Source organism: Stenotrophomonas sp. YJH_SMC_48-3, assembly GCF_059369375.1.
Map to the genome: position 1 here is coordinate 56,567 of NZ_JCAFSQ010000009.1, position 54,965 is coordinate 111,531.

Consider the following 54,965-nt stretch of genomic DNA (forward strand, 5'->3'; position numbering starts at 1 on the left):
GCTTCACGCCGTAGGCAAAGCCAATCAACGGTACCGCCGTCACCACACCGCCGAAGATCAGCAGCAGGTCGTTGCGCCAGCCCCAGCCGTGGAAGAACGCGCCCCCATGACCATTTTCGGCCCAGATCGCGAAGCCCAGCGCCGGCAGGAACAGGTACATGCTCTCCACGCCAAGGCCCGCCACCGGGTCGACCGAAACCAGCTTGCGCAGCAGGCCGTACAGGCCGAACGAACAGGCCAGGCCCAGCGCGATCCATGGTGGTGTGCCGGCATCGATGGTCAGCCAGGCCACGCCCACTGCCGCCATCGCCACCGCCACCCATTGCAGGCGGCGCAGCCGCTCCTTCAGCACCAGCACGCCCAGCAGCACGTTCACCAGCGGGTTGATGAAATAGCCCAGGCTGGTCTCGATCACATGGCCGGCGTTGACCGCCCAGATGTACAGGCCCCAGTTGAAGGCGATGGTCAGGCTCGAGACCAGCAGAATCGGCAGCGCGCGCGGCTGCGCAGCGATCTTCCGCCACCAGCCCAGGCGTGCGCTGAGCAGCAGCCAGCCCAGCACCAGCACGGTGCTCCAGATGATGCGGTGGGCGATGATCTGGAACGATGGCACCTCATTGAGCAGGTGCCAGTACACCGGCACCAGACCCCAGATGACGAAGGTGGAAGCCGTGACCAGCAGGCCACGGCGCTGTTCTTTCTCGTCCATGCTCATTTCTTGCGCGTCCTTGCCATCGTCAGTACCACCACACCCAGGAGAATCACCGCCATCGCCAGCAGGTCGCGCCAGCCGAAGCGCTCACCGTTGAGCAGCGCGCCCAGCAGCACCGCAATGACCGGATTGACGTATGCATAGCTGCCAGCCAGCGCCGGGCGCACGTTCTGCAGCAGCCACACGTAGGCGGTGAACGCGACGATGGAGCCGAACACGCACAGGTAGGCCATCGCCAGCAGGCCACCGGTATCGGGCAGCGTGGTCGGGCGCTCGCCGACCGCCAGGCCGATCAGCACCAGCAGCACACCGCCACAGATCATCTGCCCGGCGGCGGTCATGAACGGGCCCGGCAGGTCCAGTCCGCGTGCCCACACCGAGCCGAATGCCCAGCCGACCGGCGCGATCAGCAGCAGCACCAGCCCGGTCGGCGAGGCGGTCAGGCTGCTGCCTGCGTTGAGCCAGACCACGCCGAGGAAGCCGATGGCGATGCCCAGCCACTCACCGCGGCTGGCGTGCTGGCCGCGCAGCGCCGAGAACAGCGCCATCCACAGCGGCACCGAGGCCACCGCAGTGGCTGCCAGTCCCGAGGACACCTCGCGCTCGGCCAGCACCACCATGCCGTTGCCCAGCACCAGCATGGTCACGCCCATGATGCCCAGGTTGCGCCACTGCCGCAGGGTCGGGTTCGGCATCTTCCAGAACAGGCGCAAGGCCAGGAACATCAGGCCACCGGCAATGATGAACCGGCTGCCGGACACCATCGTCAGCGGCAGCGCGCCCCCGTGCAGGGCCTTGGCGATGCCCAGGTAGGTCGAGCCCCAGACCACGTAGACCAGCAGCAATGCCAGCGCAACAAGGCCACCCCGGGGGGCAGCCGCAGACGAAGAGGGGGGAGCCGACATGACACACCAAGGAGCCGGGGGAAGGCGGATTCTAGGACGTTTTGAGTATGGTCCGGGACCCCATACGGTGGCACGCTGTCATCCATCCATGCACCCTGCTCTGGTCTGCTACCCCGTGTTGACGGCCCATGCAGTACCAAGAGGGCTGTCCGGCCGCGCCGCCCCAAGGCCGGGCGCCGTTTTCCCTGCGCACGGACGCGCCGCATCGAGGATTCCCACCCAGATGAGCACCACGTCCCATCCTGCCGTACCCGCGAACGACCGTGCCGCCCTGCGGCGTTCGATCTCCAACACCCTCAAAGGCTCCGCCGGCAACCTGGTGGAGTGGTACGACGTCTACGTGTACTCGGTGTTCGCCGTGTACTTCGAATCGCAGTTCTTCTCGCCGGACGACAAGAACTCCACCCTGTACGTGTGGGCGATCTTCGCCGCGACCTTCCTGATGCGCCCGATTGGTGCCTGGTTCTTCGGCCGCTTCGCCGACCGCCATGGCCGTCGCCTGGCGCTGACGGTCTCGGTCACGCTGATGGCACTGTGTTCGTTCCTCATCGCCATCACCCCCACCGCCGCCAGCATCGGCATCTGGGCCGCCGTGATCCTGCTGTTCGCGCGCCTGCTGCAGGGCTTCGCCACCGGTGGCGAGTACGGCGCCAGCGCCACCTACATGTCCGAGGCGGCCATTCCCGGCCGCCGCGGCTTCCTGTCCTCCTTCCACTACGTCACCCTGGTCGGCGGCCATGTGCTGGCCCAGCTGACCCTGCTGCTGATGCTGACCTTCTGGGGCAAGCCGGAGATCTCCGAGTGGGGCTGGCGCATCGCATTCGGCATCGGTGGCGTCGCCGCAGTGGTGGTGTTCTGGCTGCGCCGTGGCATGGACGAGTCGCTGTCGGAGTCGTCCATCGAGGCCGCGCGCGAGGGCAAGGCACAGAAATCCGGTTCGATGTACGAACTGTTCGTGCACCAGTGGCGGCCGCTGCTGCTGTGCTTCCTGATCACCGCCGGTGGCACCGTGGCCTTCTACACCTACTCGGTGAACGGCCCGAAGATGATCCAGAGCGCCTTCGCCGGCAACGATCCGATGACCGGCACCCTGATCAACCTGGGCGTGCTGGCGTTCCTGATGGTGCTGCAGCCGGTCGGCGGCTGGCTGTCTGACATCATCGGCCGCAAGACCCTGCTGGTGTTCTTCGGCGCCGGCGGCGTGCTGTACAGCTGGTACCTGATCACCCAGCTACCGCACCAGCATGACGCCACCCTGGCCTTCCTGACCCTGGCACTGGCCTTCGTCATCCTCACCGGCTACACGTCCATCAACGCGGTGGTGAAGGCCGAGCTGTTCCCCACCCACGTGCGTGCGCTGGGCGTAGGCCTGGGTTACGCGCTGGCCAACTCGCTGTTCGGCGGCACCGCCCCGTTGCTGTACCAGGGCGCGCTGAAGACCGGCCACGTCGACTGGTTCGCCATCTACGTGACCGCAACGATCGCGGTATCGTTGGTGGTCTATGTGTTCTTCCTCACAAACAAGGGCCCGAACTGGCTCGACGGCACCCGCAAGTAAGCGCGTTGCCCTGATCGCGGCCACCGGTGCACTGCCGGTGGCCGCTGCGTCTCCCGCTCCTCCACTGATGTGGATCGCGGTGACGCTGGCCGCAGCCACGGCACTGGCCTGGCTGCTGCGCCGCCCCAGCGCACAGGCCGCATGGCCACGCATCGGTTTCGGGGTCGCCCTGCTGCTGTTCTGCGCCGCACTGGCGCTGCAGCTGGCAGTGGACCTGGGCAGCGGCCACAGCTCGCTGCAGCTGCGCCTGCATCGCGGCGTCAACGGCGGATCGCTGGTCGGCCTGCGCACGATGGTGGCGTGCTATCTGGCAGCGCTCGCCACCGGCGGCTGGGGCGCATGGAAGCTGTTGCGCCGGCGCAGGTAGTGCCGGCCGCTGATCGGCAATCGGCAATCGGTAGAGTCGACTGTTAGTCGACTGCTCTCTCGGTCGGCACCGAAAAACCCGCGCTGCGCGCGATAGTCGACTATCAGTCGACTCTACCCGCGGCGGAATGACATGACACCCCGCCGATTCCGATCCTCAGCGGCGGGCCGCTTCGCTCTTGTCGCGCGCGCCGCGGAACTCCGATTCCTTTTCCCACGTCGGCCAGCGGCGGCTGTTGGCCAGCTCGGCGCCCAGGTCGTAGACCAGCAGCGTGTCGGCAGCGTGGCCGCTCGGGTCCCAGCTCGGCGTCCAGGCATCGCAGGCCTGGTGGTAGCAGTCGGCGAAGTACTTCTCGCGCAGCGCGCGCCCAGCTTCAACCCCACCTTCCAGCTTGTCCAGGCCCGGGCCGATGGTGATCGCTGGCACGCCCAGGCGGGCAAAGGCGAAGTGGTCGGCGCGGTAGAAGAAGCCGGCTTCCAGGTTCGGATCCGGGCTGTAGCTGCGGCCGCGGGCCTTGGCCACGCGTTCCAGGTCGCCTTCCAGCGACACCCGGCCCTTGCCCCACGAGGCGATGTCGCGGGTCGGGCCATCCGGGCTGAACATTTCGATGTTCAGCACCGCAGCGGTCTTGTCCAGCGGCGCCAGCGGATGCGCGGCGTAGTAGCTGGCGCCCAGCAGGCCCTTCTCTTCAGCGGTCAGTGCTACGAAGTACAGCGTGCGCTGCGGCTGCGGGCCAGCGGCGAACACGCGGCCCAGTTCCAGCACCGTGGCCACGCCGGTGGCATTGTCGATCGCACCACGGCGGATGCGGTCACCCTTGGCGTCGGGCTGGCCGACACCGAACGCATCCCAGTGCGCGGAGAAGATCACCGCCTCGTCGCCATGCTCGCCACCGGGCAGCTTGGCCACCACGTTGCGGGTCACCACCTGCTCGCGCTTGAGCGCGAAATCCACGCTCAGCTTGGCATTGTCCAGCGCCACCGGGCGAAAGTCGGCACGCATCGCCTTGCGCTTCTCCGCATCGAAGTCGAGGCCGGCGTCGGCGAAGATCGCCTCGGCCAGCTCGCGCTGCATCCAGCCGCGCAGCGGCGTGTGCTGCGCCATCGCCTCGGCCTGGCTGCGCTCGATGTCGAACAGCGGCGAGGTACCCGAGCTCTTCACCGTGGCCCAGCCATAGGCGGCCGGCGCGGTCTCGTGCACGATCAGCACGCCCTCGGCGCCACGGCGTGCGGCTTCCTCGAACTTGTAGGTCCAGCGGCCGTAGTAGGTCACCGCCTTGCCGTCGAACGCGCCCGGCGCATCGGCTTCGAAATCGGCGTCGTTGATCAGCACCACGGCGATCTTGCCGTGCAGGTCCACGTCCTTGTAGTCGTTCCAGTGGCGTTCCGGCGCATCAATGCCGTAACCGACGAACACCAACGGTGCATCCTTGATCTGCACGCGCTTGCGCGGCTGCAGGCTCTGCAGGGTTACGTCCACGCCATTGGCCAGCGCACGCTTGCCCTGCTTCAGCGACAGGCTGGCCTTGGCCGCGCCCTCCAGCTGCGCGCGCACCAGCGGCACCGGCTGCACCCAGCTGCCGTCCACGCCGCCCGGCTGCAGGCCATAGCTGCGGAACTGCTCGATCAGGTACTGCACCGTGCGCTCTTCGCCCTCGGTGGCCGGTGCGCGGCCCTCGAACTCATCCGACGCCAGCACGCGCACGTGCCGCGACAGTGCCTGCGGATCGATGCCGCCACCGGGAAGGTCATTGGCCGCATGGGCCAGGCCACCGACGAACAGGCAGGACGACAGCAGCAACACGCGCATCGGATTCACGGCAGTACCACGGCTAGCTTGGAAGTCACCAGAGTGTAACGTGGTCGTGACATCGCGGTGCAGCGTGAGCTTGCGTCATCCACGCATGGCGTGGAGCTACCGACGGATGCGATCCAGCCAGCAGGCCAGGCCCTGCGCGTTGAGTTCGATGTCCATCGCCAGCACCGCAGTCACCGCCGCATCGTCCAGCGCACAGCCATGCAGCTGCGCACGTTCCAGGTACAGCGCCTGCAGTGCAGCCAGCAGGCAGCGGTGACGGTCCGGCCGGCCGTCGCACTGGCGGCCGATGGCGGCCATCGCATCGATCTGCTCGAACAGGTCGTTGGCCAGTTTCTCCACCTGTTCCACACGACCGTAGTGGGTCAGGTACATCGCCTGCGGGCCGTAGCCCAGCATGCGCCGGATCGAGGCCTTCATCGCTTCCGGGTCGAACTGTACCGGCGACGACGTCGGGAAGATGAAGGCCCCCTGCGCGCTGTCCAGCTCGCGGTAGGAAATGCCGAAGGTATCGCCGGTGAACCAGCTGCGGCTTCGTGCATCCCATACGCAGTAGTGGTGCAGTGCGTGGCCCGGCGTGTGCAGCAATACCAGCTCGCGGCCGGCCAGGTCGATACGGTGGCCGTCCTCGGCCACCACCACACGATGTTCGGGAATGGCCTCGATACGACCATAGCTGCGAGCGATTTCCTCGGCGCCATACACCGCCGTAGCACCGGCGATCAGCCGGGTCGGGTCGATCATGTGCGGTGCACCGCGCGGGTGCAGCACCGCCTTTGCGTTCGGCAGCTGCTGCATGAGCAGGCCGGCGCCGCCGGCGTGGTCCAGATGCACGTGCGTGAGCAGCAACCAGTCCACCGCGTCCACGCCCAGGCCGGCATCCGCCAGCGCCTGCAGCATCGCCGGCACCGACAGGCCGGTACCGCAATCGACAAAGGCCGCGCGGCCGCTTTCAACGATCAGGTAAGCCGCGTCGAAGTCCGGGCGCTGGAAACCGGTATCGATGGGATGGATGCTGGGGTCGGCGGTCATCGGCACGCACCTGGCAGGATCGGGAACAGACACCATGGTAGGCGCGCAGGCGACCCGGGTTCGATGCGGCTTTGGTCGGAGGGCGCTTCTGTAGAGCCGAGCCCACGCTCGGCTGCCATTCTGTCAGGCACCAGCCGAGCATAGGCTCGGCTCTACAGCGGCACGCGAAGTCGAGCATGGCTCGACTCTACAAAGGCGGGACTACCGGTCCAGCCATCGCGGCCGCAGCAGCAGCGCCAGCACCAGCACCGCCAGGAACGCGCCGTAGGCGTAAAGCACCGCCAGCACCTGCGGCCAGATCGGGCCGGCACCGGGTTGCATCACGCCGATACGGTAGCCCCACAGCATCGACGCGATGCTCAGCGCGAAAGCCAGCAACAGGGTGGTGCCATCGAACAGGCGCCGCCGCGGGGTGCGCGGCTGGCGCGGGAACAGCCAGTACAGGCTGCCCAGCAGCAGGAACCAGGGCAGGAACAGCAGCAGCGACAACCAGGCCATCGCAGACTCCATGTCATCGCGCCGGAGGCGCGCGGACATCATGCCACGGGCGCTGTGCCACGGTCGTGCCGGCGGAGTGCTTGTAGAGCCGAGCCCATGCTCGGCTGCTTTGCAGCCCAGCCGAGCATGGGCTCGGCTCTACAGAGGGCAGGCAGGCCCGGCGATCAGGTCCCTTCGCGCAGCACGGCCAGCGCGGCCAGTACCGCGTCCACCTCGGCGTCCAGCTTGAACAGCTCGCTCTGCAGCTGGTCGCCCTGCTCGGCCTGCTTGATCACGGCAATCAACTGCCCGGCATCACGCGGCGAATCGAAGCCTTCGCTCTGGATCAGCAGCGTGCCGTCACCGGCGGTCAGCTTGAAGTAGAACCGGCCGTCCTTCTCACGGTACTGCTTGAACTGCGGCGGCGCCACGCGGGCCACGCCGGCATCTTCGCTGGCGATGTCGCCCGCCGTGGACAGGTCGCGCAGGCCCACGGCGTGGCGCAGTTCTTCCAGCAGCGGTGCCGCCAACTGCTCGCGCAGCTGCTGGCCACGGCGCTTGAGCAGCGCTTCGATTTTCTCCGGCTTGGCCATCAGCGCGTTGTAGCGCTCGCGCAGCGGCGACAGTTCGCTGTCGATGCGCTCGAACAGCTGCTGCTTGGCATCGCCCCAGCTGATGCCCGCAGCGAACGCCTTCGCGAATTCCGCGGTCTGTTCCGGGGTGGCGAACGCCTGGTACATCTGGAACAGTGCCGAGCCCTCGGTGTCCTTCGGCTCACCCGGTGCGCGCGAATCGGTCAGGATCGAGAACACCAGCTTCTTCAGCTCTTCGCGCGGCACGAACAGCGGAATGGTGTTGTGGTAGCTCTTGCTCATCTTGCGGCCATCCAGGCCCGCCAGCGTCGCCACCTGCTCGTCGATCACCACGTCCGGCAGCGGGAAATACTCCTTGCCGTACACGTGGTTGAAGCGCTGGGCAAAATCGCGCGCCATTTCGATGTGCTGGATCTGGTCACGGCCCACCGGTACCTGGTTGGCCTTGAAGATCAGGATGTCGGCAGCCATCAGCACCGGGTACATGAACAAGCCGGCGCTGACACCTGCGTCCTCGTCCAGACCTTCCTCGCGGTTCTTGTCCACCGCCGCCTTGTAGGCATGCGCGCGATTGAGGATGCCCTTGCTGGCGATGGCGGTCAGGAACCACATCAGCTCCGTCGTCTCGCGGATGTCGCTCTGGCGGTAGAACCACACGTGTTCCGGGTCCAGGCCGCAGGCCAGCCAGCTGGCTGCGATCTCCAGGGTCGCGCGCTGGGTGCGCTGCGGGTCCTGCGACTTGATCAGGCTGTGCAGGTCGGCCAGGAAGAAGAAGCTCTCGATCCCCGGCGCGCGGCTGGCCGCGATGGCCGGACGGATGGCGCCAACGTAGTTGCCCAGGTGGGGCGTGCCGGAGGGGGTGATGCCGGTAAGGACTCGGGTGGTCATGACTGCGTGGGGTAACCTTCGATGAACGGGGCCAGTTTACCTTGCACGCCACCAACCCCGTCAGGGCCCGCGGCGCGTTCATTCACGCAACCCCGCTGGAGACGCCCGATGAAACGCCTGCTGCCCCTGCTGCTTATCCTGCCTCTGGCCGGCTTCCGCCCGGCCCCGATGCCGCCGCCGGTCTACGAGGGCGGCCCCGTGCGCATGGCCCTGGTCGACCGCGACCGCGGCACCGAACTGCGCAGCTACCCCGCCGAGGGCCAGCGCTGGGTGGCCGGTGAGCGCGGGCACCGCTACGCCGTGCGCCTGTACAACGACAGCCCCCGCCGGGTGCTGGTGGTGCTGTCGGTGGACGGCGTCAACGCCATCTCCGGCGAAGATGCCGATCCCTCGCAGACCGGTTACGTGCTCAACCCCGGACAGCGCGCCGACATCACCGGCTGGCGCAAGAGCCAGGACGAAGTGGCGCAGTTCGTCTTCAGCAGCCCCAGCGGCAGCTATGCCAGCCGCACCGGCCGCCCCGACAACATCGGCGTGGTGGGCGTGGCCGTGTTCGAGGAAGCGCGCCGCTGGCGCCCTGAGCCGATCCTGCGCCGCGGCCTGCCACCGCCGGCCCCGGCTGCACAGGCCGAAGCGGCCGCCGATGCCAGCGCCAGCCGCATCGAGGGCTACGCCAGCAAGCCGCAGGCGCCGGCGCTGGGCACCGGCCACGGCGCGCGCGAGCAGTCCTCGGTGCGCGATACCGAGTTCGAGCGCGCCAGCCGCAGCCCGGCGCAGATGTTGCAGCTGCGCTACGACAGCGCCCGCAACCTGCGCGCGCGCGGCATCCTGGTCGATTCGCCGTCACGCCTGCCGCGCGAACCGCAGGCGTTCCCCAACCGCTACGTGCCGGACCCGCCGGCACGCTGATCCTCCGCGCAGACAACACAACGCCCGCAACCTTTCGGCGCGGGCGTTGTGTCGTGGGGAAAACCCGGGGGCTTACTTGTAATCCGGGTAATCCTTGCGCACGCTGTCTTCGAAATCCCGGACTTCCTTCTCGGCGCGGTCCTTGGCCCAGCCATAACGCTCCTGCAGGCGACCGGCCAGGTATTCGGCATTGCCTTCGGCCACATCGAAATCGTCGTTGGTCAGATCGCCCCACTTGGCCTGGGCCTTGCCCTTCAGCTGCGACCACTTGCCGGAAATGATGTCTTTGTTCATTGCTGGGAGTCCTTGGTTGCAACGGCGTTCTTACCGTGGTTCCAGCTTCGCGCAGTCGCTGTTGAGTACCGGTCAACCAGCAATGAAATGCGTGCTCACCTGCTTGAATGGTTCACTCCGCTTGCACAGCCGTGCGTGGCAGCGTGCAAGAAAAAGGCCGGGGATGATCCCCGGCCTTTTTTCTTCCGTTCCGCGCCGGGCTCAGTTGCCCTTGGCGGCATCCTCAACCTTCTCACCGGCCTTCTGCACGTCCTTGCCGGCACCGGCAACGGTATTGCAACCGGCCAGCAGGGCCACCGAGAACATCGACAACAGCATCAGGGCAACTACGCGCTTCATGGGCTTCTCCTTGGGTTTGCCGCTACACCGCTTCATTCGCGGATGGGATTCTTTCGCTCAGCGGGAGAAGGCCAATGCCCGCCGCCGCCGCGTGAAGTGCAATCTGGCGGCAGGGGCGTGGAGCGGGTGTGAACGGATCGGCGATCCGTTCAGGCGGTTGCCTTAGTCGCGCATCAGGGTGGACTTGCCGAACAGGCTCTCGACCAGGTCCACGGCCAGTTCGGCGGTGGCATTCTGCTTGTCCAGCAAGGGGTTGAGCTCGACGATGTCCAGCGACCCCATGCACCCGGTGTCAGCGATCATCTCCATCACCAGCTGCGCCTCGCGGTAGTTCACCCCACCCGGCACCGTGGTGCCCACGCCCGGCGCGATGCTCGGGTCGAGGAAGTCGACGTCGAAGCTGACATGCAGGTGGGTGTTCTCGTCGATGCCCGCCAGTGCTGCTTCGACCGTGCGCTTCATGCCGTTCTCGTCGATGTAGCGCATGTCGTAGACATCCACCTTGTGGGTCTTGATCAGGCGCTTCTCTTCCGGGTCCACCGAACGGATGCCGATCTGGTGCACCTGGGTGGGAGTGATCGCCGGTGCGCTGCCGCCGAGGTGGGTCAGCGCCTCCGGGCCGAGGCCGCACAGGCAGGCCACCGGCATGCCGTGGATGTTGCCCGAGGGGGTGACATCGCTGGTATTGAAATCGGAATGTGCATCCAGCCACAGCACGCGCAGGGTCTTGCCCTGCTCGCGGCACCAGCGTGCCACGGCAGTAATCGAACCGATGCCCAGGCAGTGGTCGCCGCCGAGCATGATCGGCATGCGGCCGGCCTGCAGTTCGGCATAGCTGGCTTCCATCAGTGCATGGTTCCACGCCACCACTTCCTCCAGATGGCGGTAGCCCTGCACCGGCGCGGTCCACGGGTTGCGCGGGCCATCCAGGTTGCCCAGGTCGCGCACGTCCACGCCGCGCGCTTCCAGCGCCTCCGGCAGGCCCGCCACGCGCAGCGCTTCCGGCCCCAGCCGTGCACCGCGATGGCCCGCACCGACATCGGTGGGAACGCCGATCAGGGATACGGAAATGGGATGGGCCATGGGTGCCTCCTTGCGGGGGAAAAAGAAGCACAGTCTAGCTAGAGCTGTGTGACACCACTCGCGGCGGTGCAGCAGGGCATTGGCATGGCATGATGCCGCGCGGACCCAACCGCCCTTCATGGAAGATTGCGATGTCGCCCTTCATCAATACCGCCTGGCCACGCTTTTTCACCGTGGCGCTGCCGGTCGCCGTTTTTGCGGTTTTTTTGAGCAACTCGATCGATGCGTCGCCGAATGGCTGGCTGATGCAGGCGACACTGCTGCTGGTGCCGTTCTCGACCCTGATATTCCTCGGGTTGGGCTGGCAGCGTCTGCGCAAGGCACACGCTGAATACCCGATTCTGAAAAGCGAACTGCACCGTATGCTGGCGGCGTTGATCGGCAACGTGAAGGTGGCCGCGCTGTGGTTCGGCCTGACCTTCGTTGGTATGTTCACCCTGATGCTGGCGTGGGTGTTGCTGTATAGGTCCTGCGGCTGAAGCCTGTCCCAACCCGCTGCGCGCTCAGCGTCCGCGGCGGCGCACCGGCGTCACGCTCTGCACCTGGCCGTTGTTGCGCATCATGCACAGGAAGCGGCCATCGGGGTAATCGATGATCAGTTCCTGGTAATCGCTGCCCACAGGCATCTGGGTGACCAGGGCGCCCTGCGCGCCCTTGCGCATGTTGCAGGCGCCCAACGCGGTATCGCCTGTCGGCGCGGGGGTAGTCACCGAGGACACATTGCGGAACACCGCGCGGCAGCCGCCATTGACCCACACCGAGTGCCGCGACAGGCCCCAGTTCTTGCCCTCCTCGCAGCGGGTACGGCTGAGCTGGCGCACGATTTCCACGTTGCCACGGGTGTTCAGATCGCAAGAGACCTGCTGCTGGCCGGTGGATTCGCAGGTGACTTCGCGCGGTAGCGCGGCATCTCCGGCGGCAGCGTCGCGAGGGCGGGCGCTGTTTGCGGCGGGCGCAGGCGCACCACTGCTACTGACCTGGCAGATGCCATTGGCGCCGCCACGACCGGTGTAGCTGATCTGCGGCGCGCCGTCGTCGTTGCGGCTGATCGACAGGGTGATGCCGCTGTTGGCATCGCGTGCTTCGAAATAGCGGTCGTTGAAGCGCTTCAGCGTGGCCTCGCGGCCCTGCACGTAGACCGGGCCGCCTTCGTCGGCGTGCACGTCGATGCCGCCCGGGCAGCTGGCGTTGAAGAAAGGCACGGCAGCCATGGCCGGGGCCACGAAAGCAGCGGACAACAGTGCGACGGTGAGCGACAGGGCATGGCGACGCATGTGCTTATCCCGAAGGGGCCCAGGGCGGGCGTGTAGCGGAAGTATGCGGTGGGGCGCTGCGGGCTGTCCGTGAGGAATATCAAGATCCTGGGCGCGCGTTGGCACTTTTGGGTCTGGTATCGTTGCCTTGGTGCCTTGCCGAGGCTGTTAAGCCAGCTTTACGTCGCACGCTACTGTAAGCCGTGCGGCAACAGTGGCGCAGCCCGGATGACCGATGATGACGGCGCTGCGCGATATGTCGCTTCTGGCATTGCGATGCTCGAAACGGGCCAAACGCGATAATTCATTTTTCCTTTCAGATCACCCGATGCCATCGAAACAAACGACTGGCAGGCGGTGATTTCACGTGCGCATGATGAATCGCCACCTGCAAAGGTGGTCGGGACTTCCAAGCCCGTGTAATCGAAGCTGTATACGCTTGCCAGCCGGCGCCGTCTTCCCAAAAGCGGCGCCGGCTGGCAATCCGTTCGCCGATCGACGGCGGGCGGTGCGTGGGGGCCCTGTGCCCGCCGGCTCATCGATTTCCGGTCTTGGAAGCCACGCATCGCCCGCCACCCTCTTCGGGTGGCACCTCTGTTGCCGACGAGGATGCCCGCATGCCCAAGCCCCATCACCCGTACCTGACCGCCACCCTGGGCGAGGCTGCCTTGCGCCTGCCCCCCGAACTGGCGCAGCCGTTGGAAGCTGCTTTCGCTGCCGCGAACGAGGCGCCCGCGCCCATCAACCTGCCCGGCTGCCTGCAGCGCATCCAGGCCGGTGACGCCGCCGATGGACAGCCGTGGCAGGGACCGGCAGGCACACCTGGCGACGCCGTGGCTGCCGCACGCAGGGACCGCGCCGCAGTGGGCCTGGTATCGCTGCTGGAGCTGTACCACGCCGCAGAGCGCGTGCGCGTGGATGGGGAAGAGAAGGACGACATCGGCGATGGCACGCGCGAGGGTCTGATGCTGGCCTGCCGGGGGCTGGCGGAGTATGTGGCGTTGCAGGTGGGTGGGGCTCAGTAATTCAGAACATTGAGATGCCCAATGCACAGGTTCACAACGTCACTGCCCCGGCTAGCGAATCAGGCAGACCCGCTGCTGGAATGAGCGCACCCTATCCAAACCTGAAGCCTGTTCTCGTTGAGCTGCGGCTGGACGAAGTGGATTCGCGCGCCGGCGCTGTTGCCGAGTTGATCGCCTCCACCGCACGCCCATGGCGCTCTCGATAAGCCCTGAAGTCATGTGGTACAGCTTCGTGCTGAATGACAGAGCCATCACCCGGATCCGTCCTGGAACGCGGACGAATTGCACGATCTCATTCATCAATTACGAAGGTGCGAAGGAGGTGTTCACTTGTGGCACGTCGGCCGCCTTCGGAGATGGATCGTCGACAAGGGGGTTGATCCGCATCATCCGGTTTGATTGAGACTGATCGCACCTGACTTCTTGAGGCGGCGGAAGTGGAGCGCAGTGCCTTGATGCCTCACGCGGCACTGGCATGCAGACGCACACCCAAGGCACGGGTCACCTTCAGGATGGTGGCGAAATCGGGGCTGCGTTCGCCGGACAGTGCGCGGTAAAGACTCTCGCGCGACAGGCCCGCCGCGCGCGCAACCTTGCTCATACCCTGAGCGCGCGCGATGTCGCCGAGCGCCTTGGCAATGAACGCGGAATCGCCGTCGCTTTCCTCGATGCAGGCGTCGAGATAGGCGGCCATTTCTTCGGGTGTCCGAAGGTGTTCGGCCACATCAAATGCTTTGAGTTCGACTTTTTTCTTGGTGGCCATGATGGAACAGCTCCAGTACTTCGGTATTGATTCGTTTCGACTACAGCCGGTTCGACGCTCACAGGGCACGTGCAATCTCCCTGGCCTTTTCGATATCGCGATGCTGTGAGCTTTTGTCACCTCCGACCAAAAGAATCAGCAACTGCCTGCCGCGCTGGGTGTAGTACAGGCGGTAGCCCGGCCCTGCATCGATACGCAGTTCGGAAATACCGTCCCCCAGACGGCGGTGATCACCCGGATGGCCTTCGGCGAGCCGACCGATACGGGCCAGGATGCGAGCGCGTGCAGTTACGTCCTTGAGAGCGTCAATCCATGTCGCGAACTGACGGGTACGCTGGATCTTCATGGAAAAATGTAGCCTACTGGCTACACATTTTCAACTACGAGAAACGCGCATCAACCACGAAGCACGCGCATAGGCAGGTGGGACGCGCCTCGTCAGGTGCAAGATGAGATAACAGCAAGGAAGGAAAAGAACGGGAGAGACGCAGCAGGGAGCAGTGCTCGACCGATTACTGCGCCGCCATGTCGAGCTGCACAACTGGAGTGTGGTGGTGCCGCTTATCCGAATCGAACGGATGACCTACTGTTTACAAGACAGTTGCTCTACCAACTGAGCTAAAGCGGCATGGGTGGTGCACCGGCGGCAGCGCCGCGGTCCGGGGATTCTAGCGCAACCGCGTGCATTCCAGCGACCGGCTCTGTGCCGCCCCGCTGCGCTGCTGGGCCTGGGCCGGCTGCGTGCCCGCCGCCAGTTGCGCTTCCAGCCACCACTGGCCGGCGTCGCCGCTGGCGACCAGGCGCGGCTGGAAGCCGGCGGCCTGCACCGCTGCCATGCGGCGCTCGGCGCCCTCGCGATTACGGTACTGGCCCAGCGCCACGGCGTTGGCGTCCTCGCCCTGGCTGATGATGTAGTAGTCGCTCAGGCCGGCGGCGACGATGCGCTTCACGGTGGCCTGCGCTTCGTCGCGGTTGGCGGCGGCCGGCAGCATCACCCGGTAACGGGCACTGCCGCTGGCAGCGGGCTGTTCGCGCAGGCGCACCTGGCTGAGCAGCGTGCCGGCCTTGCCCTGCGCGCTGCTCGCGGCGGCGCGGTCGGCGAACGGGCCCAGCGCGACGCAGCGCGGCGGTTCGGCAGCCTCGGGCGGGGTTGCGGGTTTTCCCGGTGCTGGCACGGGCGCTGCGACCGGCTTGTCGGCGCCAGCAACCGATGTGGCGGCAGGCGCAGCTTCGGCCGCCTGCGGCTTGGCACTCTCCGGCTTGGCCGGGGCGGCGGGCGCCGGCGTTACAGCCACGGCCGTCTTCTCCGCCGGTTCGCGCTCCATCAACGGCGCGGTCGGCGCGGCAGCCGTGGCTTCGGCGGCCGCAGCGGCATCCACGCCACCGGGCACCCAGCGCAGCTCGGCCACGCCCGTGGGTTGCGGTGGCGGCGCAGGCTTCTGTGGTGCATCGCGCAGCAGCCACCAGCAGGCGACGCCAAGGTTGAGGATGGCCAGTACGACGATCAGGGCACGGGTCAGCATGCGCGGATACTAGCCTGCGGGCTGGTGCACCGCCCAGCGGGCGAGACCATCCAGCACCAGCGAGGGGTGGTAGTCGGCGCCGGGCAGCAACGGCATCAGCGCCGGTGCGCCGCCCCCGTGCACCAGCAGCGACGGTGCAACGCCCAGCAGCGCGTGCCCCTGCTGGGCGCTGCGTTCGATCAGCGCCACGGCCGCACCATCGCAGCCGGAGGCGAGCGCGTCGGCGGTGTCGTTGGCGAATTCGCTGTAGTCACCGCCGGTAGCCGGCAGCTGCACCGCACGGGCATGCAGTGCTTCGCGCATGGTGGTGGGCGATGCGGAAATGCGGCCACCGTGGTGCTGGCCGTCCGCGTCGAGCAGATCAATCGTCAGTGCGGTGCCCACCCCGACCACCAGCACCGGGCGCTGCGCCTTGGCCGCGGCCAGCAGGGCCAGGAAGCGGTCCACACCGAATTTTTCGGGCTTGGCATAGGCAATGCGCACACCGGCGCATTCGGCGCTGGTACGCACCACGTGCACGTGCTCGAAGCGACGCTGCAGCTGGTCCAGCATCGCGCTGGTCAGCGACGGTGCGGCCACGCTGGCCACGAACGCGGTGGTGCCGCTGGGCAGGCTGTGCGGCGGCTGTCCGGCCATGCCTTCGGCGCCATGCGCCCAGGCCTGCACGTCACCGGCACGGTCGCCCTGCAACGGCGCGAACTTGAAGCGCGAGTTGCCGAGGTCGAACAACCAATCGCTCATGCCGCCCTCACGCTGACTTCGCCGGCGTGCAGCAGGCGCTCACGGCCATCGATGCGCACGCGCAAGGCGCCGTCATCGGCCAGGCCGAGCGCGGTGCCATGCTGCCACTGCCCTTCCAGTTCCACCCGTACTTCGCGACCGGCCAGCATGTCGAACGCGGCGTAGCGCGGCAGAAAGGGAGCGAGGCCTTCGCGATCGAATTCTTCCAGTGCCGGCAGCAGGCGCGCCAGCACGGCAGCAACCACCACGTTGCGGTCCACCGGCTTGCCGGCCAGCGTGTCCAGGTCCACCCACGGCTGGGTGATCTGCTCGGCGAAGGATGGCGGCATGTGCGTGTTGATGCCGATGCCGATCACCGCGCGCGCCGGGCCGGCATATTCGCCACCGCCCTCGGCCAGCAGGCCGACCAGCTTGCGCTTGCCATCGACGATCAGGTCATTCGGCCACTTCAGCTGCGCCTGGGTATAGCCCAGGTCGTGCAGCGCTTCGGCCACGGCGATGCCGGCCACCAGGCTCAGCCCGGCCAGGCGGCCGAGGCCACCGGAGAACAGCCGCAGCACCGACAGGTACACATGCGCGGCCAGCGGCGACGCCCACGTACGGCCGCGACGGCCGCGGCCGCCGGTCTGGCGTTCGGCCAGCAGGACGCTCACCCCGCGCTGGGGCGCGCTGCAACGCAGCAATTCGGCATTGGTCGAGTCCACCGTCCAGGCCACCTGCAGGTCGTACAGCAGCGGCAGCACCTCGGCGGGCAGGCCGGCACGGATCGCATCCGGGTCCAGCAGGTCGACCGGGCGGGTCAGGCCATAGCCCTCACCTGCACGGCCTTCGATGTCCACACCGGCGGCTCTAAGTCCTTGAATACGCTTCCAAATGGCCGCCCGGGTCTGGCCCAGCTCACGGGCCAGGGCGTCGCCGGAGAGGCGACCGGCAGCGAGTTTGGCCAGCAATTGGCGGTCGTCCACGGCAGCTTCCACGAAGTCAGGAAGGAATTATGCGGGAAAGCCGCCAGCGGCGCCCGCCACGCTGGGTTCTGCGGGGGCTTCCAACGGGGCGCCGGGTTCGGGCTAGAATCGGGAACTCACCTTCCCTTAACGTGGATGTCGTCAATGCGCCGCTATGCCCATTGCCTGATCCTGCTGACGATGCCCTTCGCGGCGTCTGCGACGGCAGCGCTGGACGACAGCCGCGGCGCCTGCGTGTCCTCCAACGGCGATGCCGCCTCGCAGCGTGCACCGACCGCGACCGCTTCGGCCGCCACCACCAAGCCGGCACCGGTCCGCCCGGCAGCCAACACCAGCACGGGCGGCGGTGGCAGCGACGACGACGTGCTGCAGCGCATCCGCGCACCGAAGTGGCACAGCTACCTGCCGGGAATGTTCCGCTGATCAAGTCGTTGCTGCAGTGGCTGCGACCTGCGCCGCGGCCTATCGACGATGTACTGTGGAATGAGGCCTGCCGCCGTGCGGCCTGGCTGCGCGGCCTGGACGACGAACGCCGCGCACGCCTGCGCGTGCTGGCCACGCGCTTCCTGCACGAGAAGACCATCACGCCGATCGGCGAGCTGCAGCTGGAGGCCGGCGATGGCGTGCTGCTGGCGGCGCTGTGCTGCCTGCCGCTGCTGGAGTTCGGCGAGGTGGGTCTGGAAGGCTGGTCGCAGCTGATCGTCTACCCCGATGCATTCCGCGTACATCGCAGCCACATGGATGCGGCCGGCGTACTGCATGAGTGGGATGACGAACTGATTGGCGAATCGTGGGACAGCGGTCCGCTGATCCTGTCGTGGGCCGATGTGCAGGCCGACCTGGCCGCGCCGCACGAGGGCTACTGCGTGGCGGTGCACGAGATGGTGCACAAGCTGGATGCACTGGATGGCGCGATGGACGGCACGCCGCCGCTGCCGCGCGAATGGCAGCGTGAGTGGGCGGCCATCTTCCAGCGCGCCTACGATGCGTTCTGCGCGCAGGTGGATGCGGGCGAAGAAACGCTGATCGATCCGTATGCGGCCGAAGCGCCGGAAGAATTCTTCGCGGTGACCAGCGAGTATCACTTCTCGGCACCGGATCTTCTGCAGCAGGCGTTGCCGGAGGTGGCCGCGCAGCTGCGGCGGTTCTATGGCGAGCCGCCGACGATCGAAACACGGTAGTGCCGGCCGCTGGCCGGCACCTTGGCAATGCCACCGAAGATCATGAGGGTGCCGGCCAGCGGCCGGCACTACCGTTTGCGGGGGCTTACGGCCCCGGCGGCAAGCGCACTTCGAAACGGGCGCCGCCCAGTTCGCTTGAACGGCCGACGGCCAGTTCGCCGCGGTAGTCCTTGATCAGGTCCTGCACGATCGACAGGCCGATGCCGTGGCCCTGCACGCGCTCGTCGCCACGCACGCCACGCTGCAGCACCTTGCCGATGTCGTCCGGGGCAATGCCCGGGCCATCGTCGTCCACCGCCAGCAGCAGGCCGGCGCGGCGCGCGTTCGGTGCCGGCAGCGGCTGCGCGGTCAGCAACACGCGGCGGTTGGCCCACTTGAAGGCATTTTCCAGCAGGTTGCCGAGCAGTTCCTGCAGGTCGCCCGGTTCGCCGTGGAAGCGCGCGGCCGGGTCGATGTCGAATTCGCACAGCACGCCCTTGGAGGCATAGACCTTTTCCAGGCCGCGCACGATCTCCTCGGCGTTGGATTCAATCGGCAGCGGCGCGGAGAACAGCTTGTGGCCCGACGATGCAGCACGTGCCAGCTGGTAGGAGACCAGGTTGTTCATGCGCTGCAGCTGCACGTCCAGCTCCTCGCGCAGGGCGCCATCGCCGGCACCGCTGTCCATCTGCGTGCGCAGCACGGCGATGGGCGTCTTCAGGCTGTGCGCCAGGTCGGCCAGGGTATTGCGCTGGCGCTCGAGGTTCTCGCGCTCGCTTTCAATGAAGGCGTTGATGCTGTCGGTCAGCGGCTCCAGCTCACGCGGATGGCGCTCGCTCATGCGCTCGGTCTCGCCGCGCTGCACCTTGGTCAGCTCGGTGATCACGCGACGCAGCGGCCGCAGGCTCCACTGCAGGATGACGGTCTGCAGCAGCAGCAGGATCAGGCCGATGCCACCCAGGTAGAACCAGACCCGGCCACGGAACACGCGCAGCTGCGCGCCCAGCGCGCGCGAGTCTTCCATCACGTAGATGGTGTAGGGGAATTCGGTGGCCGGGTCGGCGTCGGCGTCCCACACCAGGCCCAGGCCATAGCGGTACACCGAGCCCTGGCTGCCGTCGATCTGGATCATCGGCAGCGGGCCTTCGAACACTTCCTGGCGCGGTGCCAGCAGGCCGCCGCCGACGGTGGGCAGCATCGGGCCTTCGGCGGACATCGAATTGCCCTTGCCGTGCGGCATCACCACCTGCAGGTACAGGCCACTGCCCGGCACGTCAAAGCGCGAATCCGGCGGCTGCTCGCGGATGTACAGCGAGCGGTCGCGGGTGAAATCGATGCCGGCCGCGTAGGCGGTGGCGTAGTTCTTCAGGCGCTCACGCAGGTTCGCCTTCGCCGTATCGGCGAAGGCGGCGTCGAGTGCGTAACCGGCCAGGGCCAGAAACGCGACCAGGCCCACGGACGCGGCAAGCATCTGGCGCGCCTGCAGCGAGCGCGGCCGCCAGCGTCGGAAGAACCACAGACGGCCGGACATCATGGTTTCGCCAGGCTGAGCCGGCTCAGCCCTCGTTGCGCGGAATCGCGAAACGGTAGCCGCGGCCGCGCACGGTCTCGATCGGCTTCAGTTCGCCATCCGGGTCCAGCTTCTTGCGCAGGCGGCCGATGAACACTTCCAGCACGTTCGAATCGCGGTCGAAGTCCTGCTGGTAGATGTGCTCGGTGAGGTCGGCCTTGGAGACCAGTTCACCGGCGTGCATCATCAGGTACTCCAGCACCTTGTATTCGTAGCTGGTCAGGTCGACATTGCTGCCGGCCACGCTGACGGTCTGCGCAGCCAGGTCCAGGGCGACCGGGCCGCATTCCAGGGTCGGCTTGCTCCAGCCGGCGGCGCGGCGCAGCAACGCGTTGACGCGGGCAAGCAGCTCTTCGACGTGGAATGGCTTGACCAGGTAATCGTCGGCACCCTGCTTCAGGCCCTCGACCTTGTCCTGCCAGCTCGAACGCGCGGTCAGGATCAGCACCGGGAACTTCTTGCCTTCGTCACGCAGGGCCTTGATCAGCTCCATGCCCGACATCTTGGGCAGGCCGAGGTCGATGATGCCGACATCGAACGGAACTTCACGCCCCATGTAGAGGCCTTCCTCGCCGTCCTGCGCAGCATCGACGGCAAAGCCTTCGCGCTTGAGCCGGGCTGCCAGGGTCTCACGCAGCGGGGCTTCGTCTTCGACCAGAAGGATACGCATGAACTCTCCCTAGTGTCCTGGGTGTGGCCCGGAGGCCTGTGGGGTACGGGTTGATAGCGACAACTATCCCTGTTCAGGGGTTATCGCCGCGTAGTGATGACATATCCGACCGCGGCGTGCGCGGCTGTGAACGCGACGGGGCGGGGTCGTCCATGTAGCGGACACGGCCCCGGTCGTCCATGTACTTCACCCGGTTGATGTCACGACCATCGAACGGCACGCGCTCGGCGCCGAGGATGTGGCCGCCGGTGGTGCGCTGCACGCGGCGCACGGCATCGGACAGCGAGCGCTCGTCGCCACGGCCACCGCGCTCGCCCCGCTCCATCATCTCCGCGCGCCCCTGGTCGCCGCGCGGCGGCTGCTGCGCAAGCGCCGACGACAGCGGCACAGCCGACAGCGCCACGCAGGTGGCCAGGGCAATGCGGCGATGGAAGGGAGCGGAAGACATCGATGCGATCCTAGCCGAGCACGGCGATTCGTTCAAAAGTCGTAAATCCGGAAGCCGGGTGCGGGACCCGGCCTTTACAATTCCTTTGCAAATTCTTGGTTTGGGGCAGTGAATCCGATCTGAACTTTTCCGGGCGATGCCGCGAGTTGTTCATCTAGGTGAACATTCGGGACGAATCGCCGCCCCTTGTCAAGCCAGGACCGTGACCGACGTCACGCTGCGGCGCGATCAGCTTCGCGTTCGGTGACCGCCAAGGCCTGTTCGACCAGGCTCCAGTCGGCGCCCGGGCGGTGTGCGCCCTCGCTCAGCACCTGACGGAATGCGCGGCCGCCGGGCTGGCCGTGGAACAGGCCGAGCAGGTGGCGGGTGATGTGCTTCAGCGCCAGGCCTTCGCCCAGACGCGCCTCGACGTAGGGGCGCAGCGCGCGCAACAGGTCACCACGGGCCTGCAGCGGGGCGCCGGTGTGCAGCGCCTCCAGCTGATGCAGCAGGTAGGGGTCGTGGTAGGCCGCGCGGCCCAGCATCACACCATCGACGTGCGCGGCCTGCGCCTGCACCGCCTCGATGCTGGCCAGGCCGCCGTTGATCACCACCGGCAGTGCCGGGCGCTCCTGCTTGAGGCGGTAAGCCCAGTCGTACTTCAGCGGCGGAACCTCGCGGTTCTCCTTCGGCGACAGGCCCTTCAGCCACGCGTTGCGCGCATGCACCACCACCATTGCGGCACCGGCGGCGACCTGGCGGTCGACGAAGGCGGCGAACACGTCGTAATCGTTGTCCTCGTCCACGCCCAGGCGGCATTTCACCGTCACCGGGATGTCGACCGCATCGACCATCGCCGCCACGCACTCGGCCACCAGCACCGGCTCGCGCATCAGGCAAGCGCCGAAACGCCCGGCCTGCACGCGGTCGGACGGGCAGCCGCAGTTGAGGTTGACCTCGTCGTATCCCCACTCGGCGGCAATGCGCGCAGCCTGCGCCAGCAGGGCCGGATCGCTGCCACCCAGCTGCAGCGCCAGCGGCTGTTCGCTGCGGTCGAAGCCGAGCAGGCGCTCGCGGTCGCCGTGGATGACCGCGTTGGCGTGCACCATTTCCGTGTACAGGCGCGCACCCGGCGCCAGCACGCGATGGAACACGCGGCAATGGCGATCCGTCCAGTCCATCATCGGGGCAACGGACAGGCGCAGGGAATCGGCGTAACGGGCGGTGGCGGGCGTCATCGGGGCGTTGATCGTGGAGACTGGCATTGCCAGTGAGATCAATAGTTTACACCGCTCGGCTGAATGGCGGCGGCTGGCGCCCGGACAGCGCTGGGGCGCCCGGGCCCGAGGGCCGTCCGCAAGCCGGGCGGCGCCACCCCACAATGACGGGCAACCGGTCACAGTTGTCGCGATTCGTTGACGACGACGAAATATTGACGCCGTTATAGTCCGTCGCTCGCAATGGATTGGACGTGTGGAGCAGATGATGCAGCACAAGCGTTTGAGCAGGACCCTCGCCACCGCGCTGGCGGTCGCCGTACTGGCCATCGGCACGGCAACCGCAGCACCGGCTGCCACCGGGCTGAGCCCGACCTTCACCACCTGCCGTGACAAGGCACAGGGTGCGATCGAGCAGGCCGCCTGCCTGACCTCGGAAAGCGCACGCCAAGACCAGCGCCTGAACCAGGCCTACCGCCAGCTGCAGGCAAAGCTGACTGGCGCAAAGAAGACCAAGCTGGTGAATGCCCAGCGCGCGTGGCTGCAGTCGCGCAGCCGCGATGGCGAACTGGATACCGCGCTGTACGACGATTCGCAGCCCGGCAACCTGCAGGGCGAGCTGAACGATGTGATGCGCCTGAGCGCGCGTGCCGACCAGCTGCAGAAGTATCTGCAGCTGCTGGACTGACCCTTGAGGGGCAGACCCTCTGACTGCACAAGGATGTAAGACATGCCAACCAACATCGATACCCATGATCTCGATGCCACCTCCGGCGCCGTGTATTTCGCCGTCGGCCGTGGTACCGAAGGTGGCCCCGCCTCCTACCATCTGGCCATCGCCGGCATCACCCAGGGCGTGACCGAACCGCACTGGGGCACGGTGAACAAAGTCGCGCAGAACAGCGGTTACAGCCTGGGCGCGATCCAGGTCGACTTCGGCCAGCGCGGCGAGTGGGCGCTGGGCGCCATCGACGGCCACGCACTGAAGGCGGGCGAGACGACCTATGTCGACGCCGTGATCGATCAGGCCAGCACCTATGCCAAGGCGCACAACCTGCCCTTCACCCAGGACCACGCCGACCTGCGCCGCGACCTGCTCAGCCACGGCAATGGCCTGAGCGGGCGCAGCTCGATCCAGTTCATCGATACCAACACGCGCGACAGCATCAACGCCTGGGCCGGTTCGGCCGAGGGCAAGCAGTGGATCCACGCGAACATCGACTACCCGCAGGTGCGCAACGCCACCCGGATCGGCATGGCGATGGTGGACGCACACGGCAGCGGCATCGCCGAGGAAAACCGCTTCGAAGCGATCAGCCTGATCGCCAAGACCGCCAACCAGTTGCCCAGCCAGCTGCCCAAGCTGCAGAAGGTGCTGGAAGAAGGCGGTGACTACGAGGCGCTGCGCGCGAAGGCCGGGCAGATCCGCGAGACCTACCAGTACTTCGACGCGCCCAAGGCCGGCGACATCGCCGTGCGCTACGAAAATGCCTACGCCAACAACAAGGACGCAATGGACCGCGCCCATGCCAAGGTCAGCAGCCGCGACTACTCGCCCGCCGGTGAGCACAACGATGCGGACATCAAGGTGGCGCTGGACCAGATCGGCGCACCGCGCCAGCAGGCCGGTTCGCAGACGTTGAAGGAAGGGTCCAGCGGCCGTGACGTGCTGAAGCTGGAAAGCAACCTGGTCACGCTGGGCTATGCCAGTGCTGACGGCCAGCAGACACTGAATCCGGACCGGCGCTTCGATGCCACCACCCGCAAGGCGGTGGAAGACTTCCAGCGCGCACACAACCTGGACCCGGTGGACGGCAAGGCCGGGCCAGCCACGCTGGCCGCGATCGACCGCGACGCGCGCGAACTGCAGGGCAACCTGGCCGCGCTGGGGCTGACCGACGCCAAGGGCCAGGCCATCGGCAGCGACGGCTATCTGGGCGGTGGCAGCCGCCATGCGATCAATGCTTTCCAGCAGCAGCATGGCCTGCCTGCGACCGGCATTGCCGATGCGGAAACCCGCCAGGCGCTGGCCAATGAAGTGCAGCAGCGTGCGCAGGCGCAGGGCAACACCCCGGAACAGCAGGCAGCGGCCGAGCCTGCACGCGAGACGGTGTACCCGATGTCCGACCCGCGCAGCCCGCAGAACTGGCTGTACACCGAGACCCTGGTGCAGGTGAAGTTCGCCGAGGAAGCGCGTGGCCTGCCCTCCGGCGAGCACAGCGAGAAGCTGGCCGCTGCCCTCACCGTGGAAGCTGCGCGTGCCGGCCTGTACCGGGTTGATCGCGTTGAGCTGAACCAGGATGGCTCGATGGCGCGCGCGGTGCAGGCCAATGCGCTGCACGACGAAAGCGCGTTGAACCGCAATACCGCGCCGGTATCGACCGCTGACGCGATGCGCCAGAGCGTGCAGGAGAACAGCGAGCGGGCATTGCAGGTGAGCGATCAGCAGCGCGAGCAGCAGAAGATCGACCAGCAGACCCAGCATCACGGCCCGCGGGCCATGATGGCGTAAGAGAGCGGGCCAACTGGCCCGTGAGTGCCATTGCCTTGCTCACCCCTCGTCGGCTTGAGGCCGACGAGGGCGTTGGTTGAGGTGCGTCGAGGATTGTCGCAAATGCGAGGTCTTGCGCCCCGGAGCGTGCCCACGCTTCGAGGTAGTGGGCCTCGAGGTGTAGTCGATCCGGTTTGATCGCGTCGACGCTTTGACGACAGATAAGTCCGTCCGGAGCTTTCCCTAAGTGGTCAGTACCCGCCATCCATAGGCGGTCTGCTTCCAGTAGGCGTCCTGGCCATCTCCGGTCCATGCGAACGTCCACGTCTCGCGTGCGCATCCTGGAAGATCGTTGGTAATAGTGATCTTCTCTCCGGAAGCACCATGATGGAAAAGGGCGCGGATGGCTGGCGTCCGAGGTGAATCCCGCTCCCCCCTACAGCGATGGCGAATGGTCAGTGTCCCAAGTGCAAGCGTCCGCTGGTGGACATCCTTGCGTGCGTCCAGCCATCGAACGACTTCGTTCGCTTCGTCAGTTCCGGCGCTGTAGCGCGTGGTCCGATCGACGGCAACCGCAAGGCGGTCCAACGCCATCACTCCCGGCCATGTCGTCGAACCAAGCGCAAGCGCAAAAGCCAACAGACATTTGAATGACACCGAAAAATTCGATTTCATGGATGCTGCTTCCTTGAACACAGAATCGCGTGTCTCCAGCCTGCTTCCATACTCAGAAGATTGGCAATGAGAAAAGCTGCAATCTGCATCATGCGATCCGACGTCTTTCGGGTTTTGCGAACCAGGGAACGACGGCCAAACAACAACTTTTGTTGATAGCGACAGCTACTGACGTCAATGCCAGTTACCGCTCCCAGCCAAGTCGACACACTCATTGCCTCGCACCGGCTTACCCAGTCTGAGAGGCCTCGCCTGCAATCATCCTCCCTCCTGATGCTCGCCTCATGACCGCTATCACAAAGCGCGCCCTGAGCATCGTCTACGCATCCTTGAAGGACGCAGGATTTGTCCGAAGTGGAGCAACTTTTACGAGATGCCACGAGAGTTTCATCGATGTGTGTGCTCGCCCGCTTCATCCCGCGGCGTTGCATGGATTGGACCACCAATCTCAGCGAAACCGACTGCGACGTGAGATGCAGGCCGCTCCCCCAGGCAACAGCGACCATTGGATAGCCGTTGAAAAGGACGCTGATCTGCTCAGGACTGAGGTGGATGCTCTATTGATAGAGAGTGCCCTTCCATTTTCTCAAAGTTCCAGGACATCGATTTCATCTGTGAAGCTCTGACGGTCGCGGCCATTCAGGCTGACACGACGCCGGCACACTTCAGTTCGATCACGCGCGTCGGCAGGGCCCTGCTCGCTGCCCGTGGCAGGCAAAGGCTGACACCGAATCTGCCAAGGCGTTGGCCACATATGGACTCTCCATCTGTAATGGCGCTACCTCACTGAGAAGCCGATTCAGGAAAATTCTGGAAGCTTAGCCGGCCCCAGAACCGACGCAGGCATTGAAACACTGCCGCCTCAGTACCCGCCGCGCGCGCCGCCCACCTGCTCGATCAACGTCTGGCTGGCAGCATTCAGCCCCACCACCGTCACCTTCGCCCCATGTGCGGCCAGCTATTCCTGCGCGCGTTCCAGCGCGGCCGCGGCGGTCAGGTCTCACAGGTGGGCGTCGCGCAGATCAATCTGTACCTTCGGCGTCACGTGCTGGTAATCGAACACCGCACCCAGATGGCCGGCCGAGGCAAGGAACACCTGCCAACGCACGCGGTAGACCTGCGTGTCACCGGCATCGTAACGCTGCATATCCCGCATGCGGCCGAGGAATTCGATGACCATGTTGGCCAGGCCCTGGGCGACGCATTCGCGGTCACGCTCGCTGGGCCTCTCGTCGATGTCCTCAACGTTCTGCGACGATGCCAGACAGCGGAAGGCAGCGAGGCATGCCGCCGCTCTACAATCGGGCCATGGCCACCCACCGCCCGCAGTTCTTCGACCCCGCCACCGAACAGGGCGTGCTGCGCCTGTCGATCGCCGCCTCGCTGCTGCTGGCCGCCGCCGCAGTGGTATTCGGCCTGCTGGCCAATTCCTCGCTTATCATCTTCGATGGCATCTACGGCCTGATCGACGTGGTGATGACCTGGCTGTCGCTGCTGGTGGCACGCCTGATCGCGCTGTCCACCCAGACCGATGCGTTGCAGTCGAGGCTCAACCAGCGCTTCACCATGGGTTTCTGGCACCTTGAGCCGATCGTGCTGGGGGTCAGCGGCACGCTGATGATCGGTGCGGCACTGTATGCCCTGGTCAATGGGGTAGATGCAATGATGTCCGGGGGCCGCCACATTGCGCTGGGCCCGGCCATCGCCTTCGCCGGGCTGTCCATCGTCGGCGAAGGCGCACTGGCATGGTTCATCCTGCGCGCCAACCGCCGCATCGGCTCGGAGTTCATCGCACTGGATGCGAAGAACTGGGTGATCGCGGCCAGCATGTCGGCCTGCTACCTGCTGGCCTTCCTCGGCGGCGTGCTGGTGCAGGGCACGTCCTGGGCCTGGGTCGGGCCGTACATCGACCCGGCCATCCTTGCCTTCGTCTGCGTGCTGGTGATGATCGCCCCGCTCGGCACCGTGCGCCGGGCGCTGGCCGGCATCCTGCTGGTCACCCCGCCGGAGCTGCAGGCGCACGTGGATGCGGTGGCGCGCGACATCGTCGCCAAGCACGGCTTCGTCGAGCACCGCAGCTACGTGGCCCAGGTGGGGCGAGGCGAGCAGATCGAGCTGTTCTTCGTGGTGCCGGAAAACGACCCACCGCGGCCGCTGGTGGAATGGGACCAGCTGCGTGATGAGATCGGCGATGCGCTGGGCGAGGCTTCGCCGGACCGCTGGTTGACCATCATGTTCACCACCGACCGCGAGTGGACGATCTAGGCCCGCAGGACGATCGATCAATTTTTTAGTACGTTCTGCAACCCAACGTACGCGGAAAGCGGGCAAAGTAGTCTCCATCGCACCACCCACCCACTGACCAGGAGCATCCCGATGTCCATCGAAAAGGTTCTGTACACCGCCCAGGCCACCTCCACCGGCGGCCGTGAAGGCCGTTCCGTCTCCTCCGACAACGTGCTGGACATCCAGCTGTCGACCCCGCGCGAGCTGGGCGGCGCCGGTGGCCCGGGTACCAACCCGGAGCAGCTGTTCGCGGCCGGTTACTCTGCCTGCTTCCTGGGTGCGCTGAAGTTCGTGGCCGGCCAGGCCAAGGTCGCGCTGCCGGCCGACACCACCGTGACCGGCAAGGTCGGCATCGGCCAGATCCCGACCGGCTTCGGCATCGAAGCCGAGCTGACCATCAACGTGCCCGGCGTGCCGCGCGAGCAGGTGGAAGAGCTGGTGCAGAAGGCGCACATCGTGTGCCCGTACTCGAATGCCACCCGCGGCAACATCGACGTGACGCTGATCGTTGCCTGATGGGGTGCTGCCGGCCAGCGGCCGGCACTACCAACGTGAAGAGCAAAAAAATGGGCGGATGCCGGTCGAAACCGAACATCCGCCCATCCCACCTCGGGTGGGCCCCGGCGCGCAGCCGGGGACGCATTCGCTTCTGTAGAGCCGAGCCCCTGCTCGGCTGATCCGTCCGGCGCGGGAACATCCGGCGGAAAAGCAGCCGAGCACGGGCTCGGCTCTACATATCCAAGCCTTACTTCTCGCTCGTGATGAGCTGCACGACGCTGGAGAAATCCAGCTTGCCGCGGCCGGCCTGGTGGTTCATCGAGTACAGGTTGCGGGCCACTTCGCCCAGCGGGATCGAGGCGCCGACACTCATCGCTGCTTCCACTGCCAGGCCCATGTCCTTCAGCATCAGATCGCTGCCGAAGCCACCGCTGTAACCGCGCGACGCAGGCGCGTTTTCCAGCACGCCCGGCCACGGGTTGCACACTTCGGTGGCCCAGCTGCGGCCGGTGCTGACCGCCATCATCTGCGACAGCACCTTCGGGTCCAGCCCGTGTGCCACGCCCAGCGCAATGGCTTCACCGGTCACCGCCATGATCACGCCCAGCGCCATGTTGTTGCACAGCTTGGCGACCTGGCCGGCGCCGCTGGCGCCCACGTGGAAGATGTTTTTGCCCATCGCCTGCAGCACCGGACGGGCACGCTCCAGCGCGTCCTCTTCGCCACCGACGATGAAGGTCAGCGTGCCGGCCTGGGCGCCTGCGGTACCACCGGAGACCGGTGCATCGATCATCTGCAGGCCACGTGCGGCGGCGGCCTCTGACACCTTGCGCGCGCTGGCCGGTGCGATCGTGCTGCAGTCGATGACCAGTGCGCCATCCGGGATCGCGGCCAGGATGCCGTCATCGCCCAGGTAGACGCCTTCGACGTGGCGGCTGGCCGGCAGCATCGAGATCACGACTTCCGCATCGGCCAGGGTGTCGCGTGCCGACGACGCCGCGCTGGCACCGGCATCGACGGCGGCCTGGACCGCGGCCGGAACCAGATCGAACACGCGCACGCTGTGGCCGTTCTTGACCAGATTGGCGGCCATCGGGCCACCCATGTTGCCCAACCCGATGAATGCAATGCGGCTCATGCAAGGCTCCTTTCAACAAGGGGAGTGCCCAGGTCGGCCAGCGGATGCGCGGCAGCGGCCCAGGGGGAAGCAAAGAAGGTGTCGGCCCACGCGCCGGTGGCCCCGGCCAGGGTGGCCGGGTTCCACTGCGGATTGCGATCCTTGTCGATCAGCAGCGCGCGGATGCCTTCGGCGAAATCGCCGTGGGCGGCGCAATGCAGGGCGACGATGTACTCCAGGCGGTAGATCGCGGCCAGATCCTGGCCGGCGCTGCGACGCTGAAGCTCGAAGGCCAGCCGCGCCGAACCCGGCGCACCGGCAGCAAGGGTCTTCTGTGCCGCCTGCAACCACGCATCATCGGTCTGCAGGCCGGCAATGCGCGCAACGATGGCCTGCAGGTCATCGCCTTCGCACAACGCATCGACCTGCGCCGCATTGGCCAACAGCGGACCGGTGGCGGCATCGCTGGCATGCGCCTGCAGCAGATGGGTCAGGCGTTCGTGGTTGTGTGCGGAGTCACTGGACCAGGCCACCTGCAGCAGCGCATCGAACACCGCACTGCGGCGCTCTTCGGGCACATGTACATCGGCCAGGCCAGCGTAGATGGCATCGCCCGGGTTGAGCAGCGCGCCGGTCAGCGCCAGGAACAGCCCGCCCTTGCCCGGCACGCGCGGCAGCAGCCAGCTGCCACCGACATCAGGGAACAGGCCGACGGTGATTTCCGGGAAGGCCAGCCTGGAGCGCTCGCTGACCACACGGTGGCTGGCGCCGGACATCAGGCCGATGCCGCCGCCCATCACGATACCGTGGCCCCAGCACAGGATCGGCTTGGCGTAGGTGTGGATGAGGTAATCGACGCGGTATTCAACGTCGAAGAACTCGGCGGCGTAGTCGTTCTCGCGGATGTCGCTGCGGCCGTCCTCACGGAAGGCGACCATGGCCTTGTACAGGCTGTGCAGGTCGCCGCCAGCGCAGAACGCCTTTTCGCCAGCACCCTGCAGCACCACCATGGCGATGCCGTCGTCGTCGGCCCAAGCGTTCAACTGCTCCAGCAGCAGGTGTGCCATCGGCAGCGAGAAGCCATTGAGCGTGCGCGGCGCGTTGAGCGTGGCGAGGCCGATGCGCACGCCGTTACCGGCCACGCGCTCTTCGAACAGCACCGGTGCGTCGTCGGCAGCGGTGTCGATGCTCATGCGTTCTTCCACTGCGCGGTGCGCTTTTCCAGGAAGGCGGTTACGCCCTCGACCTGGTCGGCGGTGTCGAACAGGTCGACGAAGGCTTCGCGCTCGGCCACCAGCGCCGAGGCGTGGGTGCCGGCGCGGGTGGCCTGTACCAGCGTCTTGCAGGCGGCGATGCTGGTCGGGCTCTGCTTGCCGGCCTTCTTCGCCCATTCCAGTGCCAGTGCCTTGGCTTCGCCCTTGCCGACCTTTTCTTCGGCCAGGCCAATGCGCAGTGCGGTCTCGGCATTGATGCGCTCGCCCAGCAGGATCATACGCTTGGCCCAGCCCTCGCCCACCAGGCGCGGCAGGTTCTGGGTGCCACCGGCACACGGCAGCAGGCCGACGGTGGCCTCCGGCAGCGCCACCTGGGCGTGGTCTTCGATGATGCGCAGGTCGCAGGCCAGTGCGCATTCCAGGCCACCGCCCATGGCGTAGCCGTTGATGGCGGCGATCGACACGCCACGGAACCCGGACAGCGCTTCGAAGGCTTCACCGAAGCGACGCGCGGCCTCGCGCGCAGCGGCCTTGTCGCCGGAGGCGAACTGGTTGAGGTCGGCACCGGCGGAGAAGAACTTCTCGCCGTTACCGGTAATCACCAACGCGTAGATGTCGCGGTCTGCGTTGAGCGCGCCCACCAGGTCGCGCAGCGCCGACAGGCTGTGCACGGTCCAGGTGTGCGCCGGCGGGTTGTTCAGGGTGACCACGGCGGTATGGCCGTCGGCCTCGACCTTCAGGCCCACGTGCTCCTGGGTACGCCAATCCTTCATCGCAGTTCCTCTTCGGTGTTGAGCAGGTGACGGGCAACGATCACCCGCATGATCTCATTGGTGCCTTCCAGGATCTGGTGCACGCGGCAGTCACGCAGCAGGCGCTCGATCGGGTACTCGCGGATGTAGCCGTAGCCACCGTGGATCTGCAGCGCTTCATTGCAGACGTTGAAACCGGCATCGGTGGCGAAGCGCTTGGCCATCGCGCACCACACGTTGGCATCGCTGGCCCCGGCATCGAGCTTGCGTGCGGCGGTGTGCACCATCTGCCGCGCGGCCACCAGTTGGGTGACCATGTCGGCCAGCTTGAACTGCAGCGCCTGGAACTCGGCCAGCGCCTTGCCGAACTGGCGGCGCTCGCCCATGTAGCGGCGCGCGGCATCCAGCGCGCCCTGCGCGGCACCCAGCGAGCAGGCGGCAATGTTGATGCGGCCACCATCAAGCCCCTTCATCGCCAGCTTGAAGCCGCCGCCTTCCTCTCCCAGAAGGTGGCTGACCGGTACGCGGACGTTTTCGAAGGTGATGCCGCGGGTGGGCTGGCTGTTCCAGCCCATCTTCTCTTCCTTGCGGCCGAAGCTGATGCCCGGCAGGTCCGACGGCACGGCAATGGCGCTGACGCCGCCAGCACCGGCACCGCCGGTACGTGCCATCACCACCAGCAGTTCGGTGGCACCGGCGCCGGAGATGAAGGCCTTCGAGCCGTTCAGCACGTAATGATCGCCGTCGCGCACGGCGGTGGTCTTCAGCGAGGCCGCATCGGAGCCGGCACCCGGTTCGGTCAGGCAGTACGAGGCCAGCTTGTTGCCCGAGGACAGGTCAGTGCCCCAGGCATCGCGCAGTGCTGGCTGGCCCCACGTGGACACCATCCACGAGGCCATGTTGTGGATGCTGATGTAGGCCGCAGTCGACGGATCGACGCTGGCGAGCTCCTCGATGACGACGGCGGCGTCCAGTCGGCTCAGGCCGCTGCCGCCCACTTCCGGGTCCATGTACAGACCGCAGAAGCCCAGTTCACCGGCCTTGGTGATCGCCTCGCGCGGAAAGATGCCCTCCGCATCCCATCGCGCGGCGTGTGGCGCCAGTTCGGCCTGTGCGAAGTCGCGCGCTGCCTCGCGGTACGCCTGCTGTGCTTCGTCCAGTTCCGTCGTCATCGAGTGGCTCATGGCTGCTCCTGCCGTTACTTCAGGCTGATCGTGGTGTTGACGCCGTGGCTCAGCGTCTCGTCATCGAACCAGCGCGCGGTGACCGTCTTGGTCTGGGTGTAGAACAGCACCACCTGCTTGCCGTACGGGCCCAGGTCGCCCAGCTTGGAGGCGCGCGAACCGGTGAACGAGAACAGCGGCACCGGCACCGGGATCGGCACGTTGATGCCGACCTGGCCGACGTCGATGTCTTCCTGGAACTTGCGCGCGGCAGCGCCGGACTGGGTGAACAGTGCGGTGCCGTTGCCGTTCGGGTTGCTGTTGACCATCGCGATGGCGTCTTCCAGCGTCTCTGCTTCGAGGATGACCAGCACCGGCCCGAAGATTTCTTCCTGGTAGATGCGCATGTCGGTGGTGACACCGGCAAAGATGGTCGGACCGACGAAGTTGCCCTTCTCGAAGCCATCGACCTGCGGCTTGCGGCCATCCAGCACCAGCTTGGCACCCTGCTCCACGCCCGAGGCGATCAGGCCTTCCACACGCTTGCGGGCGCTGCAGGAGATGACCGGGCCGACGTCGGTGCCGGCCACGGTGCCGGCACTGACCTTCAGGGTCTTGGCCTTTTCAACCAGATCCTGCACCCAGTTGCGCGCTTCACCGACCAGCAGCAGGGTGGAGGCGGCCATGCAGCGCTGGCCGGCCGCACCGAAGGCGGCGCCGACCATCGCGTTGAGGGTCTGTTCCTTGTTGGCGTCCGGCAGCACCACGGCGTGGTTCTTGGCGCCCATCATGCACTGCACGCGCTTGCCGGCCAGCGAGGCACGGTTGTAAACGTGGGTGCCGACGCGGGTGGAACCGACGAACGACACGGCCTTGATGTCCGGGTGGTCGCAGATCGCGTTGACCACTTCCTCGCCGCCGTGGACGACGTTCAGCACGCCCTTCGGAATGCCGGCTTCCAGGGCAAGCTCGACCAGGCGCATGGTGACCATCGGGTCCTGCTCGGACGGCTTGAGGATGAAGGTGTTGCCGGTGGCGATCGCCATCGGGAACATCCACAGCGGAATCATCGCCGGGAAGTTGAACGGGGTGATGCCAGCGCACACGCCCAGCGGCTGCATGATCGTGTAGGTATCCACGCCATTGGCCACGTTGTTGGCCAACTCACCCAGCTGCAGGTTGCCGATCGCGGCCGCATGCTCGACCACTTCCAGGCCGCGGAACACATCGCCTTCGGCGTCGGGCAGGGTCTTGCCCTGTTCGGCGGTGAGGATGTGGGCCAGCTCGCTCATGTTCTCGCGGATCAGCTGCTGGTACTTCAGGAAGATGCGCGCGCGGGTGCCGATCGGGGTCTTGCGCCAGGTCTTGAAGGCTTCCTTGGCGGCGGCGACGGCGGCGTCCACTTCTGCGGTGGTGGCGAAAGGCACCTTGGCCAGCACGTCCTGGGTGGCCGGATTGATCACGTCCTGCCAGTGGGAGGTGGCCGATTCGATGAACTGGCCATCGATCAGCATGCGGATACGGGGCGCTTCAACAGTCATGACGACAATCCCACGGGCTCGAAAGATGCTTGGCATTATTCACAGCAGCCACCTCGATTTCCGGCCTGAATCCGCTTAATCTGGCCAACACGCCAGACGATTCATGTTAATTTTGTGAATTATTCATCCAGCCAGCGGCAGCTTGGCCTTCGCTTGCTGCGGCTGCGCGAGCAGCGCGGCTACAGCCAGGTGGATCTGGCCCGCGCCTTGGGCCTGTCGGCCAGTTACCTGAACCAGATCGAGCGCAACAAGCGCCCACTCACCCCGGCCGTTCAGAAGAAGCTGGGCGAAGTATTGGGCGACGTTTCCTCACTATTCGACGAAGATGAGCCTGCCGCGCTGCAGGAAGCGCTGGGCGAAACCCTGCGCGACCTGGGCCTGGCGGAGGTCAGCGCGACCGAGCTGCGCGCCTTGGCCGGCAACCTGCCGCAGGTCAGCCGCGCCCTGCTGGATCTGCACCGCCGCCACCTGGCGCTGCGTGAGCATGCCGCCGCCCTGGAGTTCCAGCTGGGCGAACCCGGCGCCGGCAGCATCCTGCCCGCAGGCGACCAGGTGCGTGAGTTCTTCAACCGCATGCACAACCACATTCCCGAACTGGACGAGCTGGCCGAGCGTCTGTTCGCCGAGTGGGGGCTGTCGCCCGGGCACGTGGCACCACGCCTGCGCCAGCTGCTGGCCGACCGCCACGGCGTGCTGGTGGAAGTGGCCGCGCTGCAGGCCGGGCGCGAGAAGCGCCAGTACGATGCCGAAGCACGGCGGCTGTGGTTGCCGGACTACCTGGAGCCAGGCCAGCAGGCATTCCAGATGGCCGCCGAGCTGGCCCTGCACGGCTACCTGCCGCAGATCGATGCGGTGGTGGCACGTGCCGGCTTCACCGATGAGGCACGCATCGCTCAGGCCCGCATCGGTCTGTCGAACTATTTCGCTGGCGCCCTGGTGATGCCGTACATGCGCTTCCTGCGTGCGGCCGAGGCCAGCAGCTACGACATCGAACTGCTGGCACACCAGTTCGGCGTCGGCTTCGAAGCGGTCTGCCATCGGCTGAGCACGCTGGCACGGCGCAGCGCGCCCGGGCTGCCGTTCTTCTTCATCCGCGTGGACCGCGCGGGCAATGTGTCCAAGCGCCATTCGGCCACCGACTTCCACTTCTCGCAGGTGGGTGGTTCGTGCCCGCTGTGGATCGTCTACGAGGCGTTCAACCAGCCCGGGCGCATCCTTACGCAGACCGCGCGCATGCCCGATGGGCGACGGCATTTCTGGCTGGCACGGCAAGTCAGCAGTGGTCCGGTCGGTCATGGCCAGCCCCGCAAGACCTTCGCGGTGGCGCTGGGCTGCGATCTGCAGCATGCCGAGCGGCTGGTGTATTCGCTGGGGCTGGATGTGCAGAGCCCGGGCAATTCGGTGTCGATCGGCCCGGGGTGCCGGGTGTGCCCGCGCGAGGACTGCATGCAGCGCGCGTTCGCGCAGTTGCCGGGGCGGTAGGGTTGGTTCGGCAGGGCTGCGCCCTGCACCCCTGTAGAGTCGAGCCATGCTCGACTGAAGCAACGGGTAGGTGCCCACCTTGGTGGGCACGCTCTGGCCGTGCGCGAAATGCATCCACGCGTGGCGTGGATCTACTAATCCCAATACACGGTCAGCACGCGGTGGCCTTGCGAGGGTACGGGGGCGTCGATGTGCTGGCCGTAGGGCCAGCCTTCACCCACACCGTCGCATTCCAGACCCTGCAGCCAGCCTTCCACGGTCTCGACGTCGGCGCGGGTGAGCACGTGCACGTTCTCTGCGGCAGGCCATTCGCTGTCGTCTTCCAATGCGCTGCTCCAGTCCTGGTGCAGGCCTACATACACGCCTTCCACCTCGGGCTTTTCGGCAATCGCGGCCAGGCGCGCGTACAGCTCGGCAATCGGCGGACGGCCGAAACCCCATTGGTTGGGCGCGATGCATTCTTCGAAATCATTGCCTTCGAAGTACGCGGCCAGTGGCACCACCGGCAGGTGCTCCGGGTCGCGGGCATCAAGGCGTTCAAGCAGATCCAACAGTTCCTGGCGGGCAGACATCCACAGCTCCTTGCAGCATGAAGCACGATTGTATCGATCGCGCTCAGTAGATCGGCGTCACCTTCATCTGCGGCAGCGGACGCGGTGCGCCGTCGGTCAGGTCAGGGCCCAGGTCCTCCCAGGTTCGGCCCTGCTCGACCATCTGCGCCCACAGCTGCTGCGAGCCGCGACGCTTGTCTTCCGAGCCCAGCTTGTACGACGGCGGTGTCGGTTCGCCGCGAGCGACCATCGAGTACGCCGCGCGATAGGCCAGTACCTGCTGCGCCGGGTCGTCGGTACGGGCCACTTCCAGCGTGTACCGTTGGTAGGCCGAGGCCAGGTTGCGCCAGCGGATCCAGTAGTGGTTCTCGAACGAGAACGAACAGAACCGCGCACCGGCCAGGCTGCCCTTGTCGGCGATGCGGGTCAGCACCTCCTGCGGCATGTCCAGGTTCATGCCACCTTCGTCGCCCTGCAGGCTCACATGCACGATGCGGTCGCGATAACCCGGCGCGCGCGCCTGCAGCAGGTCGCGCCAGTTCTGCATGGTCGCCACCACCGCGAACAGGAAACGCCCCAGCTCGGCTGCGGCCAGCGGCGTGGCAATGGACTGGTAATGCCGTTGCCAGCCGTGGCGGTTCTCGGTGGGCAGGAACACGGCATGCTCCAGTGCCTGCCGGCTACCGCTGCCCTGGCTCACGTCTTCGGCGTGCTGCGGGTAGACCAGGTTGATGGCGAAGGTCGGCCAGCGCGGCAATGCGGCGTCGAACAGATGGATCGGGAAGTTGCTGCTGATGCCACCATCGGAGAACCAGCAGATGCGGAAGGCAGTGATCACCGGACCGCAAGCCTGCCCGGCGCTGGTCAGCCCTTCCATGCTGTCGGCCACGTTGTGCTCGGGGTCGGCCGCCGGCGCGGTGGGTTCGCAGCGGCGCTCGCGGCGCGAGGGTTCGTGCAGCGGCACCGCGCTGATCAGCAACGGGAAGCTCAGGCTCATGCGTGTGGCCACCAGCACCGGCAGCTCCGGGCCCTGCGGCAGGTGGTAGTACTGCCGCCCCTCCACGTCCAGCGGCGGGCCAGCCTGATCCACCAGCCACTGCACCACGCTGGCCGGGAACAACTGCTCGAACTCTTCGCGCAGGAACCAGAACTGCGCGCCGCCCAGTGGCAGCGTACGCGGCTCGTTGTGCGAGACGCAGGTGGTGATCATCTGCAGGCTGATCGCGTGCGGGCTGTCCGGCTCGCCGGCATAGCGCGGTGCGTCGTGCAGGTCGGCGAAGGTCAGCGGTGCATCAAGTGGCTTGCCTGACAACTGCTGCAGGCACTCATGCAGCCACTCGGTCAACGCCGGTTTGCGTGCATCGCGGCCGAGGCCACTGCACAGGCCCAGCAGGTTGCGCCGTGCCACGCGGGCCACGCGCAGCACGGCACCGGCCACACCGGCACCGTAGGCGCACAGCAGCGACGGCAGCAGCGTGGCGGCCACACCGCTCCAGCCGCCGCCCCACCCGCCCAGGCCCAGCAGCAGCGCCAGCGACACCAGCACTTCCAGCGGCGCGATCTCGAATACCGCCACCGCCAGGCACAGCAGCTTGTGTGGCAGGCCCGCATTGCCGGTCAGCACCACCAGCAGCCGATAGGCCGCACGCGCGCCCCGCGCCGGTTGGAACAGGCTGTAGATGAACCCGCGCCGCGACAGCTGCGCCGACACCGCCGACAGCCCCCCATAACCGGCATCACTGGGCAGGTGCTCGCCGGCCTGCTGGCGACGATCGCCGCATGCCGCCGCAGCCGCCACCGCCGCAGCAATGGCGCCGGCCGAGGTACCGCCGATGCTCTTGAAGCGATACTCGCGCGCCAGCGCCAGTACCGCATTGGGGTACACGATGCCGCTGGTGATGCCGCCTTTCATGACCAGATCGCAGTACTTCGCCGCCACGAGCCACCTCCCGTCTGTCGATGCCCAGTATGGCAAGCGGCGCTCTCACGGCCTGAGAAACGGACCAGAGCCCCGAGCTTTCATTGACCCTTGACCATTGCCCTCGACGCGTCCACCGTGGGCACGCCGAAGGTATCCCCGCCGCAGCGTTGATGGCGACAGGGATTTGAACGGGAATCCGGTGAAGGCGCCTGGCGCGCCCATTCCGGAGCTGCCCCGCAGCGGTGAATGGAAACGAATCCTGCCAACAGCACTGGGCTCGCGCCTGGGAAGCGGCAGGTAGTAGGTGGGCTGCGGCCCGTGTCCATCAGCCCGAATACCGGCCCCGGCCGGGGGACACGACCGTCCCCTGACTCGACCTGGACTCTCCGCGGGGAGGGTGCCGGGGCCGTCGCTGACCTGCGCGTGCGGGCAGTGCGGCCGCGTGCGTCCTTTTCACGGTATCCGGCCAGCCCTGTCCACCCACGCACAGATGCATGGGCCACCGCCGTTGCCGGCGGTCCATGCGGTACCTGACGATGACCGAGTTCCAACGCCCCACCCTGACCCTGCCTGCCAACGGCAAGCGCCTGCTGCTGCATTCATGCTGCGCGCCCTGCTCCGGCGAGGTAATGGAGGCGATCACCGCCTCCGGGATCGACTACGCGATCTTCTTCTACAACCCCAACATCCATCCGGTGAAGGAATACGAACTGCGCAAGCAGGAAAACATCCGCTTCGCCGAGCAGCATGGCATTCCCTTCATCGACTGCGACTACGACACCGACAACTGGTTCAGCCGTGCGCGTGGCATGGAGAACGAGCCCGAACGCGGCATCCGCTGCACGATGTGCTTCGACATGCGTTTCGAACGCACTGCGCTGTACGCGCACGAGCACGGCTACGACACCATCAGTTCGTCGCTGGGCATCTCGCGCTGGAAGAACATGGCGCAGATCAACGATTGCGGCATCCGCGCCGCCTCGCGCTACGAAGGCCTGCAGTACTGGGACTACAACTGGCGCAAGGGCGGCGGTGCCAGCCGCATGATCGAGATCAGCAAGCGCGAGCAGTTCTACCAGCAGGAGTACTGCGGCTGCGTGTATTCGCTGCGCGATGCCAACCGCCACCGTCGCGAGAACGGCCGCGAGCGGATCAAAATCGGCCTGCTGTACTACGGGCAGGACGCTGGGACGCCGCAGGGCGATTGACGTGTGAGCGAGGGGCGGCCACGCTGGTCGCCCCTTCTCTTGTAGTGGATCTGCCATGACCGCCCTGCCCGCCGACGTCGCCCTGCTGGTGATCGACCTGCAGCCGGACTTCATGCCGGGCGGCGCGCTGGCCTGCGACCAGGGTGATGCGCTGGTGGCACCGATTGCCGGACTGCTGGCGCAGCGCCGCTACCGCACGGTGGTGGCCACCCAGGACTGGCACCCGGCCGATCACGCCTCGTTCGCCAGCCAGCACCCCGGCCAACGCCCGTTCGAGACCATCCTGCTGCACGCGCAGCCGCAGACCCTGTGGCCCGACCATTGCGTGCAGGGCAGCGATGGCGCCGCTCTGCACCCGGACGTGGACTGGGCCATGGCCGACCTGATCCTGCGCAAGGGCACGCGCCAACAGGTGGATTCGTACAGCGCCTTCCGCGAGAACCACGGTCCCGATGGCGAGCGCCCGGCCACCGGCCTGGCCGGCTGGCTGCATGAGCGCCGTATCCGCGAAGTGCACGTGTGCGGCCTGGCCCGCGATTACTGCGTGCTGTGGAGCGCGCAGGACGCGGTGAAGTCCGGCTTCAAGGTGAAGTTCCTGTGGGAGCTGACCCGGCCGGTGACCGAGGCCAACGATACGATGGTACGCGAGGCGCTGGGCAAGGCGGGGATTACGCTCGCCTGACGCGCGACCGCCGGGCATGGCCCGGCGCTACCGGATCGCGCCCATGGGTAGCGCCGGGCCATGCCCGGCGGACGCGGGATGGGCGATTACCGGAACACCACCGTGCGATGCCCATTGAGCAGGATGCGGTGTTCCACATGGCGGCGCACCGCACGCGCCAGCACCAGCGATTCGGTATCACTGCCCAGCCGCACCAGTTCGCGCGGCGCCATCGCATGGTCAACGCGGGCCACGTCCTGTTCGATGATCGGGCCTTCGTCCAGGTCCTCGGTGACGTAGTGCGCGGTGGCACCGATGATCTTGACCCCGCGCGCGTGCGCCTGGTGGTACGGCTGCGCGCCCTTGAAGCTGGGCAGGAAGCTGTGGTGGATGTTGATCGCACGGCCGGCCAGCGCGCGGCACAGCGTGGGTGACAGGATCTGCATGTAGCGCGCCAGCACCACCAGGTCGATGCGCTCACGCTCGACCAGGTCGATGATCTGCTGCTCCTGCACCGCGCGCGTATCGGCGGTCACCGGCAGGTGGTGGAACGGCACCTGGTAGGAGGCGGCCAATGGCGCGAAGTCGGCGTGGTTGGACGCCACCGCCGCAATGTCGACCTTCAGCTGGCCGCTGTGGGCGCGGAACAGCAGGTCGTTGAGGCAATGCCCCTGTTTGCTGACCAGCACCAGCAGGCGTGCGCGGCGGCGGCCATCGTGCAGCTGCCAGTCCATGCCGAAGTCCTGGGCGAGCGTGGCCATCGCGGCGTGCACGGTCTCCAGCGGCAGGCCGGCATCGCGATCGAAATGCACGCGCAGGAAGAAGCGGCCGCTTTCCTCGTCGCCGAACTGCTGGGCGTCGAGGATGTTGCAGCCGTGGTCGAACAGCAGGCCGGACACGCGATAGACGATGCCGGTACGGTCGGGGCAGGACAGGGTAAGAATGGAATCGGGGCGCATCGCCACAGTGTAGGGCAGCGCCCTGCCCAGCGGCCGGATGATCACGGGTGCAACCGACCTGCTTGGTTCAGTACCAAGCGATACTTTGATCTTCCCGTGGCAAGCTGGTCGGTCATGAACCTGTTGCAACTGATCCGCAGCTTCACCCGCACCGCAGAGACCGGCAGCATTGCCGCCGCGGCCCGCATCCTTGGCATCAGCGCCACCGCGGTCGGCCAGAACATCAACCGGCTGGAGGCCCATCTGGGCGTACGGCTGCTGAACCGCAGCACGCGGCAGCTGGCCCTCAGCGAGGCCGGCGCGCTGTACCTGGCGCAGGTGCGCCACATCGAAGCCGACCTGGCGCGCGCGCAGGCGATGGTCACCGCCGGTGACATCGAACCGGCCGGGCCGCTGCGCATCGCCAGCAGCAGTGCGTTCGGCCGCCATGTGCTGGCGCCGTTGCTGCCTTCGCTGCAGCAGCGCTACCCGCAACTGCAGCTGGAGCTGCGCCTGACCGACCGCGCCGTGCAGCATGGCCCGGAAGCGGTGGATGCCAGCATCCGCATCGGGGCCCAGCTGGAGGACGGGGTGGTGGCGCGGCAGCTGGCGCGTGTTCCGTTCGTGTTCTGCGCCTCGCCGGCCTACCTGAAGGCACGCGGCACCCCGCAACAGCCATCCGAGCTGGGCGGTCATCGCGGGCTGCTGCACCGCTTCCCCACCGATGGCCGGCCATTGCGCTGGGGCCTGCTGAAGGACGGCCAGCGCGTGGACGCCGCGCTGCCACCGAGCATGGTCTGCGATGACATCGATGCGCTGGCGACGCTGGCGGCGGCCGGTGCCGGCATCACCCGGCTGGCCGCCTTCGTGGCCGAGCCGTACCTGCGCGATGGCCGCCTGCAGGCGGTGTTCGGCGCCGACACCGCGTGGCGCCCGGAACCGATGGAGGTCTACTTCTGCGTCAGCGACCGCCGCGATTTCACCGCCAAGATCCGCGCGCTGTTCGATCACCTTCAGGCCGGCATCGCGCCGGCTTGGCGGGTGTGAGCCTCAGCGCGTCTTGAACACGCCACGCGCCTCGCGCGGCTCGCAGCGCAGGTACTGCGGCGCCGGCTCCACGCTGTCGCGCAATGCGGCAGCAGCGTGCCACGGCCAGCGCGGGTCGTAGAGGATGCCGCGTGCCAGCGCTACCGCATCGGCGTGGCGATGGCGCAGGATCGATTCGGCCTGCTCCGGTTCGGTGATCATGCCCACCGCGATCACCGGCATGCGCACCTTGGCCTTGATCGCTGCTGCGAACGGCACCTGGTAGCCCGGGCCGACGGTGATCTTCTGGCGCTCGTCCAGGCCACCGCTGGAAACGTGCAGGAAGTTGCAGCCGCGCGCGTCCAGCACCTGGGCCAGCGCTTCGCTCTGCACCAGATCCCAGCCGCCATCGACCCAGTCGCTGGCGGAGATGCGCACGCCCACGGCGACCTTGTCCGATACCGCCGCACGCACGGCGTCGAATACTTCCACGAGCAGGCGCAGGCGGTTCGGCAATGAGCCACCGTAGCCATCGGTGCGGCGGTTGCTCAGCGGCGACAGGAACTGGTGCAGCAGGTAGCCGTGCGCGGCATGCAGCTCGATCAGCTCGAAGCCCAGGCGCTCGGCGCGCACCGCACTGGCGGCGAAGGCAGCAACGAGCTCGGCGATGCCGGCCTCGTCCAGTTCCTGCGGCGCCGGATCGGCAGCATGGAACGGCAGCGGCGACGGCGCCACGGTGATCCAGCCACGCGTGTCGTCGGCTGGCAGTTGACCACCGCCGTCCCAAGGGCGGTTCACCGACGCCTTGCGACCGGCATGGCCAAGCTGGATGCCCAGCGGCATCGGCGACCAGCGGCGGACGCTGGCCAATACCTGTGCCAACGCGGCCTCGGTGCCGTCATCCCAAAGGCCCAGGTCGGCCCAGCTGATGCGGCCACGCGGCTCGACTGCGGTGGCTTCCAGGATCAGCAGGCCGGCGCCGGATTGCGCCAGGTTGCCCAGGTGCATGGCGTGCCAGTCGCTGGCGCGGCCATCTTCGGCGGAGTACTGGCACATCGGCGCGATGACGATGCGGTTGGACAGGGTCAGGGGGCCGAACGAGATCGGCGAAAACAGCTGGCTCAAGACAGTGATGGGACGACGTAGGGGGGCATATTGCACCGCTGCGCGGCTCCCGGATCAACCATCTGGATGGATCGCTGTTTCGCGGCGGCGGGTGGCCTGTAGAGTCGACTGACAGTCGACTCTACCCAGCCGATGGTTCGATAACCGACGCCAGCGCCTCAGCACAATCGCGTTCATCCTTGAACTGCAGCAGGTCGTCGGCACGGGTGCGGCCACGGTTCAGTGCCGCCACCGGCAGTCCTGCTTTGGCCGCCGCCTGCACGAAGCGGAAGCCGGAATAGACCATCAGCGACGAGCCCACCACCAGCACGGCGTCGGCCTGCTGCAGGTGCTCGTGCACCGCCTCCACCCGCTCGCGCGGCACGTTCTCGCCGAAAAACACCACGTCCGGCTTCAACACCCCGCCGCAGTGCGGGCACCCGGGTACCACGAAGCTGGAGAAATCGGTCTCCAGGTCGGCGTCGCCGTCCGGGGCGATGCCGGCCTCCAGCGTGTCCCAGCCGGGGTTGGCGTCCAGCAGGCGCTGCTGGAACTCCCCGCGATCGCTGCGCCGCTCGCAGCACATGCAGCGCACCAGGTCCAGGCGGCCATGCAGGTCGATCACGTTACGGCTGCCGGCGCGCTGGTGCAGGCCGTCCACGTTCTGGGTCAGCAGCACCTGCAGCTTGCCACGGCTCTCCAGTGCGGCCAGGGCCTGGTGGGTACCGTTGGGCCGGGCCAGGCCGAAGCGCGGCCAGCCCAGCAGGCTGCGCGCCCAGTAGCGCTGGCGGGTAGCGGTCTCGCCCATGAAGGCCTGGTAGGTCACCGGCGGGGTGCGCTTCCACTGGCCGTCGGCATCCCGGTAATCGGGGATGCCCGATGCGGTGCTGCAACCGGCGCCGGTCAGCACGAACAGGCGCTGGGCGCGGTCGATGAAGTCGGTCAGCGGCGAGGTCATGGCTGCCAGATGGGGGCGCCGCAGCGCCCGTGCAAGCGCCGGCTCAGGCGGCCGGCAGCGGCGGCACCGCGATCGGGTGGCCTTCCTCGTCCAGCGCGATCATCACGAAGTGGCCGCGGGTACACAGCTTGCGCTCGCCGCTGTGCAGGTCCTCGGCGACCAGTTCCACCTCCACCTTCATCGAGCTGCGGCCGACTTCGACAATGCGGCCGATGGTTTCCACCATCTGGCCGATGCGGATCGGCAGTTTGAAGTCGACCTGGTCGCTGCGCGCGGTCACCACGGTGCGGCGCGAGTAGCGGGCGGCGGCCAGGAAGGCGGCCTTGTCCATCCACGCCAATGCCTGGCCGCCGAACAGGGTGCCCAGGTGGTTGGTGTGGTTGGGAAAGACGATTTCGGCCATGCGCACTTCGATGGGCGGCACGGTCTCGGGGATCGGGGTCATGGGGGTGCTTCGGTGTGGGGTGCTGCGGATTCTAAGCGACCGGCGTGATGGCCATCGGAATGCACGTGCAACGGTCACCCGGCAGCGGTGCCTGCGCAGGCCGCGCCTGCAGCAGGCGTTACACTGCGCCACGCCCGCTGCCAGGACTGCCCATGCCCGCCACTTCCGACCTGCTGGCCTTTGCGCTGGTTTCGCTGGCCATGGTGCTCACGCCCGGGCCGAACATGATCTACGTCATCTCGCGCTCGATCTGCCAAGGGCCGATGGCGGGCCTGATCTCGCTGGGCGGGGTGGCGCTGGGCTTCGTGTTCTACATGCTGTGCGCGGCATTGGGCATCACCGCCCTGCTGATGACCGTGCCGTTCGCCTATGACGCGCTGCGCATCGGCGGCGCGCTGTACCTGCTGTACCTGGCCTGGCAGGCGCTCAAGCCGGGTGGACGTTCGCCGTTCGCGGTACGCGACCTGCCGCAGGACAGCCCGCGCAAGCTGTTCACGATGGGCTTCCTGACCAACCTGCTGAACCCGAAAATCGCGGTGATGTACCTGTCGCTGCTGCCGCAGTTCCTGCATCCGGACAGCGACGGCAGCGTGCTGATGCAGTCGATCGTGCTGGGCTCCACCCAGATCCTGGTCAGCGTCAGCGTGAACGGCCTGATCGCGCTGACCGCCGGCAGCATCGCCGGCTTTCTGGCCGCGCGCCCCACCTGGCAGAGGGTGCAGCGCTGGCTGATGGGCACGGTGCTGGCCGGGTTGGCGGTGCGCATGGCGATGGAAGGGCGGCGCTGATTGTAGAGTCGAGCCATGCTCGACTTTCTTGCGAACAGCAGTCGAGCATGGTTCGACTCTACAAAAGCGGGCGCGCAACAAAAAACCCCGGCATTGGCCGGGGTCTTTCGTTGCGACAGGCCTGACCGGTTCGATCAGAAGTTCATGTCGAAGGCGACTTCGCCCTGCACGCCGACCTGGTAGGCCGAGACGCGGCGTTCGAAGAAGTTGGTCAGTTCCTGCACGTCCTGCAGTTCCATGAACGGCAGCGGGTTGCGCACGTTGTACTTCTTTTCCATGCCCAGCTTGGCAAAGTGCTGGTCGGCGCAGTGCTGCAGGTACTGGCGCATGTCGCGGGTGGAAATGCCAGCCACGCCACCGGACAGCACGTCCTCGGCGAACTGCACTTCGCATTCGATGGCTTCGGCCAGCATGTCGTAGACCTGCTGCTTCATTTCATCGTCGAACAGGTCCGGCTCTTCCTCACGCACCACGCGCACCGACTCGAAGGCGAACTCCATGTGCGCGCTTTCGTCGCGGAACACCCAGTTGGTGCCCGAGGCCAGACCCGGCAGCAGGCCGCGCGACCGGAAGTAGTACACGTAGGCGAACGCAGCGAAGAAGAACAGGCCTTCGATGCAGGCAGCGAAGCAGATCTGGTTGAGCAGGAACTGGCGGCGCTGCTCGCGGGTCTCGATGCGGGTCAGGTCCTGGATCGAGTCGATCCACTTGAAGCAGAAATCGGCTTTCTTCTTGATCGAGTCGATGTTCTCCACCGCCGAGAACGCCTTGGCGCGCTCTTCCGGGTCCGGCAGGTAGTTGTCCAGCAGGGTCAGGTAGAACTGCACGTGCAGCGCTTCTTCATACAACTGGCGCGACAGGTACATGCGCGCTTCCGGCGCATTGAGGTGCTGGTACAGGTTCAGCACCAGGTTGTTGGACACGATCGAGTCGCCGGTGGCGAAGAACGCGACCAAGCGGTGGATCAGGTGGCGCTCACCCGGCGACATCTTGCTGTGCAGGTCGGTGATGTCGATCTGGAAATTGATCTCTTCCACCGTCCAGGTGTTCTTGATCGCGTTCCGGTACATGTCATAGAACTGCGGGTAGCGCATCGGGCGCAGGGTCAGTTCAAAACCGGGATCGAGCAGCATCTGCTTGGGCTTGTCGGCCATGGGTGTTTCCTTGTCTTCTCGGGTCAAAACGCCGGACGTGGCCCGGCGCTACCTGGGTGTTTCCGTGCTGCGGCCGAGCGTGGCTCGGCTCTACAGGTGCGAGGTGCTCGAGTGCCGACCAACGGTCGGCACCCACCGCGCGGTGTGTTACTGGCAGGCCTCGCAGGCTTCCGGGTTTTCCAGCGAGCAGGCGATGGCTTCGTCCGGGCTGAACACCTTGGCCGGGGCCGCGCTGCTCACCGTGGTCTTGGCGATCTTGGTGGCCGGGCGCGAACGCAGGTAGTAGGTGGTCTTGATGCCCTGCTTCCAGGCGTACATGTACATGGAGGACATCGCGCCGATGTTCGGGCTTTCCATGAACAGGTTGAGCGAGGCCGACTGGTCGATGAAGGCGCCACGTTCGGCGGCCATGTCGATCAGCGAACGCATCGGCAGTTCCCACGCGGTGCGATAGACCTCGCGCAGCGTTTCCGGGATCTGTGGCAGACCCGCGATGGAGCCTTCGGCCAGCTTGATGGCATCGCGCATTTCCGGCGTCCACAGGCCCAGCTTCTTCAGCTCGTTGACCAGGTAGCGGTTGACCTGCAGGAAGTCACCGGACAGGGTCTCGCGCTTGAACAGGTTGGACACCTGCGGCTCGACGCACTCGTAGCAGCCGGCGATCGAGGCGATGGTCGCGGTCGGCGCGATCGCGATCATCAGCGAATTGCGCAGGCCGTGTTCCTTGATGCGCTCACGCAGGGCATCCCAGCGCGCAGTGTCTTCCGGCACCACGTTCCAGGCATCGAACTGCAGTTCGCCACTGGCGGCACGGGTGTCGTTGAACGACGGGTGCTTGCCGCGTTCCTGGGCCAGCTCGCAGGAGGTTTCCAGCGCGTGGAAGTAGATCGCTTCGGCAATCTTCTTCGACAGGGCGCGGGCCTCGGCGCTGTCGAACGGCAGGCGCTTGCGGAAGAACACATCCTGCAGGCCCATGCAGCCCAGGCCGACCGGACGCCAGCGCAGGTTGGCGCGGCGGGCGGTTTCGATCGGGTAGAAGTTCAGGTCAATGACGCGGTCGAGCTGGCGCACGGCCAGGCGCACGGTCTCGGCCAGCTTCTCGAAGTCGAACTCGTTGTGCTCGTCGAAGTGGTTGCCCAGGTTGATCGAACCCAGGTTGCACACTGCGGTTTCATCGTTGGAGGTGACTTCCAGGATTTCCGTGCACAGGTTGGACAGGTGGATCACGTTGCCCGGACGCAGGGTCTGGTTGCTTGCGCGGTTGCACTTGTCCTTGAAGGTCATCCAGCCGTTGCCGGTCTCGGCCAGCGTACGCATCATGCGGGCGTACAGCTTGCGCGCTGGGATGGTGCGGTTGGCCTTGCCCTGGGCTTCGGCCTGCAGGTAGGCGGCCTCGAAGGCTTCGCCGAACAGGTCGGTGAACTCCGGCACCACGCGCGGATCGAACAGCGACCATTCCTGGTCGGCCTCGACGCGCTTCATGAACAGGTCCGGTACCCAGTTGGCCAGGTTCAGGTTGTGCGCACGGCGGGCTTCGTCACCGGTGTTGTCACGCAGTTCGAGGAAGTCCTCGATATCGGCGTGCCAGGTTTCCAGGTACACGCAGGCTGCGCCCTTGCGCTTGCCGCCCTGGTTCACCGCGGCCACGGACGAATCCATGGTCTTCAGCCACGGCACGATGCCGTTGGAGTGGCCGTTGGTCGACTTGATGAGCGAACCACGCGAACGCACGCGGGTGTAGCTGACGCCGATGCCGCCGGAGAACTTCGACAGCTGGGCGATGTCGCCGTACTTGGCGTAGATCGACTCCAGCGAGTCCTGCGGCGAATCCAGCAGGAAGCACGAGGACAGCTGTTCGTGGGTGGTGCCGGAATTGAACAGGGTCGGGCTGGACGGCAGGTAGTCCAGGTTGCCCATGCGCTTGTACAGCGCCAGGGTCTCGGACACGTCCTCGCTGAGCGCACTGGCGATGCGCAGGAAGAACTGCTGCGGGGTCTCGATCACCTTGCGGGTGTGCGGGTGGCGCAGCAGGTAACGGTCATACAGGGTACGCAGGCCGAAGTAATCGAAGTTCAGGTCCAGCGAGATGTCGATGGCGTCGTTGAGCTTGCGTGCATTGGTCTGCACGAAGTTCAGCAGGCGGTCGTTGATCAGGCCGACTTCATGGCCACGGCTGACCGACTGCGAGAAGGCGTAGATTTCCTGGCCCGAGACTTCCTTGGCAATGTAGTTGGCCAGCAGGCGCGCAGCGAGGCGGCCGTACTCGGGCTCTTCACCGATCAGCAGGGCGGCGGTTCGGATGGACAGCTCGTCCAGCTCGCGGGTGGTGGCGCCGTTGTACAGGCCGGAAATGGTGCGGGTGGCCACGCGCATCGGATCGACGGCGTGCAGGCCTTCGGAGGAACGCTGCACCGCGCGCACGATCTTGTTCAGGTCCACCAGCTCGGTGGTCCCGTTGCGCTTGGTCACACTCATCGCGTTGGCCGTCGGCGGCGACGTCAACAGGAATTCGCTTTCCTTCTCGATGGTGGCGCTGGATTCGGTGCTCACGGCGTATGTCCTCTTGGCGTGATTTGGGGGTGCTCGATGCATCGGGGTGACGCAGCCCGGGACATGACGGCCCAGGATGGCAGGACGGCGTCGCAGAGGATGAGACCCTGCGCCTGCCACTGCCGTTGACGATCGCGGATGGGTGCTGCTGCCACCCCCAGACCTGGGGTTGCTGCGACCGACGGCCACAAGATAGTGGGGGTAATGGGGTCCGTCAACGCCAAATGTAGTGAAATTCGGCAATCCCTTGCGCCGCAAGGATCGTGCCATCGGCGCCCTGATCAGACGCTCCAGACCCGCCGGAACGGGCTGCGCAGTCAAGCCCGAAAGGCGTCACTGCGGTGGCACAACGCACCGCAGAAACGGAACAATGACAGCTTCACATGACAGTGATGAAGCTGGCTAGGGACAACCCTGTGGATAGGTGGTGGGCAGCCGGTGGGAATGCGGTGGACGTCGGGGATCACCCGCCGGGCAGCGACTCGAGGCCGCATGTGTCGGCCGGGCCGGAGGAGCGGCCGCAGGTAACGCCGTTTCGCCCTCCCCCCCCCATTCATTGCCGGCCAGCGGCCGGCACTACCGGAATTCCGGGCTGGTCGTGCCGGCCGCCGGCCGGCAACGCACGCCCTCAGGCCCCCTCACGCCCGGTGTGGGGTACCCAGGTACTCGGCGCTCTGCATTTCGATCAGGCGCGAGGCGGTACGCTCGAAGGCACCTGTTACTCATGTTCTGCTTCTGCGCGAACACGGAATTTCTGACTGCCTTGTGCCAGAAGAATCTGGGGCTTCTACACATGAGCAGACTACGCTTCGATCAACCCCAGCGCTTCGCCCAAGCCTTCAACAAATCCGGCTTGCTCACCTGAATACTCCATTGCGATGCTTTCAAACTGCACGCACAAAGACGATTTGGAATCCACGTCCATCATTTGCAATGTGGAAGCCAATCGTTCGAGCCCCTGCACTGCAGCATCTGGATCCAATACGTCATCCGTCGAAAACTCGAGGAAGATGGCAAGCTCAACGATCGCTCGCGCAACGTGCTTGTTGATTTCCTGACTCATGATTCACCCTAACCGGAATACTTGAAGCAGCCGAGCGTGGGCTCGGCTCTACAACCAGCAGAACCCCTCACGCCCGGTGCGGGGTACCCAGGTACTCGGCGCTCTGCATTTCGATCAGGCGCGAGGCGGTACGCTCGAAGGCGCCCTGCAGGCGCTGGCCGGTGTACAGCTCGATCGGCGAGGTGCTGGCGGTGCAGACCAGGTTGACGTGGCGGTCGTACAGCTCGTCGATCAGGTTGACGAAGCGGCGCGCGGCATCCTCATTCAGGCGGTCGAAGGCGGGAATGCCGCCCAGCAGCACCGTGTTGAACTCGTGCGCGATTTCGATGTAGTCCGAGGGCCCGCGCGGGCCTTCGCACAGCGCGGCGAAATCGAACCAGGCGATGCTCTTGCCACGGCCGCGCACCGGAATCTTGCGGCCCTCGATCTCGATGTTGCCGGGCTTGGCCGGCTGGCCGCCGCTCAGCTCGCTCCAGCGCGTGGCCAGCCACTCATCGCTGTCGGCCGCCAGCGGTGCGCGGTATACCGGCGAGCGGGTCAGCGCGCGCATCCGGTAATCCTCGGTACCTTCGGCGTACAGCTCGACGCAGAAGCGCTGCAGCAGGGCAATGGCCGGCAGGAAGCTCTCGCGCTGCAGGCCGTTGAGGTACAGGTTCTCCACTGCGGTGTTGGAGGTGGTGACCAGGGTCACGCCCTCGGCGAACAGGCGCTCCAGCAGCCGCGCCAGCAGCATCGCATCGCCGATGTCGGTGACAAAGAACTCGTCCAGCACCAGCACGCGCAGGTTGCTGCGCCATTCCTGGGCGATCTTCGCCAGCGGGTCGCTCTGGCCCTGGTGCTCGCGCAGGCGCTCGTGGACGCTGCGCATGAAGCGGTGGAAGTGGGTGCGGTACTTCTGCTTGATCGGCAGCCCGTCGTAGAACAGGTCGACCAGGAAGGTCTTGCCGCGGCCGACACCGCCCCAGAAGTACAGGCCCTTGACCGGCTCGGGCTTCTTCCAGAACGAGGACAGGCGGTCCAGCCAGCCATCCTCGGCACTGTCCAGCAGGCCCAGGTGGATGCGGTCCAGCTCGGCCAGCGCCGCATGCTGGGCCGGGTCGTTCTGCCAGTCGCCACGGGCAACCCCTTCCGCATACCGCTGCGACGGGGTCAGCTCGGTTGCACTCATGCCGCCGCGCCCAACCAATGCTTCACGCCGTGGGTCAGCGCGCCACGCAGGTCGATCAGCTTGCGGTGGAAGAAGTGGCTGGTCTCGGGCATGCGCACCAGCTCATGCGGGAAGTCCAGCGTGTCCAGCCACTGGTAGACGGCCTGCGGGTCGACGATCTCGTCCTGCTCGCCCTGGATCACCAGCCAGCGGGCCGGCGGTGCGATACCGTCGAAATCCCAGCGACCGGCCGGTGGCGCGATCGAGATCAGCGCCTCCGGCTGCAGCGCGGCAGCCGCCTTCAGCGACACGAACGAACCGAAGCTGAAACCGGCCAGCCATAGGCGGTCGTCCGGGCGCTGGCTGCGTACCCAGGCGGCGACGGCCTTCAGGTCATCCTGCTCGCCCACGCCGTGGTCGAACTCACCGGCCGAACCACCGACGCTGCGGAAGTTGAAGCGCACCGTGGCGACGCCCAGTTCGCGCAGGGTGGTGGCGGTCATGGTGACCACCTTGTTGTGCAGGGTGCCGCCCTCAGTGGACAGCGGATGGCAGACGATGGCCACGATCGGCTGCACCGGTACATCGGCCTTGGGCAGGTCGACGACCACTTCCAGCGGGCCGGCCGGGCCGTCCAGTTCGAGGCAGGCGGTTTCGCCGGGGGCGACGGGGAACGAAGGCTTGTGCATGGCACCATGATACCGTCCCCCGCCCCTGCCCTGTGCCCGCCCCATGCTCTACCTGTCTTTGGCCGTGATCTGCAGCGTGCTGGTTTCGGTGCTGTTGAAGGTGGCCGGACGCCGCCAACTGGATGTTGCGCAGATGGTCACCTGGAACTATCTGGTGGCTGCGACCCTGACGGCCGTGGTGCTGCAGCCGCCGCTGGATGCGCTGCGCGCGCCGCATGCGCCGTGGCTGTCATTGCTGGCGCTGGCGGTGGTGCTGCCGTCGATCTTCCTGGTGCTGGGCCGCGCGGTGGCGGTGGCCGGCATCGTCCGCAGCGATGTCGCGCAGCGGCTGTCACTGCTGCTGTCGCTGGCCGCCGCCTTCCTGTTCTTCGGCCAGACCGCCACGCCGTGGAAGCTGGCTGGGCTCGCCCTGGGCCTGCTGGCGATGGTGGCCATCAGCCTGCGTCCGCGCGGCCCGATCGTAGCGTCCTCGCCCGCTGCCTGGGGCTGGCTGCTGGGCGTCTGGGCCGGGTTCGCGGTGGTGGACGTACTGCTCAAGCAGGTGGCGCTGTCGGGCACACCGTCGATGGCGGCAGTGCTGGCCAGCTTCAGCGTGGCCTTCGTGCTGATGCTGGCGTTGCAGCTGTGGCGGCATTTCAGTGGCTGCAGCCGGCTGGCCTGGCGGAACCTGGGCGCAGGCGCGCTGCTGGGCCTGCTCAATGGCGGCAACATCCTTTTCTATGTGCAGGCGCACCAGGCGATGCCAGAGAGTCCGGCCACCGTGTTCGCCGGCATGAACATCGGCGTGGTGGTGCTGGGCGCGCTGGTAGGCATGTTCGTCTTCGGCGAGGCCACCACGAAGTGGAACCGCGTCGGCCTGGCACTGGCGGTGCTGGCGATCGGACTGATCGCCTGGGGGTGAGCGTTGGTTGCGGCGGGCCATTTCCGCGCCCGCGGTGGGATGTCGCTTTTCTTTTCGCGCGAAAAGAAAAGTAACCAAAAGAAACGCGCCGCCAGCCGCGAGCCGGTGCTGTGCACCGGTACCCTGCGCTTCTCGGTGAACCAGGGGACGGCGCCGAACTCGCTGCGCTCAGACATCGGCGCCTCTTCGCCCCTGATCCACTTGCGATGCTCGGCTCGCTGGAAGGCGGACTGGTAGATCAAAAGCAAAGGCGGCATCCGTGCCGATCAAGGTCCCTACCAGAGCAGATCCCCGGCGAACCCTATCTGTCGAAACCCAGCAGCAGCGGGTCGTGGTCGGAGCTGCGCCACGGGCCCTGCACGTTGCGGCCCTGGTAGCCGCTGGCGTCCTGCTCGTCGGCATTGCTGTGCCATTCGGCGGCACCGCGCAGGCGCTTGGCCATGCCCGGGCTCAGCAGTGCATGGTCGAGGCGGCCGGTATAGCCGTTGTAGACGTAGCTGTAGGGATGCTCGACCTTGGCGACCTTGAATGCGTCCTGCCAGCCCAGGTCACGCAGGGTGCGGATCGGGTCTTCCATCGCGTAGGCATTGAAATCGCCCAGCAGCACCGCGTCCCTGGCACCGGTACCGGTCGGGTCGGTCTGCAGCCAGGCATGCAGCTGCTGCGCCGAGGTCACGCGGGTGGCGTTCCAGCAGCCCTGGTTGTCGTTGCGATCGGCGTCGGCGCCGCTGGCGTCGCGGCAGCCCTTCGACTTGAAGTGATTGGCCACCACCACGAACGGCGCGCCCTGCTTGCCCTGGAAGGCCTGCGCCAGCGGCACGCGGCTGTGCTCGACGAACGGACCGCCGGTCAACGTGGCCGGCGTGCCGACCGGCTGCAGGCGTGAGCTGCGGTAGATGATGCCGACCCGGATCGGGTTGTCGCCGGGGCCGTTGCCGGCATCGACGAAGCGCCAGTCGCCCTGCGCGCCGCGGTCACGGTTGAGCGCATCGACCAGTTCGGCGATGGCCGACTGCGGTCCGTAGCCGTCGTTCTCCAGTTCCATCAGCGCAGCGACATCGGCGCCCAAGGCGTTGACCGTGGTGACCAGCTTGGCGAGCTGCGCCTTGTGCTCGTCCAGGGTGCGCGCGCCGCGCAGGGTCGGGAAGCCACCGCCCTGGCCGTCACCATTGAAGAAGTTCTCCAGGTTGAAGGCGGCCACGTGCAGGCTGCCCGGCACCGTGGGCACTGCCGGGCGCTTCAGTTCCGGCAGCTTCAGCGCGCCTTCGACCTGCAGGCGCGGATGGCCCTGCGCATCCACGCGCACGATGCCCTCCACGTTGTGCAGCTGCATGCCGGTGCGCAGCACCGGGTTGCCCGGCAGGTAGGGCACGCTGGCGGGGTCGCGAGCGTCACTGCCATCTTCCAGTACCAGCCGGCGACGCTGGTTGTCGGCCATCACCTGCTCGTAGCCGGCGGTGCCCGGCGCAGCCACTTCGGTCGGCTGCCAGAGGCGGCCGTCGAAGGCCACGGTGAGCTGGCCGAAGCGCTCCAGGCCATCGGTACCGGCCAGGGTGAGCGGTGCGGCGATGCGCACGCGCTGGCCATCCAGCGCGCGCCAGTCGGCCGGTGCGGCGGTCAGCACCACGGTGGCGCTGCTGCGCGCGACAGCGGGCGTCGTAGCTGGTGCGGCCTGCGGCTGGGCCTGGGCAAAGGCGCTGGCCGGCAGCAGCAGGGACAGGGCAAGAGCAAGGGAACGGCGGCGCATCGACGGGCGATTCCAGGGAAGAGGGCGCACAGACTAACCCTGAAATGCGGAGATCCGCCTGCGCGGCGGGGGCACAGGGGCAATCAGGCCTCGGTGGGCAAAGCTTAGTAGGTGGTAGAGCCGAGCCCACGCTCGGCTGCGCCTGGCCACACCGTGCGCAGAGCAGCCGAGCGTGGGCTCGGCTCTACAGGAAGCGGCGCGTTGCGGCGGCTATTTCAGGTTGCCCAGCATCCAGTCCACCGTGGCGTGGATCTGTTCTTCGGTCAGGGCCGGGTTGCCACCCTTGGGCGGCATGATGCCGCCATCCGGGCCGGTATAGCCCTCGATGGCGTGCTTGTAGAGGGTGTCCTTGCCCTGCGCGATGCGCTTGTCCCAGTGCGAGTGGTCCAGCGTCGGTGCCATGCCCACGCCGGTGGTATGGCAGGCGGTGCACAGGTTGTCGAAGATCACCTTGCCATCCTTGGTGCCGCCGTAAGCCACCTGCGACGCGGCCTTGGCCAGCGCGGCGGCCTTGGCCGCAGCCTGCGCGGCGGCGCCGGTGCTGCCGGCATAGACCGCGCCGGTGGGCGAAATGCGCTGTTCGGTGCGCTTGGCCGCGGTCGGCGATAC

56 protein-coding genes, 1 tRNA gene and 1 riboswitch (2 of these 58 running past the window's edge) are annotated in these 54,965 nt (G+C 66.7%); of the genes, 17 read left to right on the forward strand and 40 right to left on the reverse strand.

From position 1 onward, the window contains the following. On the reverse strand, positions 1-715 hold the 5' portion of the coding sequence (gene rarD, locus AC5P65_RS14805) for an EamA family transporter RarD (RefSeq protein ID WP_019661822.1). 182 nt of this gene lie to the left of the window's left edge; only the first 715 of its 897 coding nucleotides appear in the window; it begins with the start codon at positions 713-715; the stop codon falls past the left edge of the window. Then, positions 712-1,617, reverse strand: a complete 906-nt coding sequence (yedA, locus tag AC5P65_RS14810; protein WP_019661823.1) for a drug/metabolite exporter YedA — start codon at positions 1,615-1,617, stop codon at positions 712-714. Before yedA ends, rarD begins: the two co-directional genes overlap by 4 nt. A gap of 223 nt (positions 1,618-1,840) precedes the next feature. Between yedA and AC5P65_RS14815 the strand changes: the two genes are divergently transcribed. Both AC5P65_RS14815 and AC5P65_RS14820 read left to right on the forward strand, forming a co-directional pair. Beyond that, positions 1,841-3,175, forward strand: a complete 1,335-nt coding sequence (locus AC5P65_RS14815) for an MFS transporter (protein WP_021203842.1) — start codon at positions 1,841-1,843, stop codon at positions 3,173-3,175. 67 nt (positions 3,176-3,242) lie between these two features. Next, complete coding sequence (locus tag AC5P65_RS14820; protein ID WP_111101777.1) at positions 3,243-3,542, forward strand: hypothetical protein; 300 nt, start codon at positions 3,243-3,245, stop codon at positions 3,540-3,542. Positions 3,543-3,698: 156 nt separating this feature from the next. On the opposite strand, the gene AC5P65_RS14825 is transcribed toward AC5P65_RS14820, so the two are convergent. The 4 genes from AC5P65_RS14825 to AC5P65_RS14840 all read right to left on the reverse strand — a co-directional run bounded on the left by AC5P65_RS14825 (position 3,699) and on the right by AC5P65_RS14840 (position 8,347). Further along, on the reverse strand, positions 3,699-5,351 hold the full coding sequence (locus tag AC5P65_RS14825; protein ID WP_111101776.1) for a M28 family metallopeptidase: 1,653 nt from the start codon (positions 5,349-5,351) through the stop codon (positions 3,699-3,701). Positions 5,352-5,456: 105 nt separating this feature from the next. After that, positions 5,457-6,389, reverse strand: a complete 933-nt coding sequence (locus AC5P65_RS14830) for an MBL fold metallo-hydrolase (RefSeq protein ID WP_111097679.1) — start codon at positions 6,387-6,389, stop codon at positions 5,457-5,459. Positions 6,390-6,590: 201 nt separating this feature from the next. Beyond that, complete coding sequence (locus AC5P65_RS14835) at positions 6,591-6,887, reverse strand: hypothetical protein (RefSeq protein WP_111097680.1); 297 nt, start codon at positions 6,885-6,887, stop codon at positions 6,591-6,593. Between the two features lie 164 nt (positions 6,888-7,051). Continuing rightward, positions 7,052-8,347: a tryptophan--tRNA ligase gene (locus AC5P65_RS14840; protein WP_495215681.1), complete on the reverse strand. Its 1,296-nt coding sequence runs from the start codon at positions 8,345-8,347 to the stop codon at positions 7,052-7,054. 108 nt (positions 8,348-8,455) lie between these two features. Between AC5P65_RS14840 and AC5P65_RS14845 the strand changes: the two genes are divergently transcribed. Then, on the forward strand, positions 8,456-9,256 hold the full coding sequence (locus tag AC5P65_RS14845) for a hypothetical protein (RefSeq protein WP_188250545.1): 801 nt from the start codon (positions 8,456-8,458) through the stop codon (positions 9,254-9,256). 72 nt (positions 9,257-9,328) lie between these two features. Here the strand turns inward: AC5P65_RS14845 and AC5P65_RS14850 are convergent, their stop codons facing one another. The 3 genes from AC5P65_RS14850 to rocF form a co-directional block, all read right to left on the reverse strand. Next, positions 9,329-9,550 carry a CsbD family protein gene (locus AC5P65_RS14850; RefSeq protein ID WP_019661831.1) on the reverse strand — a complete coding sequence of 74 codons (222 nt, stop codon included), beginning with the start codon at positions 9,548-9,550 and terminating at the stop codon, positions 9,329-9,331. Positions 9,551-9,751: 201 nt separating this feature from the next. Further along, positions 9,752-9,889 (reverse strand): entericidin A/B family lipoprotein, encoded by a 138-nt coding sequence (locus tag AC5P65_RS14855; protein ID WP_019661832.1) that lies wholly within the window; start codon positions 9,887-9,889, stop codon positions 9,752-9,754. 162 nt (positions 9,890-10,051) lie between these two features. Beyond that, a complete protein-coding gene (rocF, locus tag AC5P65_RS14860) occupies positions 10,052-10,972 on the reverse strand; it encodes an arginase (protein WP_111097684.1) in 921 nt (306 codons plus the stop codon). Between the two features lie 131 nt (positions 10,973-11,103). On the opposite strand from rocF, the gene AC5P65_RS14865 reads away from it, so the two are divergent. Then, complete coding sequence (locus AC5P65_RS14865) at positions 11,104-11,451, forward strand: hypothetical protein (protein ID WP_111097685.1); 348 nt, start codon at positions 11,104-11,106, stop codon at positions 11,449-11,451. Positions 11,452-11,475: 24 nt separating this feature from the next. Here AC5P65_RS14865 and AC5P65_RS14870 read toward each other — a convergent pair whose 3' ends face one another. Further along, positions 11,476-12,246: a DUF3011 domain-containing protein gene (locus AC5P65_RS14870; RefSeq protein WP_188250544.1), complete on the reverse strand. Its 771-nt coding sequence runs from the start codon at positions 12,244-12,246 to the stop codon at positions 11,476-11,478. Between the two features lie 596 nt (positions 12,247-12,842). On the opposite strand from AC5P65_RS14870, the gene AC5P65_RS14875 reads away from it, so the two are divergent. Continuing rightward, positions 12,843-13,250 (forward strand): hypothetical protein, encoded by a 408-nt coding sequence (locus tag AC5P65_RS14875; RefSeq protein ID WP_134729679.1) that lies wholly within the window; start codon positions 12,843-12,845, stop codon positions 13,248-13,250. A 460-nt stretch (positions 13,251-13,710) separates the two neighbouring features. Here AC5P65_RS14875 and AC5P65_RS14880 read toward each other — a convergent pair whose 3' ends face one another. The 6 genes from AC5P65_RS14880 to birA form a co-directional block, all read right to left on the reverse strand. Beyond that, positions 13,711-14,013: an addiction module antidote protein gene (locus tag AC5P65_RS14880; protein ID WP_058979789.1), complete on the reverse strand. Its 303-nt coding sequence runs from the start codon at positions 14,011-14,013 to the stop codon at positions 13,711-13,713. Between the two features lie 58 nt (positions 14,014-14,071). Next, positions 14,072-14,359 (reverse strand): type II toxin-antitoxin system RelE/ParE family toxin, encoded by a 288-nt coding sequence (locus AC5P65_RS14885; protein ID WP_111097688.1) that lies wholly within the window; start codon positions 14,357-14,359, stop codon positions 14,072-14,074. Positions 14,360-14,565: 206 nt separating this feature from the next. Then, a tRNA-Thr gene (locus AC5P65_RS14890) sits at positions 14,566-14,641 on the reverse strand. A gap of 40 nt (positions 14,642-14,681) precedes the next feature. After that, positions 14,682-15,536 carry an SPOR domain-containing protein gene (locus AC5P65_RS14895; protein WP_188250543.1) on the reverse strand — a complete coding sequence of 285 codons (855 nt, stop codon included), beginning with the start codon at positions 15,534-15,536 and terminating at the stop codon, positions 14,682-14,684. Between the two features lie 9 nt (positions 15,537-15,545). Further along, positions 15,546-16,277 (reverse strand): type III pantothenate kinase, encoded by a 732-nt coding sequence (locus AC5P65_RS14900; RefSeq protein WP_019661840.1) that lies wholly within the window; start codon positions 16,275-16,277, stop codon positions 15,546-15,548. Next, the gene (birA, locus tag AC5P65_RS14905; RefSeq protein WP_164144457.1) at positions 16,274-17,242 is read right to left on the reverse strand and encodes a bifunctional biotin--[acetyl-CoA-carboxylase] ligase/biotin operon repressor BirA; all 969 of its coding nucleotides are present in this window, start codon (positions 17,240-17,242) and stop codon (positions 16,274-16,276) included. Before birA ends, AC5P65_RS14900 begins: the two co-directional genes overlap by 4 nt. A gap of 144 nt (positions 17,243-17,386) precedes the next feature. Between birA and AC5P65_RS14910 the strand changes: the two genes are divergently transcribed. Then, complete coding sequence (locus AC5P65_RS14910) at positions 17,387-17,665, forward strand: hypothetical protein (RefSeq protein WP_005411956.1); 279 nt, start codon at positions 17,387-17,389, stop codon at positions 17,663-17,665. Beyond that, positions 17,632-18,423 carry a M90 family metallopeptidase gene (locus AC5P65_RS14915; protein WP_180832823.1) on the forward strand — a complete coding sequence of 264 codons (792 nt, stop codon included), beginning with the start codon at positions 17,632-17,634 and terminating at the stop codon, positions 18,421-18,423. The genes AC5P65_RS14910 and AC5P65_RS14915 overlap by 34 nt, the downstream gene beginning before the upstream one ends. An 85-nt stretch (positions 18,424-18,508) precedes the next feature. Here the strand turns inward: AC5P65_RS14915 and AC5P65_RS14920 are convergent, their stop codons facing one another. The 4 genes from AC5P65_RS14920 to dusA all read right to left on the reverse strand — a co-directional run bounded on the left by AC5P65_RS14920 (position 18,509) and on the right by dusA (position 22,334). Further along, on the reverse strand, positions 18,509-19,933 hold the full coding sequence (locus AC5P65_RS14920) for an ATP-binding protein (RefSeq protein ID WP_032953760.1): 1,425 nt from the start codon (positions 19,931-19,933) through the stop codon (positions 18,509-18,511). A gap of 25 nt (positions 19,934-19,958) precedes the next feature. Continuing rightward, on the reverse strand, positions 19,959-20,642 hold the full coding sequence (locus AC5P65_RS14925) for a response regulator transcription factor (protein ID WP_004136763.1): 684 nt from the start codon (positions 20,640-20,642) through the stop codon (positions 19,959-19,961). 73 nt (positions 20,643-20,715) lie between these two features. Then, a complete protein-coding gene (locus AC5P65_RS14930; RefSeq protein ID WP_058979781.1) occupies positions 20,716-21,090 on the reverse strand; it encodes a hypothetical protein in 375 nt (124 codons plus the stop codon). 212 nt (positions 21,091-21,302) lie between these two features. Continuing rightward, the gene (gene dusA, locus AC5P65_RS14935) at positions 21,303-22,334 is read right to left on the reverse strand and encodes a tRNA dihydrouridine(20/20a) synthase DusA (protein WP_456115768.1); all 1,032 of its coding nucleotides are present in this window, start codon (positions 22,332-22,334) and stop codon (positions 21,303-21,305) included. Between the two features lie 220 nt (positions 22,335-22,554). On the opposite strand from dusA, the gene AC5P65_RS14940 reads away from it, so the two are divergent. Both AC5P65_RS14940 and AC5P65_RS14945 read left to right on the forward strand, forming a co-directional pair. Then, positions 22,555-22,974: a lysozyme inhibitor LprI family protein gene (locus AC5P65_RS14940; protein ID WP_024956209.1), complete on the forward strand. Its 420-nt coding sequence runs from the start codon at positions 22,555-22,557 to the stop codon at positions 22,972-22,974. A gap of 42 nt (positions 22,975-23,016) precedes the next feature. Further along, the gene (locus AC5P65_RS14945) at positions 23,017-24,798 is read left to right on the forward strand and encodes a peptidoglycan-binding domain-containing protein (RefSeq protein ID WP_021203769.1); all 1,782 of its coding nucleotides are present in this window, start codon (positions 23,017-23,019) and stop codon (positions 24,796-24,798) included. 222 nt (positions 24,799-25,020) lie between these two features. On the opposite strand, the gene AC5P65_RS14950 is transcribed toward AC5P65_RS14945, so the two are convergent. Both AC5P65_RS14950 and AC5P65_RS14955 read right to left on the reverse strand, forming a co-directional pair. Beyond that, on the reverse strand, positions 25,021-25,452 hold the full coding sequence (locus AC5P65_RS14950; protein WP_146256770.1) for a hypothetical protein: 432 nt from the start codon (positions 25,450-25,452) through the stop codon (positions 25,021-25,023). A gap of 1,000 nt (positions 25,453-26,452) precedes the next feature. Further along, positions 26,453-26,632 (reverse strand): hypothetical protein, encoded by a 180-nt coding sequence (locus AC5P65_RS14955; protein ID WP_021203768.1) that lies wholly within the window; start codon positions 26,630-26,632, stop codon positions 26,453-26,455. Positions 26,633-26,736: 104 nt separating this feature from the next. Between AC5P65_RS14955 and AC5P65_RS14960 the strand changes: the two genes are divergently transcribed. Both AC5P65_RS14960 and AC5P65_RS14965 read left to right on the forward strand, forming a co-directional pair. After that, positions 26,737-27,717, forward strand: a complete 981-nt coding sequence (locus AC5P65_RS14960) for a cation diffusion facilitator family transporter (RefSeq protein WP_111101767.1) — start codon at positions 26,737-26,739, stop codon at positions 27,715-27,717. Between the two features lie 111 nt (positions 27,718-27,828). Beyond that, positions 27,829-28,254: an organic hydroperoxide resistance protein gene (locus AC5P65_RS14965; RefSeq protein ID WP_004153735.1), complete on the forward strand. Its 426-nt coding sequence runs from the start codon at positions 27,829-27,831 to the stop codon at positions 28,252-28,254. A 229-nt stretch (positions 28,255-28,483) separates the two neighbouring features. On the opposite strand, the gene mmsB is transcribed toward AC5P65_RS14965, so the two are convergent. From mmsB to AC5P65_RS14990, 5 genes are read right to left on the reverse strand one after another with little or no spacing between them, the layout of a single operon-like run. Beyond that, on the reverse strand, positions 28,484-29,374 hold the full coding sequence (gene mmsB / locus AC5P65_RS14970; protein WP_021203766.1) for a 3-hydroxyisobutyrate dehydrogenase: 891 nt from the start codon (positions 29,372-29,374) through the stop codon (positions 28,484-28,486). Continuing rightward, positions 29,371-30,546, reverse strand: coding sequence for an enoyl-CoA hydratase/isomerase family protein (locus AC5P65_RS14975; protein ID WP_111101766.1), 1,176 nt, complete (start codon positions 30,544-30,546; stop codon positions 29,371-29,373). The genes mmsB and AC5P65_RS14975 overlap by 4 nt, the downstream gene beginning before the upstream one ends. Continuing rightward, positions 30,543-31,340, reverse strand: coding sequence for an enoyl-CoA hydratase (locus AC5P65_RS14980; RefSeq protein ID WP_111097694.1), 798 nt, complete (start codon positions 31,338-31,340; stop codon positions 30,543-30,545). The genes AC5P65_RS14975 and AC5P65_RS14980 overlap by 4 nt, the downstream gene beginning before the upstream one ends. Further along, positions 31,337-32,503 carry an acyl-CoA dehydrogenase family protein gene (locus tag AC5P65_RS14985; RefSeq protein ID WP_111097695.1) on the reverse strand — a complete coding sequence of 389 codons (1,167 nt, stop codon included), beginning with the start codon at positions 32,501-32,503 and terminating at the stop codon, positions 31,337-31,339. Before AC5P65_RS14985 ends, AC5P65_RS14980 begins: the two co-directional genes overlap by 4 nt. Before the next feature lie 14 nt (positions 32,504-32,517). Next, positions 32,518-34,023, reverse strand: a complete 1,506-nt coding sequence (locus AC5P65_RS14990) for a CoA-acylating methylmalonate-semialdehyde dehydrogenase (RefSeq protein WP_495215682.1) — start codon at positions 34,021-34,023, stop codon at positions 32,518-32,520. A gap of 114 nt (positions 34,024-34,137) precedes the next feature. On the opposite strand from AC5P65_RS14990, the gene AC5P65_RS14995 reads away from it, so the two are divergent. Then, complete coding sequence (locus AC5P65_RS14995) at positions 34,138-35,505, forward strand: helix-turn-helix domain-containing protein (protein WP_019661852.1); 1,368 nt, start codon at positions 34,138-34,140, stop codon at positions 35,503-35,505. Positions 35,506-35,639: 134 nt separating this feature from the next. Here AC5P65_RS14995 and AC5P65_RS15000 read toward each other — a convergent pair whose 3' ends face one another. Both AC5P65_RS15000 and AC5P65_RS15005 read right to left on the reverse strand, forming a co-directional pair. Beyond that, a complete protein-coding gene (locus AC5P65_RS15000; RefSeq protein ID WP_111097697.1) occupies positions 35,640-36,077 on the reverse strand; it encodes a YfbO family protein in 438 nt (145 codons plus the stop codon). 43 nt (positions 36,078-36,120) lie between these two features. After that, on the reverse strand, positions 36,121-37,995 hold the full coding sequence (locus AC5P65_RS15005; protein WP_164144442.1) for a patatin-like phospholipase family protein: 1,875 nt from the start codon (positions 37,993-37,995) through the stop codon (positions 36,121-36,123). Positions 37,996-38,122: 127 nt separating this feature from the next. Continuing rightward, a riboswitch (cobalamin riboswitch) is annotated at positions 38,123-38,337 on the forward strand. A 161-nt stretch (positions 38,338-38,498) separates the two neighbouring features. Between AC5P65_RS15005 and AC5P65_RS15010 the strand changes: the two genes are divergently transcribed. Then, positions 38,499-39,185: an epoxyqueuosine reductase QueH gene (locus AC5P65_RS15010; RefSeq protein ID WP_019661858.1), complete on the forward strand. Its 687-nt coding sequence runs from the start codon at positions 38,499-38,501 to the stop codon at positions 39,183-39,185. 55 nt (positions 39,186-39,240) lie between these two features. Then, complete coding sequence (gene pncA / locus AC5P65_RS15015) at positions 39,241-39,867, forward strand: bifunctional nicotinamidase/pyrazinamidase (RefSeq protein ID WP_111097699.1); 627 nt, start codon at positions 39,241-39,243, stop codon at positions 39,865-39,867. 86 nt (positions 39,868-39,953) lie between these two features. Here pncA and purU read toward each other — a convergent pair whose 3' ends face one another. Beyond that, positions 39,954-40,805, reverse strand: coding sequence for a formyltetrahydrofolate deformylase (purU, locus tag AC5P65_RS15020; RefSeq protein ID WP_026347242.1), 852 nt, complete (start codon positions 40,803-40,805; stop codon positions 39,954-39,956). A gap of 114 nt (positions 40,806-40,919) precedes the next feature. Here purU and AC5P65_RS15025 point away from each other — a divergent pair, with 114 nt between their 5' ends. Then, positions 40,920-41,831, forward strand: a complete 912-nt coding sequence (locus AC5P65_RS15025; RefSeq protein ID WP_021203759.1) for a LysR family transcriptional regulator — start codon at positions 40,920-40,922, stop codon at positions 41,829-41,831. A gap of 3 nt (positions 41,832-41,834) precedes the next feature. On the opposite strand, the gene AC5P65_RS15030 is transcribed toward AC5P65_RS15025, so the two are convergent. The 3 genes from AC5P65_RS15030 to AC5P65_RS15040 form a co-directional block, all read right to left on the reverse strand. Further along, positions 41,835-42,935: an NADH:flavin oxidoreductase/NADH oxidase gene (locus AC5P65_RS15030; RefSeq protein ID WP_111097700.1), complete on the reverse strand. Its 1,101-nt coding sequence runs from the start codon at positions 42,933-42,935 to the stop codon at positions 41,835-41,837. A gap of 121 nt (positions 42,936-43,056) precedes the next feature. After that, positions 43,057-43,872: an NAD-dependent protein deacetylase gene (locus tag AC5P65_RS15035; RefSeq protein WP_111097701.1), complete on the reverse strand. Its 816-nt coding sequence runs from the start codon at positions 43,870-43,872 to the stop codon at positions 43,057-43,059. 43 nt (positions 43,873-43,915) lie between these two features. Further along, positions 43,916-44,317, reverse strand: coding sequence for an acyl-CoA thioesterase (locus tag AC5P65_RS15040; protein WP_005407672.1), 402 nt, complete (start codon positions 44,315-44,317; stop codon positions 43,916-43,918). A 152-nt stretch (positions 44,318-44,469) separates the two neighbouring features. On the opposite strand from AC5P65_RS15040, the gene AC5P65_RS15045 reads away from it, so the two are divergent. Continuing rightward, the gene (locus AC5P65_RS15045) at positions 44,470-45,105 is read left to right on the forward strand and encodes a LysE family translocator (RefSeq protein WP_111097702.1); all 636 of its coding nucleotides are present in this window, start codon (positions 44,470-44,472) and stop codon (positions 45,103-45,105) included. A gap of 134 nt (positions 45,106-45,239) precedes the next feature. Here AC5P65_RS15045 and AC5P65_RS15050 read toward each other — a convergent pair whose 3' ends face one another. From AC5P65_RS15050 to AC5P65_RS15070, 5 genes are all read right to left on the reverse strand, one after another. Beyond that, positions 45,240-46,259 (reverse strand): ribonucleotide-diphosphate reductase subunit beta, encoded by a 1,020-nt coding sequence (locus tag AC5P65_RS15050; RefSeq protein ID WP_005420683.1) that lies wholly within the window; start codon positions 46,257-46,259, stop codon positions 45,240-45,242. A gap of 147 nt (positions 46,260-46,406) precedes the next feature. Next, positions 46,407-48,809, reverse strand: coding sequence for a ribonucleoside-diphosphate reductase subunit alpha (locus tag AC5P65_RS15055; protein WP_019661866.1), 2,403 nt, complete (start codon positions 48,807-48,809; stop codon positions 46,407-46,409). An 802-nt stretch (positions 48,810-49,611) separates the two neighbouring features. After that, a complete protein-coding gene (locus tag AC5P65_RS15060; RefSeq protein WP_111097703.1) occupies positions 49,612-49,872 on the reverse strand; it encodes a hypothetical protein in 261 nt (86 codons plus the stop codon). A gap of 67 nt (positions 49,873-49,939) precedes the next feature. Next, complete coding sequence (zapE, locus tag AC5P65_RS15065; protein WP_111097704.1) at positions 49,940-51,040, reverse strand: cell division protein ZapE; 1,101 nt, start codon at positions 51,038-51,040, stop codon at positions 49,940-49,942. Continuing rightward, complete coding sequence (locus tag AC5P65_RS15070; protein WP_495215683.1) at positions 51,037-51,708, reverse strand: alpha/beta hydrolase; 672 nt, start codon at positions 51,706-51,708, stop codon at positions 51,037-51,039. The genes zapE and AC5P65_RS15070 overlap by 4 nt, the downstream gene beginning before the upstream one ends. A gap of 43 nt (positions 51,709-51,751) precedes the next feature. Here AC5P65_RS15070 and AC5P65_RS15075 point away from each other — a divergent pair, with 43 nt between their 5' ends. Next, the gene (locus AC5P65_RS15075; protein ID WP_206621540.1) at positions 51,752-52,609 is read left to right on the forward strand and encodes an EamA family transporter; all 858 of its coding nucleotides are present in this window, start codon (positions 51,752-51,754) and stop codon (positions 52,607-52,609) included. Between the two features lie 301 nt (positions 52,610-52,910). Here AC5P65_RS15075 and AC5P65_RS15080 read toward each other — a convergent pair whose 3' ends face one another. Beyond that, a complete protein-coding gene (locus AC5P65_RS15080; protein ID WP_495215684.1) occupies positions 52,911-54,356 on the reverse strand; it encodes an ExeM/NucH family extracellular endonuclease in 1,446 nt (481 codons plus the stop codon). A 210-nt stretch (positions 54,357-54,566) separates the two neighbouring features. Continuing rightward, positions 54,567-54,965, reverse strand: partial view of a c-type cytochrome gene (locus tag AC5P65_RS15085; protein WP_005407662.1) — the 3' portion only. It continues 120 nt past the right edge of the window; 399 of the gene's 519 nt are visible here — the last part of the coding sequence; its start codon lies beyond the right edge, outside the window; the stop codon is at positions 54,567-54,569.

Bases quoted from the DNA above. Each gene is read 5' to 3' on its own strand.
- AC5P65_RS15050 (WP_005420683.1), bottom strand. From the start codon at position 46,259: ATGGCCGACAAGCCCAAGCAGATGCTGCTCGATCCCGGTTTTGAACTG.
- AC5P65_RS14885 (WP_111097688.1), bottom strand. From the start codon at position 14,359: ATGAAGATCCAGCGTACCCGTCAGTTCGCGACATGGATTGACGCTCTC.
- AC5P65_RS15075 (WP_206621540.1), top strand. From the start codon at position 51,752: ATGCTCTACCTGTCTTTGGCCGTGATCTGCAGCGTGCTGGTTTCGGTG.
- AC5P65_RS14870 (WP_188250544.1), bottom strand. From the start codon at position 12,246: ATGCGTCGCCATGCCCTGTCGCTCACCGTCGCACTGTTGTCCGCTGCT.
- AC5P65_RS14895 (WP_188250543.1), bottom strand. From the start codon at position 15,536: ATGCTGACCCGTGCCCTGATCGTCGTACTGGCCATCCTCAACCTTGGC.
- AC5P65_RS14830 (WP_111097679.1), bottom strand. From the start codon at position 6,389: ATGACCGCCGACCCCAGCATCCATCCCATCGATACCGGTTTCCAGCGC.
- mmsB (WP_021203766.1), bottom strand. From the start codon at position 29,374: ATGAGCCGCATTGCATTCATCGGGTTGGGCAACATGGGTGGCCCGATG.
- AC5P65_RS15060 (WP_111097703.1), bottom strand. From the start codon at position 49,872: ATGAGTCAGGAAATCAACAAGCACGTTGCGCGAGCGATCGTTGAGCTT.
- AC5P65_RS14845 (WP_188250545.1), top strand. From the start codon at position 8,456: ATGAAACGCCTGCTGCCCCTGCTGCTTATCCTGCCTCTGGCCGGCTTC.
- AC5P65_RS14820 (WP_111101777.1), top strand. From the start codon at position 3,243: ATGTGGATCGCGGTGACGCTGGCCGCAGCCACGGCACTGGCCTGGCTG.
- AC5P65_RS15080 (WP_495215684.1), bottom strand. From the start codon at position 54,356: ATGCGCCGCCGTTCCCTTGCTCTTGCCCTGTCCCTGCTGCTGCCGGCC.
- AC5P65_RS15000 (WP_111097697.1), bottom strand. From the start codon at position 36,077: ATGTCTGCCCGCCAGGAACTGTTGGATCTGCTTGAACGCCTTGATGCC.
- dusA (WP_456115768.1), bottom strand. From the start codon at position 22,334: ATGCCAGTCTCCACGATCAACGCCCCGATGACGCCCGCCACCGCCCGT.
- AC5P65_RS15010 (WP_019661858.1), top strand. From the start codon at position 38,499: ATGCGGTACCTGACGATGACCGAGTTCCAACGCCCCACCCTGACCCTG.
- AC5P65_RS14865 (WP_111097685.1), top strand. From the start codon at position 11,104: ATGTCGCCCTTCATCAATACCGCCTGGCCACGCTTTTTCACCGTGGCG.
- AC5P65_RS14840 (WP_495215681.1), bottom strand. From the start codon at position 8,347: ATGACCACCCGAGTCCTTACCGGCATCACCCCCTCCGGCACGCCCCAC.
- rocF (WP_111097684.1), bottom strand. From the start codon at position 10,972: ATGGCCCATCCCATTTCCGTATCCCTGATCGGCGTTCCCACCGATGTC.
- AC5P65_RS14815 (WP_021203842.1), top strand. From the start codon at position 1,841: ATGAGCACCACGTCCCATCCTGCCGTACCCGCGAACGACCGTGCCGCC.
- AC5P65_RS14985 (WP_111097695.1), bottom strand. From the start codon at position 32,503: ATGAGCCACTCGATGACGACGGAACTGGACGAAGCACAGCAGGCGTAC.
- AC5P65_RS15070 (WP_495215683.1), bottom strand. From the start codon at position 51,708: ATGCACAAGCCTTCGTTCCCCGTCGCCCCCGGCGAAACCGCCTGCCTC.
- AC5P65_RS14910 (WP_005411956.1), top strand. From the start codon at position 17,387: ATGCGCCGCTATGCCCATTGCCTGATCCTGCTGACGATGCCCTTCGCG.
- AC5P65_RS14850 (WP_019661831.1), bottom strand. From the start codon at position 9,550: ATGAACAAAGACATCATTTCCGGCAAGTGGTCGCAGCTGAAGGGCAAG.
- AC5P65_RS15045 (WP_111097702.1), top strand. From the start codon at position 44,470: ATGCCCGCCACTTCCGACCTGCTGGCCTTTGCGCTGGTTTCGCTGGCC.
- AC5P65_RS14925 (WP_004136763.1), bottom strand. From the start codon at position 20,642: ATGCGTATCCTTCTGGTCGAAGACGAAGCCCCGCTGCGTGAGACCCTG.
- AC5P65_RS14950 (WP_146256770.1), bottom strand. From the start codon at position 25,452: ATGAAATCGAATTTTTCGGTGTCATTCAAATGTCTGTTGGCTTTTGCG.
- AC5P65_RS15040 (WP_005407672.1), bottom strand. From the start codon at position 44,317: ATGACCCCGATCCCCGAGACCGTGCCGCCCATCGAAGTGCGCATGGCC.
- AC5P65_RS14965 (WP_004153735.1), top strand. From the start codon at position 27,829: ATGTCCATCGAAAAGGTTCTGTACACCGCCCAGGCCACCTCCACCGGC.
- pncA (WP_111097699.1), top strand. From the start codon at position 39,241: ATGACCGCCCTGCCCGCCGACGTCGCCCTGCTGGTGATCGACCTGCAG.
- AC5P65_RS14900 (WP_019661840.1), bottom strand. From the start codon at position 16,277: ATGAGCGATTGGTTGTTCGACCTCGGCAACTCGCGCTTCAAGTTCGCG.
- AC5P65_RS14920 (WP_032953760.1), bottom strand. From the start codon at position 19,933: ATGTCCGGCCGTCTGTGGTTCTTCCGACGCTGGCGGCCGCGCTCGCTG.
- AC5P65_RS14945 (WP_021203769.1), top strand. From the start codon at position 23,017: ATGCCAACCAACATCGATACCCATGATCTCGATGCCACCTCCGGCGCC.
- AC5P65_RS14940 (WP_024956209.1), top strand. From the start codon at position 22,555: ATGCAGCACAAGCGTTTGAGCAGGACCCTCGCCACCGCGCTGGCGGTC.
- AC5P65_RS15035 (WP_111097701.1), bottom strand. From the start codon at position 43,872: ATGACCTCGCCGCTGACCGACTTCATCGACCGCGCCCAGCGCCTGTTC.
- yedA (WP_019661823.1), bottom strand. From the start codon at position 1,617: ATGTCGGCTCCCCCCTCTTCGTCTGCGGCTGCCCCCCGGGGTGGCCTT.
- AC5P65_RS14990 (WP_495215682.1), bottom strand. From the start codon at position 34,023: ATGACTGTTGAAGCGCCCCGTATCCGCATGCTGATCGATGGCCAGTTC.
- AC5P65_RS14855 (WP_019661832.1), bottom strand. From the start codon at position 9,889: ATGAAGCGCGTAGTTGCCCTGATGCTGTTGTCGATGTTCTCGGTGGCC.
- AC5P65_RS14930 (WP_058979781.1), bottom strand. From the start codon at position 21,090: ATGTCTTCCGCTCCCTTCCATCGCCGCATTGCCCTGGCCACCTGCGTG.
- AC5P65_RS14975 (WP_111101766.1), bottom strand. From the start codon at position 30,546: ATGAGCATCGACACCGCTGCCGACGACGCACCGGTGCTGTTCGAAGAG.
- AC5P65_RS14955 (WP_021203768.1), bottom strand. From the start codon at position 26,632: ATGGTCATCGAATTCCTCGGCCGCATGCGGGATATGCAGCGTTACGAT.
- AC5P65_RS14825 (WP_111101776.1), bottom strand. From the start codon at position 5,351: ATGCGCGTGTTGCTGCTGTCGTCCTGCCTGTTCGTCGGTGGCCTGGCC.
- AC5P65_RS15025 (WP_021203759.1), top strand. From the start codon at position 40,920: ATGAACCTGTTGCAACTGATCCGCAGCTTCACCCGCACCGCAGAGACC.
- AC5P65_RS14980 (WP_111097694.1), bottom strand. From the start codon at position 31,340: ATGAAGGATTGGCGTACCCAGGAGCACGTGGGCCTGAAGGTCGAGGCC.
- AC5P65_RS14875 (WP_134729679.1), top strand. From the start codon at position 12,843: ATGCCCAAGCCCCATCACCCGTACCTGACCGCCACCCTGGGCGAGGCT.
- purU (WP_026347242.1), bottom strand. From the start codon at position 40,805: ATGCGCCCCGATTCCATTCTTACCCTGTCCTGCCCCGACCGTACCGGC.
- AC5P65_RS14835 (WP_111097680.1), bottom strand. From the start codon at position 6,887: ATGGCCTGGTTGTCGCTGCTGCTGTTCCTGCCCTGGTTCCTGCTGCTG.
- AC5P65_RS14880 (WP_058979789.1), bottom strand. From the start codon at position 14,013: ATGGCCACCAAGAAAAAAGTCGAACTCAAAGCATTTGATGTGGCCGAA.
- zapE (WP_111097704.1), bottom strand. From the start codon at position 51,040: ATGAGTGCAACCGAGCTGACCCCGTCGCAGCGGTATGCGGAAGGGGTT.
- AC5P65_RS14960 (WP_111101767.1), top strand. From the start codon at position 26,737: ATGCCGCCGCTCTACAATCGGGCCATGGCCACCCACCGCCCGCAGTTC.